We start from the raw sequence: 57,671 nt of genomic DNA, 5'->3' as shown, positions 1-57,671 counted from the left end.
ATGATCGGGCAACGGCTCCTCCGTCGTCACCTTCGCCGCCTTTTTCTCGCCAAGCCGTCCCCGCAGTTCATGCAGGGTATTATCGAATACAATCTGCCCGTGATTAATAACGACAACCCGCTCCGCAAGCGACTCCACATCGTCCAGATCATGCGTCGTCAGAAGAAAGGTGACGCCCTCGCGGTTCATATCCCGGATGAAGTCGCGGATCGTATCTTTTGCAAAGACATCAAGTCCGATTGTCGGCTCATCCAGGAACACAAGCTCCGGGCCATGCAGCATCGCCATGATGAACTCGCATTTCATCCGCTCGCCCAGCGACAGCTGCCGGGTCGGCTTGCGCATAATCTCGCCTACGTCCAGCAAGGTCGTAAGCTGGTCCAATCGCCTCTTATAATCGGCTTCCGGCACACCGTATATCGCCTTGTTCATATAAAACGCATCCGCAGGAGGAATGTCCCACAGAAGCTGAGATTTCTGCCCGAATACCGCGCCGATCCGCCGCACATATTCGTTCCGCTGCTTCCAAGGCGTAAGCCCAAGCGCCTTCACTTCCCCCGTTGTCGGGTGAAGCACCCCGGAGAGCATCTTCAATGTCGTCGACTTGCCCGCTCCGTTCGGCCCAAGGAAGGCGACCATCTCTCCTTGCTTTACACTGAGCGATATTTCCTTCACCGCATGAACTTCCTTCATGGAACGGCTGAACAGATTTTTGACCGTCTCCCGCAGCGTATGTCCCCGCTCATGCGTCATATAGGTTTTCGTTAACTGCTTTACCTCGATCATTCGATATCCTCTCCCCTTATCCGCCTGCGCTTGTATAGCTTTTCAGCATGTAATTCCAATAGACGACGCCCAGTACCAGGAACATTACTGCTGCTCCCGCCGACCAAGCCATCTCCCAGCCTGCGCGGCCCAGCAAGGCGGAAGCCGGCATGAAAGCAATAAGGCCAACCGGAATAACGAAGGTTAAAATGTTTTGGAATGACTTGGCATAAATAGTGCCGGGGTACAATCCGAAGTTCGTCACAGAATCAAAAATATCGTAAACGCGGCTGCTCCCTACCCAGCGGAACAGTAGGCCAGACATGAATAGCGAAAATGCGCACAGCACAGCGAGCGACGCAAGGAACAATCCCGCGAATTGCAGCCATCCAGCAAGATCAGGCGCAGCGATGCCCGACAGGGCGAAGCCGAACAAGACGCCTCCGCTAAGCAGCCTGCCGAAGTCCTCCGGGTCCAGCCCGTTCAGCATGGTCATGAACAGCGTGGAGCGCGGCTTGAGCAGCAGCAGATCGAAGGTCCCTTGGCGAACCAGTCGCAGCGTCGTGCCGACCATGCCGAAGAAGAGCGGGAACGCGATCCCTTTGGCTATACCGAATATGCCTTGGATTAGAAGCGCTTCATGCAGCGTCCAGCCGGGGAATGCTACGCCGGAGCGATAGACGAGAAGCGTAATGAGCGGCACCATCAGATCGCCTGCAATCATCAGGAAGAGACTCAGAAAGAAGTGGCTGCGATAAGCCGTCTGCACAGCAATCTTTGTGCGCATAACTGCGCCGATACACGAAAGGATGCCGTTCATACCCCCACCCCCGTGAACCTTCTCATCGCCTGGCGGCAAAGCAGCAGCATGATGCCAAACATGATCGCCGTCACTACGGCTTGCAAAGCCACAATTGCAGGGATTGACATGGAATAGCCTGCGAGCTCATATTCGCCGATGAATACCCTGGACGGAACGTACGTAATAAATTGAAAAGGAAGGAAAAACAGCACCTTCTGCGTCCACTCGGGAAAAAACGTAAGCGGGATGAACACGCCTGCGCTAATATCCTTAATCAGCATGATCACCCGCCTGACACCCTCGGCGCGAACGATCCAGAAAGCCGTCAAGCCTACGCAGTAATTGACGATGAAATTCATGAGGAAGCTAAGTACGATCGATACGATCGCCCAGAGCCAGTTGGCCGGCACCAGCTTGATGCCGAATACGAATAAGAAGAGAAAAAAAATAGGCACAAACTCGATCAGAAACCCGAGCGACCGATGCCCCAGCTTCTGAGCAAGTGCATATACCCAGTGCGGCATCGGACGCAATGCAAAGGTGACGTATTGTCCGGATCGCACCAGCATTTGCAAATTCCAGTCGGCAGAGTCATAAATGAAATAATTAACAACCGTAGCCACGCCAAAATAAGCCAGCATCTGCTCCAGCGTAAAGCCGTTGATCTGACCTGCTCCGCCGTCATAGACGGCGTTCCATATGAAGTATTGCGTCAAGAAATAAACCGGTCCTACAAAAATCGAAACTGCCATGTGCGATCGGTATACAAGCCATTCTTTGTATGTCGCGAGACCGATTGCCTGCATGGAACCGACTGTTCTGCCTAACCCCACGCTTATTCACCCCATGATCCTTTTTCGACATATTCTAAGGGAATCGACTATCCTCGTCTATAAGGACCATCATATTCCATTGAAATGTGATAAAAATCATGGGGAAGTATATAAAACTAGGCGTTCCTACCTATATCACTGCGACAAATAAGAACGCTGCTCTTCATGCACAGCTTTGCTGCGGGACTTCAGCAGCCGGCCTGCCCAAGCGAAGATAACATGACCCAGCATAATGCCAGCGAATACATCCATCACCACATGCTGCTTGACGAATACCGTCGACAAAATAATAGACCATGTGATGATGCCGATCCCAATCTTCGTACCGCTCCCGATTTCCTTCGACTGGGTGGCGGCTCTGAACAGCAGATAGCTGGATAAACAATGAATGCTGGGGAAGCAGTTGAACGGCGCGTCATTCGTATACACAAATTGCACCAGCCAGCTCAGCAAGTCGTTGCCTTCCAGCTCCGCTCTCGGCACGGTCGTCTGAAATATGGCATAGATGGCATAGCATATCAAGACACTAATGACATAAGCGAGCAGCGTCCGGTAATACGTCGGACGATCCTTGAAGAAGAAAAAGATAAGCGTAAGATACAGAAAGGGCATCCATATGGCGTAAGGAATGATGAAGATCTTCATAAACGGAATCAGATCATCCAAATCCGTATAGAGCATCCACACCTGGACCGGCTCCTGGTTAATTAAGGTGTAAATCAAACCTAAAGTCGGAATAGCAAGCAGCATCCATAGCGGATGGGCAAGCACCCTCTTCATTCCTTCCTTCGTCAGCATGGATTTCCCTCCGGTATTCTAAGTTGTAAATCGATAGGTCCAAAAATGCTCCGTTCCAAACCTGGCTTCTATCTCATGCTGAGACAGCTCATTCTTGCCGAGCAGCTCAGCCGCCTGAAACTGGGAACGGTGCGATTGAATCGAAGCAAGCTTCTGCTTCAAGAAAGCTCTCACATCATAGTGAACGTCAGGACGTCCGATAGCTTCCTCATGATTGCGCGAGAACGCCAGGCAATGTACCGTCGGCCGCTCCTCAGCCGGCATCCGGCCAATGACCCGAATAACCGCCGCACCGCATGCGTCGTGATCCGGGTGCACGCTGTAACCGGGATAGAACGTCACGACAAGCGATGGAGACAGCTCCTCGATCAGCTCGCTGATCCGCGCCTCCAGCAGCTCCTGATCCTCGAATTCGATCGTTTTGTCATGGAAGCCAAGCAGTCTGAGATCCTGTATGCCAATCGCCTGGCAGGAGGATTCAAGCTCAGCCTTCCGAATCGCAGGCAGCGTCACCCGCGTCGCAAACGGCGGGACGCCCATATTGCGGCCCATCTCGCCAAGTGTCAGGCAAGCGTACGTGACGCGCGCCCCGTTATGAATCTGCATCGCCAGCGTGCCGGACAAACCGAACGCTTCGTCATCCGGATGCGGCAATACAACTAAAATTTGTTGTTCCATTGTATGATTCATCTCCTCTCGCTTAGAAGGGCTCCGGGCTTAATTGCAGAGCTACGATCAGTTTTCCTTGGCTGTCGTGGCCTGCCATAATAAGCCGTTCGGTCTCTGCGTCCTCGTAATGCGTCAGCCCTTCCGAGTACACCCAGCCGTGTGCCATTTTGAGACCAACCCGGTAGGGCCCGCTTCCCGAAATGGACCCATGGTTGTAGCGAATCCTCGCGTTAGTCAGAAACGAAGCGGCAGGATGCTTCGAGCTGTCGATGTGGGAGGCATAGGCTCCCGTTGTCTGCTCGATATGAACATACAAGTCTTGATCTTTAAGCTTGTCTATAAGCTGCTGAACTTTCAATGGTTGGATAAGCTGCATCGAACTCTTCCTCTCGTTCTTAATCATGCCTGCAAAAGACTTTAATTGGAACTGGACATTAGTCCAGACCGAGCCTGGACTGGCGGCCCTGACTAGCCTAGACCGACAATGGTTCTAAGCTCGCTCAAGTGATGGATTTCATACTTCGGCTTGACCGAAGTCGTATTCGGTTTCCTAAGCGGATTGTACCAGCACGTATCAATGCCCGCATTGATGCCGCCCTGCATATCCGAGGTTAGCGAATCACCGACAATAAGCGCATTCCGGCTACCCGTCAGATTCAGCTTCGCAAAGGCAAAGTCGAAGATGGCCGGATTCGGCTTCTGGATGCCGGCATCCTCCGATACAATAATATGCTCGAAGGCATCTGCAAGCTCCGACCGGCCAATACGACTGAGCTGGACTTCCCTGATTCCGTTCGTAATGACCGCAAGACGGTGCCCGCCAGTCAGAAGCTCCCGGCATATCTCGACAGCTCCCTCTATCAGAAACGAGCCCTCTCCCAAGTATCGCAAATACGCGTGGCTGAATTCCTCGGCTGTCCAAGGGATCGTTAAGCCGTTATCGGCAATGAGTCTCGCGAATCGCTCGCTGCGCAGCAAGGCCAAATCAATGGCGCCCTGTTCATATTCCCGCCACAGCTGCTGGTTAATCGTCCTGTAGCTGCCTGTCAGCTGCTCGGATACCTCCAGTTTGGCCTCACGGAATGATTCGGCCAATGCATAAGCTTCCGATTGCGCGTAATCATACAACGTATCGTCGGCATCAAAGAAAATGACATCATAAGACATGATATTAATCCTCCTGCAATCTGTACGTCGAAAAAGCGGCAAGTTTTCCGGGCGCAAATGAACGTTCGCAATGAGCGAATCGGCAAGCTGGATCCGCACGCACGGTATCCTGCCGCAGCATCAGCTCTCCCGTTACTCCGCTTACTTGCTGGCTATCATAAAAAATCGGTGTTTCCTGCTCATAAAGTGTCCATCCTTCTCGACCTTCTCCTGAAGCAGGCATAGCTCATTATAACATTTTTCGACGGAAAACCCGGCAAATTCCCACTCCGCTATTTTCGCCAAATAAACAAAGGCCCCTACATCATTAAACCGCTGCTCCGGGAAAAACTCCGCGCTATCATGGATGGTAAATCCCGCCGCCGCAAGCTCTCTCGAGCTGTTCGCCAGATTGAACTGCGGGTCCACGACCATCGCACCATCGCCTAGTAATAAGCGGGACAGCTCACGGTTGTTCTGCCCGCCGACTTGCTGCGTAATGAATAAGCCGCCCGGCTTCAATACCCGATAAATCTCCTCCGGCTTGTTTCTATTCATCCTTTTCTTTCCTCGATCATATCACAGGCGCCGCAGGTCCACGATATCCCGTTCGAGTATTCGCAGTGCTTAGCCAGAAGATTGTGCCAGAATCGTTGCAGCCGCCTCTTGTACAGATAGCAGAAACTCCCTCGACTCCCGCATATCCTTCAGCCGCACCACACCCTTAGCCGCTTCATCGCCTCCAAGAAGCACAGCATAACGTATGCCTTTGGCTGAAGCCGCGGCCAGTGACTTCTTCAGCCTGCGGTTGGCCGTCTCCAAAGCGGTTCGAATGCCGGCACGCCGCAGCTCCGCCGCGGCTTTCAATGCTCCGGTCTTGCCCTCCTCGCCGATCGGCACGACTACCGCTTGCGCCGATGGCAGTACAACCGGCCGCTCCCGGAGCATCTCCAGGATGGACTCCATTCCGAAAGAGAGACCTACCGTAGGGTAAGACACATCCTCCCTGCCGACCAGCTTCCCGATAATGGCATCATAACGCCCTCCTGCGCCCAGGCTTGCGGTGAACACGCCGCTCGCATCAAATATTTCGTACACCGTACCGGTATAGAAGGATAGCCCGCGGGACAGGAACGGATCGTAGATACACGTCTGCTCCAGGCCAAGCTCGCGTATCAGTCCATCCAGCGCCGCAGCCTCCTTCGTGCCTTGCGAATCCGAAATGCCGTACCGGGATGCGATAGCTTCCAAAGTCAGCTTCTCTCCTGAAGCGAACGCCAGAATCGCTTGCTTGACGCCATCGCAGATTCCCTTCTGTGCCAGTTCCTGCTCCATGCCTGCCAGACCGATCTTGGCAAGCTTATCAAGCGTCAGCATAACAGAGGACAACTCGTCCTCCGGAACCCCCATTGCTGCAAGCGCCTCTCCTAGAAAGCGCCGGTTATTCCACCGGAGCACAACAGGCATATCTAGTCGTCCAAACGCATCAACAGCGAGCTGCATCAGCTCAGCCTCGGCTTCAGGACCGGCTATGCCGACCATATCCACATCGCATTGCAGAAACTCCCGAAGGCGTCCCCGCTTGACTGGGCCATCGCGGAACACTTTTCCGATCTCATAACGCTTATACGGCATCTCCAGACCCGGATTGAGCGCAATGGTCTTCGCGAACGGAATAGTCAAGTCGTAGCGGAGGCCAAGACTGCGGCCGCCCTGATCGGACAGCCTGTACATTTCCTTCAAAATTTCATCCCCTCCCGCATATTTGGATGCGAGCAGGTCCAGCTCATTGAGTACCGCCGTCTCCATTCCCTTGAAGTCATACAGCTCGAATAGCTCCGCGAGCACATCCTGTACTTTTTTTCTAAGCGCCTGATTCGGTCCGATAAAATCATAGGTTCCTTTTACGTTTTGCATAACTGCCAGCTCCTTTTTGAATTGAGGTGTGAACATAAAAAAACGCGCAGGACCTCTTGGTCCTGCGCGCTCCATATCTCGCAGGGAGGCCAACGCGAAATGCGTTAGCCCGCCCTGATTCAATCAGGCGTGCTAACGCTGCTTGTGATGATGAAGTTGATTCAGCCTGGGTATACGCATAGCTACAAACCCCTTCATAACGTAAATTAATGCCGATTATATCGCATAGGATACGTTCATGCAAGCGGCGGCCTGCCCTATTCAGGCATTACCGCTGAGATTATCCCAGTTCCTATAGATGCGCCCCTATATTAAGATAGATGGTATTCGACCGCCTCTATGGCGACTTCGCTCTTTAGGGAATTGCTGATGGCGCATGCCTGCTCAACAATGGCGATCAGCTTTTCCTTGTATTCCGGCTCGATTGTGGCAGGAAGCTTCACCAGCACTTTGAAATTGGTATAAGCATTAACTTCATGGTCTGTCTTCCTTGCCGTCACTTCGACGCTGAACGGAAAGCGCTCAAATTCGATCCGGTCGTTCTCCAACGTCTTCTGAAGAGAGATCGAAACACAGAGACCCAGCGCCGATTCCAGCAGCTCCTTGGGCGACAGCCCGCTTTGGTTAGGCCCGTTGCTGCCGATTAATTGCAAGCCGGCTTCGTTATAGATTTCATTTTGTCCATTCATCAGTTGGATTCTGGTAGTCATGATAATCTCCTTTCATTGCACCGAGCGGCAAGCCATAGAGATTTGGCGATATCAATAGAACGCTCCTAACGCATCTTTAGTTCAACTTTTATAAAACAAATTTCTATGTTTTCCGTTATTTTTCGATGAATGACGAGGTTATATGACAAAATAAATCCTTACTAACCGCATAGTATTAATGTAATGGCCAAATAGTAATGCACTTTAATTACCGTGTCAACCTAGAGCTTTCAATAGTAATGGCCATATAACCCGATAGAGAGAGACGGATTTCGTCGATTTTTTACACTTTTCATGAATGTAAGTGCTTTATTTATCGTTTTCGCAAGCTTCATAAGGAATAAATTGTAATAAAGATTTTTCAGGGCTGCTGTTTTTCTTCTTGCGCAAGGGATAAATGAGATGGATATCCGTTACCGCATCATACTAATAGGATTCAAGTCATTTTTTGTCAATCTTCTTGACCTTCTATTCGATTGCGGAGATAATAAGTGATATAAAAATAACGTCGTATGCGACTGGCGAAGAGAGTGGAATGAACCACGAGGGAGCATACGATCGGTAACCGTCCGTTCGCCTGGGAGAAGTGTCTGCAGCCGGCTCGTTATGAGCTGACGCGGATGCTTTTTTTCATTTTTTTCGAAAATTACCCGCTGAGGAGGATGCAAGCATGGCATTGCTGATGAAAGCCAAGGAAGCTGCGAATCGAATCAACACGGAAATTATGGCTGAGGTGAGTGCCCTTGGCATGGAAGGCATTACGCCCCATCTTGCTGCGATTATTGTCGATGGAGACCCCGCTTCCGCTTATTATGCAGAAGCAAAGCGCAGGATCGCCGAGCGGCTTGGCGTATCCTTCTGCCTTCATGCATTCCAAGCCGACGCAGAAGAAGCCGAAATCATGGCGCTCGTCCGCCAGCTGAACGAGGACGCATCCGTTCACGGCATCATGCTGGAGCTCCCTCTGCCGCAGCATATCTCGGCAAGAAAGGTCGAGCGGGAGATTCGGCCAAGCAAAGACATCGACGGTGTAACGCCGCAGAACAAATTGGCGACGATGACGGGAGAGCCAGGCCTGTATCCCGCCACCCCCCAAGCCTGCATCTATCTGCTGAAGCACTACGGCTTCGCTTTGGAAGGCAAAAACGTCACATTGGTCGGAAGAGGCCAGACCGTCGGTCTCCCTCTATTCCACTTGCTTCAGCGCGAGCAGTCTACGGTCACCGTCTGCCATTCCCGCACACCTGACATTGCTTCCCATTTGAGCCATGCAGATATTGCTTTTCTGGCTGTTGGCAGGCCAAACCGAATCACCTCGGCCATGGTCCATGACAGACTGATCGTCGTGGACGCCGGCATCAATGAAACGGAGGACGGCCGTATTACCGGCGACGGAGCAGCCGATCTTGACGCCTATGTCACTGCCGTATCCCCGGTGCCGGGCGGAGTAGGCACACTGACCACAGCCATCCTGTTTCAAAACCTGATGAAAGCCATTCGCATCCAACAAGGAAGGGAGGAACAGCTATGAGCAGCGTATCGTGGGATGATTCCATCCACCGCTTCCTGCACCAAGCGGGGAGCTCCGATCCTACTCCCGGCGGCGGCAGCGTGGCCGCGTTAGTCGCAGCGCTCGGCGCCTCCATGACGGCGATGGCCGGCAGTTTGTCCCAAGGCGAGAAATTTGCTGCCCATGAAGCGCAAATTCAGGAGACGCTATCGAAGATGCGATACCTGTCCACAGCATCAGAGGAGCTGCTTCATGCCGATATTGAGTCGTTCAACGGCTATATGACGGCACTAAAGCTGCCAAAATCGACAGAAGACGAGAAGGCTTCGCGCAAGCTTGCCCTGGAGTCAGCGACCATACACGCGATTGAGGTTCCGCTTCGCCTGATGAGATTATGCCGGGACGGCATAATCAGCACTGCCGCAATTGCCGACTCTGCCAACAAGCATGTCATCTCCGACCTTGGCATCGGCGCTATTTTGTTCGAGGCGGCAGCGCGTTCCGCCCTGCTCACCGTGGAGATTAATCTCCGTTCCATGCCGGAGTCGGCTATAAAGAACCGTTATGCAGAGCAGGCTGCTGCGCTTATGGACGAGACGGAGAGGCGAAGCAAGGCTATTCTGCATACAGCCCGCCAGAGAATGTAACGAAGCGTCATGGCATACCGATATGCGAAAGAGACTCCAAACCACTTCTGCGTGATTTGGAGTCTCTTATTCCTTTTTATGAACGTTCATGAGGTTGCATGGTTAAGGTGATGCTCAATGACAGAGCCAGCCCTCGTTAGATCAAGTACTCCAGGAACGCTGTGGCAATGCCAAAGTAAATCAGCAAAGACAAAATATCGTTAAGCGTTGTAATGAGCGGACCTGACGCTACAGCGGGGTCAACCTTCAGCTTATACAGCATCAGCGGAATAACCGTGCCCGCCAGTGTGCCTATAATAAGGGTCATGACAAGCGAAGCGCCAACCACAAGGCCCAGAATGGGACTTCCTTGCCAGATGTACGCAATGATGGAGATCAGCACGCCGCAGATGCCGCCGATCATCAGCCCGACCATCAGCTCGCGCCACACCAGCCTTCGGACGACGCCGCTGGTCACTTCCTTCGTCGTCAAGCCGCGAACGACAACCGCCAGCGATTGTGTTCCCGTATTTCCTGTCATCCCTGCTATCATCGGCATGAAGAAAGCCAGCGCTACCACTTTATCCAGCGTCTCCTCGAACCGGCTAATAATCGTCCCTGACAGGATGCCAATCAGCAAGAGAAGAATCAGCCAAGGCAGCCTTCGGTATGCTGCCACATGGGCCTTTGTATCGAAGTCGATCGACTTGCCCGATGCGGACATCTTCGCAATATCCTCCGATGCCTCCCGGATCACGACGTCGATAATATCATCGACCGTGACGATACCGACAAGCACGCCGTCCTCTTCCACAACGGGAATGGCAAGAAAGTTATACCTTTCGATCCGGCGGGCTACTTCCTCTTGGTCCATATCGACCGGAACAGCAATGACCCGCTCATACATAATATCCGTAATCTGATCGCCGATCTCCGCCAGGATCAAATCGCGGTACGATACGACGCCGATAAGCTTCTTCTTCTCATCCACGACGTAGAGATAGTTGATCGACTCCGCAATCTCAGCGAAATCCTTCAGCTTATCGACCGTATCGCGTACATTATAATGACTCGGTATCCAGACATAACGGTTCGTCATGATCCGGCCCGCCGTCTCCGGCGCATAAGCCATCAAGTGTTGTACCGCGATAACTTCTTCCTTCTTCATGTAGTCCAGGAACGACTTCTTCCGCTCCTCGGACAAACCTCCGAGCAGGACGGCAAGGTCATCATTGTCCATCCGGTCCATCAGCTCCGCCGTCCGCTCCACGCCAAGCAGCGCAAACACCTCAACCTGCTGCCCCTGCTCCATCTCGCCGACCATTGCAGTCAACTGCTCAATGGTCATATAGATAACGAATCCGGCGCGGAACTTATCCGGCAGACGACCATAGACGGCCGCCATATCGTACGGCTGCAGCTCCTCCGCAACGCTCTGGACTTTCGCCCGGTCTCCTTCTTTAATCGCATTCTGGACGAGCAAGTCAAGCTCTGTATCGCTAAGATTCATAATCAATGGCCCAGCCACCTCCCATCCTGCTTGCAATGAAAACATACCTCTTTACCCTTATACCCTATTTCCCCGAAAATATTGCAGCGAAGCCGTTGTCTATCCCCAAAGGCCAAGGATGATAATCCCCGCTGTAATCAAAATAGAAGTAATGATTCGCCTCTGCCCTTGCTGCTCACGTAATATAAATATGCCCAGCAGCGTTCCGAAGACCGTCCCGATCTCCCGCATGGGGGCTAGCTGCGCCACCGGCGCAAAAGATACCGCAAATAAGAACAGCAGATATCCGCCTGGAGCAAGCAAGCCTCCAAGCAGCATCGGCTTCCAATTGACGCGCAGCTCCTGTCCGATCGCACGGGAACGAAGCGCGGACCAGGTCAGCACCAGGACATTGCCAACATTAGTAGCCTGAAGTACGATGACGGCGGGGAAGTAGTCCAGCGCCATCTTATCTATCACAATATAACCGGCGATGCAAAGCCCGACAGACAGGGCGAGCAGCGGAGCTTTCGCCGATGTTCCCTGTACCCGCTTCAGCTTGATTTCGCTCAAGAACAGGATGCCGGCCACAATTGTGACCACCCCAACCCATCCCATCGGACTAAGCGACTCATTCAGAAATACGACCGCCATAAGCGGCACCAGCAGCGGGCTCGTTCCTCTCATAATGGGATAAACTTGCGACAGGTCCCCTATCGTATAGGTTGCGGCAAGCAAGGTGATATACATCCCGTGCAAAGCTACGGAAGCCAGCATCAGAAGGAAAGCCGCGCCTGAGAACTGCGAGACATCCCACTCGATAATCGCCCATGGCATCAGAACGATGACCGAAATGATTTGACAGAGCCACAGAAACACGATTTTATTCATGCTTTTTTTCGTATACAAGTTCCAGATGGAATGAACAAATCCAGAACCCAGCACTAATGCAAATGCTAATCCAACCATTATTTCACTGCCTTCTCGCTAGATGTAAGTTTTCCTGATGGCCTGTCTCCAAGCTTCCCGTCATATGATACCCGCTCAAATTCATCGAGACATTGATATCAAATTGAACATCAATAGACACTTCATCCAGCCTGATTGTATAGTCAACCACATAAGGAGTTTCAATATAGTACATAGTTAGCTGCAATGTGGTGTTATCTCTCCAAGCAGCATACGTAACCACCTTCTGCATATGCAAACAAAGGTCCTTCCAGAAGACGGTCTCAGCCTCTACCGGCTGGCTGAAATGAAAAGGCAGCGATTGTTCACGGCCATCCCTATAATGGAGCCTAAGCTCAAGCTCATCATGATTCAAGCTGATGATCATCTGCTCCACGCCATTCGGATTATCCGCCATCCGGTAGCTCTTGCTCACCCTACTCCAATAAGGATGATTCTCCGAAGCTACAGCAGCTGGCAACACCGCGGACTGTCTCTTAAACCTAAAACTCATCTCTGCTCCTTCTACTGTTGGCAGAGAAGCGTTAGCGTCTAGCTGGTCGATAATATGTTCATAGATAAGGTCCAATAAAGTGTGTAGTGGCCTCATCGAAGGAAAGCTGCAATTCGCCGCAATGACCAGATTATGCTGCGGCGCAACAAAGCAAAGCTGGCCGAACGCTCCGTCGCCTCGATAACAGCCGCGCCGGCATCTATGAAATTGATAGCCATAGCCTTGAGCCGCATCGATAGGGGCGCCTTCCTTGCGATTGTCGCTATGTTCAGCTACCGCTAATTCAATATACCGCTCCGATACGATTCTTCGTCCCTCGAACGACCCCTTATGCAGCAACATCAATCCGAATTTAGCGACGCCTTCTGCTGATAAGCTAAGTCCCATCCCTCCTGCTGCAATGCCCAGCGGACAGGTCTCCCAAGAAGGTCTCGGAATGCCCAGCGGCTCGAACAATCTCGGCATCAGGAAGTCGACCAAACCTTCACCCGTTGCACGCTGCAGAATAGCCGAGAGCATATACGCAGCCGGTGTACTGTATTGATAATAGCTCCCCGGCTCATGCTCCACCTCAAGCGAAAGAAAGGCCTTCACCCAATCCTGCTGCTTCACGACCGCTTCGTAAATATTGGCTTGATGCCCTGCATTCATCGACAGCAGATGGTGAATCGTCATCTTCTCCAAATGCGGTGATACAGGATCAGGCCGTTTATCCGGAAAGAAGGCCGCCACCTGATCATCCAAGCTGAGGTATCCCTCATCCCAGGCGATGCCAATCGCAATAGAAGTAAAGCTTTTGCTCAGCGAAAACAGGACCTGCTCGCTATCCTTTCGATAAGGCTCCCGCCAAAACTCGGCTGTTGCCTTCCCGTCTTGCAGCAGCATGAAGCCGTTCACAGCGAGGTCAAGACTCTCGATTTTACGAAAAAATGCAAGCAAATCTTGTGAAGACAGGCCATGGTTCTCTGGCATATCCTTCGGAATCATCTTGCGCTCCCCCCTTTAATACGTAATGGAAAACACGCCCGTATGCTCCCAAAAAACAGTCAACCTGTTCAAACGAGCCCTTTCGAGCTCATATTCTTACAAAATCTACATAAAAAACGATCTAAAGTCCCACTTCTTGCGCAAAAAACATACTAATCGGCCCAAATACAAGGTTTGGTTATTTTTGTAGAATGTAGTAGTAAATAGAGAGCGCTTACGACGACCTTCGCTAAACCTCGCAACTCGCTTCACCATTCCGCAAGCTGACCGCAACTGCTGTCGAATATTTGATTAGGGGGGATTCATGTGATTCGTATAAAACAGAATAAGACTAAGCTATGGTCGTCCTCGTACCAACTGCTCGTGACGCTGATGAGAGTCCTGTTTGGATTCGGATGGCTGATGGCAGGCCTGACCAAAATGTCGGGGAAAGCCGGAGAAGCGTCCTGGTACCAGTATCCGGGGCAGTTCCTGACTGACTACTTCAACGCCGCTCTATTAAAGCCCAATGTTCCAGAGTTCTACAAAACCTTCATTGAGCACTTCTGCCTGAACGAAGTATTGCCCTTCAACTACATCATTCCCGCTGTCCAAGTCATTCTCGGCGTCTTTCTCATCCTTGGCGTCTGGATTCTGCCATCCGTCCTCATCTGCATGTTCATGCATATCAACTTCATTTTGTCCGGCAATATGAACATCATTAGCTTGACGCTTTATACAAGCGCTTTTGGCATTATGATGAACCTGGAGAAAGCCCATGTGCTCACCCTGCATCGTCTGCTGAAAAGCAAAAGAAGCGGCAAGCAACCGGCCGCTCCCGCCTTGTCCGAAGTGTCCGAAGAGGCGCTGCAGCCTGTCGGCGTCAGTCTTCCTTAATCGCCGAAGTCCAGCCCCAGAAGAATGCGTCGCGGTCCCATGCCGCTTTGCCGCCATGCAGCTTCTTGAACGTCTTCTTGATCTCCTTATCGATCGACGCATGACCATTCTCATTCACATAAATATAGGCCTCTCCGTAATGCGCCCGAATATGCTCAACAGCCGCAGCCTGATAAAGCACACCCGTATTTTTCATCTCGCTGAACATCCATCTTGCTATTTCATCCGGTGTTGCGCTCATGTCCGACCTCCCGATCGCTGTCATCTTCTTGTCATGATCCGCTTAATGGGACCTATTTCCGTTCATTGTACCATAGAAAAAGGCCAAGCCCAGAGCAATCGGACTTGGCCCTTCTATTAAATCTCTTCAGCTCGATCATCGGGCGCGCAATCGTCTAGACTTACAAGCTCCAGTACCGGTAGCCTTGCGACTCGAATTCCTCTCTATTGTATATCCCCTTCACATCGCAAAGCAGCTTCTTCTGGCTGTCCCCGAACAGCTTGTCGAAGTCCATAACGTCCATATCGGCGATCATCTGGTGCGGCGTTGCCACAAGCACGGCATTCAGATGATGAAGAGCGGATAGATCGGACAGCTCTACGCCGTATTGCTCATACGCCAGCCGGCTGTCCACAAGCGGATCGACAATAATGGGATAAATCCCGTATTGCTGCAGCTCATCCACAATATCAGACACCTGCGTATGGCGAATGTCGGGGTTATTCACAAGCGTGGCAAATCCGATAATGCCTACTCTCGCAAAACGGATATCCATTCGGAGTCCCGTCAGCTGCTTAATGAATTGCTGGGCAATATATCTGCCCATGCCATCGTTAATATGCCTGCCAGCCCGCAGAAGAGGAAAGGCATAGCCGGCCGCCTCGGCGTGCCGCAGCAGATCGGCATCGGCGGCTTCGCTCTGTACGCCAGACAATCCGGGACGGATGGGAAGCTCCTCCTCATATACGCCAGCCGCCTCCAGGGCCGCGTTCGTATCGATTCCCAGCCGATGGCACAGCATAGACAGCTCGTTCATAAAGGCCAAGTGAAGATCACTTCGAGCTTTCCCGATGGCTTGCGCCAGTTCGGCCGCTTTCATGCTGCCTGCGCGGAATACGCCTCCATCTGCAATGATGCTGTATACGCTAGCCACGATATCCAGCGTCTCGTCATCCATGCCGGAGACAACCTTCTTCGCAGCCCTGCGGGCCGTCTCTGTGTATTCGTCCCCTCTGCCGCTTCCCGGCGAGCATCCCACCTTGAATTCCTCGCCGGACAACAGGCCGGACACTTCCTCCAGCACGGGGATGCAAGCCTCCTCGATCATGCCCGGATAGAGGGTGGTTTCATAGACGACGATTGCTCCGACCTTCAATCGTCTGGCAACGGTCTGGGTGGCTTCGAGGACAGAAGACAGATCAGGAGCAAGGCCGCGTACCGTTGATGTCGGAACCGTTATAATATAGAAATCCGCTTCCTCCAGCCGAGATTCATCCGAGGTGAATTCCGCCTGACTGTCCCGAATAGCCTGAAAACCTACATCGCCTGTTGTATCCATTCCCTGGCGATAGCGCTCAATTCGTTCGGCATTGGCATCATAACCGATGACCGGCACATGCTTCGAGAAGGCCAGCGCCATCGGCAAGCCGGTATGTCCGAGACCGATGATTGCAATCGCGGTTTCCCGATTGACTAATCGCGTAAACATCATCCGCTTCATCCTCATTTCCCCATTCATCCTAGATCTATGTCTTGTCAACCGTCCGCCCCGCGTTATTCAGCCAATCCTCCATCGCGGATGCTTGCATCGGCTTGCTGTAATAGTAGCCCTGCATCACATGGCAGCCTAATTCCCGGAGCAGTGCCATATGCTGCGGGTCCTCGATGCCTTCGGCCACAACCTCAACATTCAGGCTTTCCGCCATGAGTACGATCGCTTGAATCATCGTTTGCTTGACCGGCTTGTCGATATCGCTTGTGAACATACGATCCAGTTTCAGCGAATCGATCGGGATCCGGTCCAGTAAGCCTAGCGCGGAATAGCCGCTTCCGAAGTCATCCATCGCTATTCGGATCCCAAGCTCCCGGATTTCAGTCAATTGCTTCATTATATCGTTCACATCGTGCAGAACGACAGATTCCGTAATCTCCAGCTCCAGCCGGTCCGGCGGCAGCCCCGTCTGTGTCAGCACGGCTCTGATCGTATCTAGCAGACTGTCATTACGGAACAGGCTGAGTGATACATTCACGGCTACCGGCTGGTCAATGCCCTTGTCCATCCATTCCTTGCACTGGGAGCATGCGGCCTCCAGCGTCCATTCCGTTAGCGGCATGATGAGTCCGTTCTCCTCGGCAACCGGGATGAACTCATCCGGATGAACGACGCCCAGCCTGCTGTGGTTCCACCGTATGAATGCTTCAAAGCCGGACAAGCTGTTCGTCTGTACGTTCCACTTCGGCTGATATACCAAAAAAAAATGCTTCTGCTCGAAGGCCCGGCGCAAGTCCTTCTCCAGCTCCAGCCGGCGAATCTGCGCATGACCAATCTGTTCGTTATAGAAGCAATATTGATTCTTCCCAAGCGCCTTCGCCCGGTACATGGCGGTATCAGCAGCCTTTAGCAGCGTAAGACGCTCCTGATCCCGAACGGGACCTACACTGATACCGATACTGCATGTCACATAGAGTTCATTTTGCTCAATGAGGAAAGGCTCTTTCATATGATGAAAGATGTCTTTGGCAAGCTGCTCTGCGCCTTCCTTGTCCCCAGCTTGCAGCACCACGAGAAATTCGTCTCCCCCGATTCTGAATACTTGCTGGCGAGGCCCGTCAATGAAAGCTTTGAGACGGGTACCAACCTCCTTCACGAGCAGGTCGCCGATATGATGGCCTAATGTATCGTTAACAGCCTTGAAGTGGTCCAAGTCCAGAAACAAAACGCCTGCAGGGACATCCGCTTCATAGCTGTCGAAAAAACGCGTCATCGCATGACGGTTAGGCAAATCGGTAATGCTGTCCCGGTAAGCCAGCTTCTCCAATTCCTGCCGAAACGCGGCGTTTGTCCTCTTTTGCAAGATAATGTAGATTAATGCACCTAGTAATAAAAGATAAAGAACAACAATAGTGACCAGTCCTTGTATGTAAATGATGAGTTGGATAGTGCTGGCTCTAGCATATCAAACTGTTCTAAACAATTTCTAAACAAGGCGTTTCCTATGATAAAATGAAAGTATGCCTAATGACCGGAAATAGTCGAAGGTTAGGAGCAGTTGAAAAGGAGATCGGCAATTCATGTCGAAAAGACTGTTATGAACACAAAAAAGCTGATCTTACTCACATTCCTATTCATTATTGCGCTTACCTCCATACGCATGATGTGGTATAGCACAGAGCTCTTCCAGCATCAACCAAAAGCGGAGAAAGGCCAGCTCGACTTGCGCAACTGGCAGCCTTCCTCCAAGCGGGTTATCGCCCTGAACGGCGAATGGGAGTTCTATCCGATGGAGCTCCGGGATTCTGGTCTTTCTGAATCAGCTTCAGCTTCCTTCATTCATGTCCCTGGGAGCTGGGCGAGTTCATTCTCTGCTGACTACAACTCATCCTATCGCTACGGAACCTACCGACTGCGCATATGGCTGCCTGCAGGCGAACCTCAGGCCTATAGCATTCGCACGGGCAACCTGAGGTTCGCTTCGGCCATTTATGCCAATGGAACATTGCTTGAGCAATTCGGCCATCCTTCCGAGTCGGAAGCACAATTCAGAGGCTTGAATCGACCCGCCACCATCGAGCTCCCAGCCGGCGCCGACTCTATCGATTTATGGATCCAGATGTCCAGCCTTATTCCAAAAGGCGGCATTACAACTGCCATGTGGTTCGGGACGGAAGAGGCCGTTCAGCACAAAAGCATCATGTCCCCAGCCATGCAGCTTATCCTATGTGTCGTTATTCTGCTTCATGGTCTGTATGCTATTATTTTATTTTTTCTCGGCCCGTCCCATAAAACGCTCATTTATTTTTCCCTGCTAGTCCTAACGGCAGTTCTCAGCGTACTCGCGGATGATGACAGGCTATTGTTCCACTGGCTCAATTTGCCCTTTGAATGGGAGATCAAGCTTCTCTTTTTCGCTTATATGGGCATTGCAGCTGTCGTGCCTCCGCTGATCAAGCGGCTGTTCCCTTTATACAACGGAGACCGTTCCTTAGTGTGGTTCCATATTTTATCTGCAGTACTCTTTCTGTTCGTTATATTCGGGCCTACCCAGATCGTACTGAGCTACTCCAGATATCTGACTGCCTTATTGCCGCTCTCCTTGCTTGTATCGTTTCGCACGCTCAAGAAGGCCATTAAGCACGATCCGGATACCTTTTTCCTTGTGTTTGCCACATCGGCTATATTCCTTAACGTCGTTTGGGGATCCATTTCCGGCAGGGGATTAGTTTCTCAGCCGATCTATTATCCGGTTGACTTGATTATTGCGTTTCTATGCTTTGCAGGCTTCTGGTTCAAACGCTTCGTCCGCGCCAGCGAGCAAAACCGCCAATTGGCAGCCAGGCTTCAACGCGACGACAAGCGCAAAGACCAATTTCTGGCTAACACCTCCCATGAGCTGCGGAATCCGCTTCACGGCATGATTCATATCGCCCAGTCGATACGGGAAGATCGGGACCACCCTCAAAGCGAGCGCAACGCCAAAAATCTGGAGCTGCTTGTCACGATCGGCAAGCGGATGTCTTACTTGCTGAATGATATGATGGATGCTACTCGTCTTAAGGAGGGTCAAATCGCGCTGCACACCACTCCCCTGGACGTGCACGCAGTGACAGCGGGCGTCCTGGAGATGGTCAGATTCATGACGGAGGGCAAGCCTATCCGTTTCAGAACGGTCTTCCCTGACTCGCTGCCACGTGCCATAGCCGATGAAAACCGGCTGGTTCAGGTGCTGCTCAACCTGCTGCACAACGCTGTAAAACATACCGACGAGGGTGAAATTGTCGTGAGCGCTTCCGCTCGGGATGGGATGGTATGCGTTCGGGTCTCCGATACGGGAATCGGCATTTCAGATGACGACCTGAAGCTCATCTTCCAGCCATACGAGCAAGGGCAAACCAGCCTGGATCGGGCCGCAGGCGGCTTCGGTCTCGGGCTGAGCATATCCAGACAGCTGGTTGAGCTTCACGGCGGCAGCATCGAAGCAAGCTCAATCCCCGGCCAAGGATCGACGTTCAGCTTCACCCTTCCGGCGGCTGGCATGGAGACAGGCCCTGTACACGAATGGCAGAGCCTTCTCTTGCCGGCAGAAGAATATAAGGAGGAACAAGAGACGTACCGGGTCAACGAGGCAGCAGCAGCCCGCTATACGGATAAATCTGACCGACCAGTTGTGCTGGCTGTCGATGACGACCCGCTCAATCTGACGATTATAGAGAACGTGCTGGGCAAGGAGCATTACCGCTTGGTAAAGGCATCCAGCGGATCCGAAGCTCTTCGACTGTTGGAGCAGTACCCTGCTGATCTGGTTATTGCGGACGTCATGATGCCCTATATGTCCGGATATGAGCTAGCCCGTAAAATAAGAGAGCGCTTCTCGATGGTCGAGCTGCCTGTTCTGCTGCTTACCGCAAGGAGCAGCCCGGACGATATCTATACCGGCTTTCATGCGGGAGCCAACGATTATGTGGCCAAGCCGGTGGACAGCCTGGAGCTGAGAAGCCGGGTTCGCGCGTTGACGGATATGAAGCTGACGATGGCGGAACGGCTGCGCCTCGAAGCAGCATGGCTGCAAGCGCAGATCAAGCCGCATTTTCTGTTCAATACGCTGAACTCAATCGCCGCGCTCGGCACCTTCCAACCGGACAAGATGCAGCAATTGCTAGATGTGTTCAGCCGATACCTGCGCATCAGCTACGACTTCCATAATTCTGACCGGCTCGTGCAGCTTGACCGCGAGCTGGAGCTGGTTCGGGCTTATCTGTATATCGAGCAGGAACGGTTCGGTGAGCGGCTGAATGTGGAATGGGATATCAGGGCAGACAGCGGAACAATGGTTCCGCCATTGTCCATCCAGCCGCTTGTGGAGAATGCCGTCAACCACGGCATCCTGAAGAAAGCCAAAGGCGGGACCATCGCCATACAGGCAGAAAAGCATTCTGGCGGAACACGAATCGCAATTCGCGACGATGGCGCGGGCATGAGCCCGACCACGGTCAAGCGGCTACTGGAGGACTCCGCTCCTGCAGGCGGCATCGGACTGCGCAATACAGACCGGCGGCTCAAGCAGTTGTACGGACGAGGCTTAACGATCACGAGCAAGCCAGGCGAAGGAGCCGAGGTCAGCTTCCATATTTCAGAAAACAGGGAATGAACGGATCATCCGCTCATTCCCTGTTTTGTTCCAGCCACTTGTTGTACCACTCCGCAATGTATGGGCTCGGCTGCTCATTCAGCTGCGCTTGCAAGGTATGTTCCAATACGCGGTATTGCCGATGGACCGCCGCATGATTGCGCTGCGCCGCAAAAAGCTTCATCAAGCCGAAATGAGCTTCTTCCGCGACAGGCTGGCGAAGTCCGATTTCCAAATAGCGAAGTATGGCTTGATCCGATTGGCCATTTGACTCATACCATTCAGCAATACGCAGGGACGCCCTGAGCCAAAGCTGGCGCAGCCGCTCTCGCTCCGCCTCCGCCCACCAGTAATCATATTCTTGCAAAAAGTCCCCGCTGTACAATTCCATGGCGGCCGTATACCTGTCAATCGTCTCCGCTTTAAGCGGCTGATCCAGCGAGACGGCGCTCTCCCATTCCTCTACGTCGAACCCCACATCGACAACATCCAGCCGGTAGCCGTCTGTCGCATTCATCAGTTCAAAGTGGCGGCCAAGGCCCGACAGACCCTTACGGACATGATATACCGTCGTATACAATTGCGCATATACCTTCTCCGAATCCTCCGCTTCCGGCCATAGCAGATCGATCAAGGTCGACTTGCGTACGAGTTCCTTGCGGTGAAGGAGCAAATACAGGAACAGCTCCTGGGCCTTAGCCGTTCGCCAATGCATCAGTTCATACGGGTGCGAGCCGCTCCCGATCTCCGCTTGCCGGAACAGCTTCATGCGGATACAGGACTCTTGCCGCCTCTCATCACCGGCGGACTCGCGCCGCTCCTTGAGCCTGTTAATCGTCTTGAGCAGCCGCTCCTTCAACACCGGCTTCACGATGTAGTCCAGCGCGTCAAGCTCGAAGGCCCTGACAGCGTAATCGTTATAGGCTGTAACAAATACAATGCTTAAGTACGGCTTTTTCTCCAGCAGTTGTTCCGCCAGCTCCAAACCGCTGATTTCGGGCAAATGAATATCCAAAAAAACGATGTCCACATCGCTTTGAATGATATGTTCTTTTCCCTTATGAGGATCGGTATGCTTGCCAATGATCTCAAGCTTCGGCAAATCGGCCAGTTGATAAGCCATATAATCTAGCGCAAGCCGCTCGTCATCGATTAGGATTACTCTCATACGCTACCGCCTTACTCTGGATTTGCTCCCATCTATTATAACTGTCTGTTGATTTCTAGTATTTATTTTAAGAAGATTATATCATCTATACTTCCATTTGATTAACTTGGTTCCACATCTCTCTTGAATGATCCTTCCAGACATGATAATTTAATGTTCGACAACTTCCGCAAAATCAATGCAGAAAAGGCGGTGACGATATGAGAGCCCTATTAGTAGACGATGAACGGCTCGCTCTCCAGCGAATGGAGTGGCTCATCAAGCAGCATGCCGGCGGCGAATTGGAGTGGTCAGGCGCTTTTCTTGATCCCTATGATGCACTGGAAGCCGCGCAAGCGGAGCAGCCGGATATCGCATTCCTGGATATTGAGCTTCCCGAGATGAACGGCTTCGAATTAGCGGAACGCCTGCTGCTCATTCGTCCTAAAATCCGCATCGTATTTGTAACAGCCTATCAGGATTACGCCATCAAGGCCTTTGATATTAACGCGCTCGACTATTTGCTGAAGCCGGTAGCTGCCGATCGGCTGTCAATTACCATGCAACGGGCACGGGAGGCGATGGTCCTATCCACGCAAGAGGTTGCTGTCCAAGAATCGATGACGCTATGCTGCTTTCCCTCTCTCTATTTCAGGGACGGATATGGACAAGCGCGCTCCTTCACCTGGAAGACGCTGAAGGCGGAGGAATTGTTCGCTTACCTGATTCACCGGCGCGGACTCACGGTCAACAAGCAGGAGTTGCTCGACTTGCTATGGCCGGATTACGATGCCAAGAAAGCTACAGCCCAGCTTCATACCGCAATCTATCAAATACGCAAGGTGATTGAATCGGCCAAACTGGATTTGGGGATCATCTACAAAGACGGGGGGTACCGACTGACAATGGGCTCGCTTGCGGTAGATATCGACCTCTGGGAATCCCATGTCCGCGAGCTACCACCACTATCGGCCGATACGCTGGAGCTTCACCTCCGTCTATACACGGAACAAAGCGCCGACTATTTGGCCGATCACCGCTACAGTTGGGCCGAATGGGAACGAGACCGCATTCGGCTCGTATGGCTGAGGCAAGCCAAGCCAATCGCGGTATGGTATTACCGCAACGGCCAATATGGCGATGCCGCCACGATCTACCAGCACATGCTGGATCGGGCTCCCGATATGGAAGACGGCTACTTCGGCCTAATGAAAACCAACGCAGCGCTCAACTATTCCAGCGAAGTCATGAAGCTGTATCATACCGTCGCAAGCAGGCTTCGAGAGGCGTTCAACGTTGCGCCTAGCCGGGAGCTGACGGAATGGTACGACGATTGGAAGCGGCATGCCATGACCGGCGATTGACCGCAGCTTGCTGCCAACCTTATAGACGTAACCGCCATGCTGATCCTTTCGCTCCTTGCCCCGGCCTTAACAGGCCCGGGGCTTTTTTTAGCTATCGGCTACATTCAGAAAATATTTAGTGGCATACGGTATATTGGTTGATGTTCTGACAACCTTCGACTCCCATCGTCAGACCATCCAGAAATGAGTGTCGAACAATAGAATCTTTTGGAGGTGCATCATACAGGCATGAGGTTAAGAAGCAAGGCATTAAAGTGTGTGGCCGCAGCAATCCTGCTGTTCCAGGTCATACTACCTACTTCCTTCGCCGACAACGAACCGATCGTTGTGGACCCCGTAGAGGAAACCGCAGAGACGGTGGATCCGGCAGAGGAAGCAACCCCTGGAGAGGAGGTTCCTGAAGAAGGCGCTGAAACGATAGCAGCGGCGCCAACCGCCAGCGTTATTACGGACAACCTGATTACCGCGATCGAGATGAAGGACGAGGATGGAAACCGGATCCAGGACATCAGACCGGATCAGGGCTCGCGGGTGGAGCTCCAATTTCTCTGGACGCTGCCAGCCGATCACGGCTACGGTGCTGGATCAACCTATACCTTCCAACTGCCGGACAAATTCAGAGCCGACCGGCTGCTGGAAGGAGAGCTGGATGGCGAAATCGGTACGTACGTAATCACGCCGGACGGCCAGGTGACGTTTACGTTCAATCAGGAGATTGAAGACAACCTGGAGCTTAACGGCGACTTCCACGTATGGAGGCAATTCGACGCCGGCAAGTTCTCGGGCGGAACGAAGCAGGATATCGTCTATGACTTTGCGGGCATCACGATCCCTGTCCATTTCAAGAGCAGCGGCGGCAAAGAGCTCGACAAGACGGGTACAGCCAATAAAGGCATGAACCCGAGCCGAATCGACTGGACCGTAGAGTTCAACAAAGGCGAGAAGTCGATTCAGAACGCGATCTTCAAGGATAAGCTTCCGGCCGGACTTGCGCTGGATACAAGCTCGGTGAAGGTCTACCTGCTTGAAGTTCAGCTTAACGGATCTACCAGCAAGGGAGAGCAGCTTGCTGATCCAGCCGACTATCAGCTCAGGCAAGTTGCAGACGGCTTCGAGTTGGAATTGGGCGATATTGAAGACGCTTATCGCGTCGAATATGCGACCAATATCACAGGAACCGTCGATGCCACCTATCGCAACGAAGCGACAGTGAGAGGCACGAACCTGTCCACGCCGCAGACCGGCAATGACAGCATACAAGCCCGCTACAGCAAGCCTATCGAGAAGCTGGCGAATTACGACCGGTTTACACAGTCGGTCAAGTGGACGATCCGATACAACTACAATGAACAATCCATTGAGCCGGCAGATGCCTGGGTCAAGGATACGTTCGATACGGCCAAACATGCGCTGGATACGGGATCGTTCACTGTGTATAAGATGACCATCGCCGATAACGGCAGCGCGTCTCGTACAGGCGCTGCGCTTGAATACGGCACCGACTATACGGTAGCCCCGGATAGCGACGGATTCACCTTGAACTTTACGAAAAAGATTGATTCGGCCTATGAAATCAGCTACACGACCAAATCAATCAACCGGATCTACGATGATAAGCAATCGATGACTAATGAGGTTGAGATGATCGGCAGCAAAACGGCTTCTGAATCTGTGTCGTTCAGACAGGTGATCTTCTCCAAAGGCTCTGGAGCTGTCAACTACAAGAATAAAACGATCGAATGGCAGCTCACGCTGAACGAAGATTTGAAGACGATGGATGCTGTAGTTATCAAGGACCAGTTCACCAACCAAGGGATGACGTTCCTCCCAAGCAGCATAGCCATCAGCGGATTGACGAAAGAAACGGATTATACCGTCACTCCGGATGCATCAAATGAAAGCATCGTTATTGATTTTAAGAAGACGATAACGGGCAAGCATGTCATTACGTACAAGACGGCGTTCGATCCGACGTTCTATACACCGGCCCAAATCAAGAGCGCCAGATACCAAAACAATGCTTCGCTCGAGTGGGAGGAGTCCGGCGTCAAGCAAACCGCTATTGCAAAGAGCGCCAGCGTCAACCCGGACAACTATACGAAAAACAACGGCAGCAAGACGGGCGAATATGATGCCCGTACGAAGGAGATTACATGGACGATCGATATGAACTACAACCTTCATTCGATCAGCCAGCCGGTTGTCCGAGACTTCTACACAGGGGAGCAGACACTGGATGTAGGCTCCATTACCGTGCAGCAACTTACCTTGAATGGCGGGAACAATAGTGTAACACCGGGCAGCGCTTTGACAGCTGGAACGGATTATACGGTTACGCCTCAGAAGTCTGACGGCAAGGACGGATTCGAGCTGACATTCGCTCAGCCAATCGACTCCGCTTACCGCATTACGTACAAGACAAGCCTGATGAACCATCCGGTCACGTCCCAATACGTCAATGAAGCGGTTGTGTTCGATGCAGCTGTACCTTCTGTGATGTTATTCAGCCAGTCGGATACAGTCAATCCTCTGCACGGCGATGAATACGTCATGAAGCTTGGCAGCCAAGGCACAGGCGCGGATCAGGATTTCGCCTTCTGGACAATCTGGATTGACCGCAGCCAATCCCATATGGAAGCCGGATCGGTATTGAAGGATACACTGTCGTCGAATCAGGTGCTAGTCACCGATTCCTTCAAGCTGTATACGACGATCGCCGACAAGCAAGGCAACCTGACAAAGGGTGCTCCTGTTCCTGAGGCGGCATATGAGCTTCAAGTAGCAGGCAACACGTTCAGCTTGACCTTTAAGCAATCGTTCGATGCTGCATACGTGCTGGAGTATAAGTCCTTCATTAACGCAGGCGATGGAGAAACGATCGGCAATGACGCTTCCTTCGCCGGACAATCATCCGGATCGATCAACGAAAAGGAATCCAGCTCGTTCCAAGCCAGCTTCTCCGGAGCAGGCGGCGGCGCTTCCGGTTCTAAGGGCAGCTTCAAAATCGTGAAGGTCGATGCAGCCGATTCCATCACTCCGCTTGCCGGAGCAAAGTTCGGACTGTATGATGCCAGCGGAACCAATCTTCTGAAGGAATTGGTGACGGACAGCAAGGGTATTGCCCTATTTGAGAACTACAAATATAGAGATTATGTGTTGAAAGAACTGGCCGCCCCATCGGGGTACCTGATTTCAACCGAGTATAAAGACGGACAGAAAGTGACGCTGGATACCGCGGTCAAGGAAGTTAAGGTCGCCAACCAGAAGGGCATCTGGGATCTGGAATTGCTAAAGGTAGACCGAGACAATCCATCCAAGACACTCAGCAATGCGACATTCGCCCTTCAATTCTTGAATGGCGCAACGTTCGAGGATGTGGACGGCATGGATGAGCTGAGAACGAATAGTCAAGGCATCATCTCCTTGACCGACTTGCCTCTTGGCGACTATCAATTGATCGAGACGAAGGCGCCGCGCGGGTACAAGCTGGACAAGACGCCGGTTCCATTCACGATTTTTGCGGAACAGGCAGCCGCTGTGAAGGTAACGGCAACGAATGAGGCCAACCGTGGCGATGTCGTGCTGACCAAGGTAGACGCGTATGACAACGCACCGCTCGCGGGCGCGATATTCGATCTGGTGGCAGCAGACGACACACCGGTGAAATCAGGGCTCGTCACCGATGCCGACGGCAAGATTGAAGTAGAGGATTTGCCAGCAGGCACCTACCGCTTCATTGAAACTGCGGCGCCAGCAGGCTATTATCTTCTGAATGACCCGCTTGAATTCGAGCTTGTGGACGAGGATTTGCTTGAATTCACAATCGCAAACAATGCGTACAGAGGCGACCTGAAAGTCGTGAAGGTTGACTCAGACGACTCCACCAAGCTGCTCGAGGGAGCGCAATTCGGATTATACGATGCCAGCGGAACCACTCTCTTGAAGGAGTTGGTAACCGGCAAGGATGGCACAGCCGTATTCAAGAACTACAAATATGGGGACTACGTACTGAAGGAGCTCGTTGCACCATCGGGGTACCTGATTCCAACCGAGTATATGGACGGACAGATCGTGACGCTGGGTGCTGCGGCGAAGGAAATTAAAATCGCCAACCAGAAGGGCGTCTGGGATCTGGAATTGCTTAAGGTAGACCGAGACAATCCATCCAAGACACTCAGCAACGCGACATTCGCCCTTCAATTCAAGAATGGCGCAACATTCGAGAATGTCGACGGCATGGGCGAGCTGACAACCAACAGCCAAGGCAAAATCTATCTCGCTGACTTGCCGCCTGGCGATTACCAATTGATCGAGACCAAGGCACCTAGGGGCTATCAGTTGGACAAGACGCCGATTCCATTCACGATCCATGCTTATCAAGCAACCGCTACGCAAGTAACGGCAACGAATGAAATCAACCGCGGCGACGTTGTGCTGACGAAGATCGACGAACTTGACAAGGTTTCGCTACCGGGCGCCACATTCGATCTGGAAACAGCAGCCGGAGCAAAGGTGGAAACAGCATTGATCACCGATGCGGAAGGGAAGATCAAAGTAACCAATCTCCCTGCAGGATCCTACCGCTTCGTTGAGACCGCTGCGCCAGCAGGCTATCATCTTCAGACTAAACCGTTTGAATTCGAGCTTGTGGACGAAGAGCTGCTTGAATTCACATTCGCAAACGCTGCGTTCAGAGGCGACCTGAAAGTCGTGAAGGTTGACTCAGACGACTCCAGCAAATTGCTGGATGGAGCAAAATTCGGTTTATATGATGCCAGCGGAACCACTCTCCTGGAGGAACTGACAACCGGCATCGATGGTATAGCCACATTCGAGAACTACAAATATGGCGATTACATGCTGAAAGAGCTCGTCGCACCATCGGGGTATCTGATTCCAACCGAGTATATGGATGGACAGAAAGTAACGCTGGGTGCCGGAGTGAAGGAGATTAAAATCGCCAACCAGAAGGGCGTCTGGGATCTGGAATTGCTTAAGGTAGACAAGGACAATCCATCCAAGACACTCAGCAACGCGACATTCGCCCTTCAATTCAAGAATGGCGCAACATTCGAGAATGTCGACGGCATGGGCGAGCTGATCACAGACAGCAAAGGCAAGATCTATCTCGCTGACTTGCCGCCTGGCGATTACCAATTGATTGAGACCAAGGCACCTAGGGGCTACCAGTTGGACAAGACGCCGATTCCATTCACGATCCATGCTTATCAAGCATCCGCTACGCAAGTAACGGCAACGAATGAAATCAACCGCGGCGACGTTGTTCTGACGAAGATCGACGTATATGACAAAGCTCTGCTACCGGGCGCCACATTCGATCTGGAAACAGCAGCCGGAGCAAAGGTAGAAACAGGGTTAATCACCGATGCGAAAGGGAAGATCAAAGTAACCAATCTCCCTGCAGGATCCTACCGCTTCGTTGAGACCGCTGCGCCAGCAGGCTATCATCTTCAGACTAAACCGTTTGAATTCGAGCTTGTGGACGAAGAGCTGCTTGAATTCACATTCGCAAACGCTGCGTTCAGAGGCGACCTGAAAGTCGTGAAGGTTGACTCAGACGACTCCAGCAAATTGCTGGATGGAGCAAAATTCGGTTTATATGATGCCAGCGGAACCACTCTCCTGGAGGAACTGACAACCGGCATCGATGGTATAGCCACATTCGAGAACTACAAATATGGCGATTACATGCTGAAAGAGCTCGTCGCACCATCGGGGTATCTGATTCCAACCGAGTATATGGATGGACAGAAAGTAACGCTGGGTGCCGGAGTGAAGGAGATTAAAATCGCCAACCAGAAAGGCGTCTGGGATCTGGAATTGCTTAAGGTAGACAAGGAAAATCCATCCAAGACACTTAGCAACGCGACATTCGCCCTTCAATTCAAGAATGGCGCAACATTCGAGAATGTCGACGGCATGGGCGAGCTGACAACCGACAGCAAAGGCAAGATCTATCTCGCTGGCTTGCCGCATGGCGATTACCAGTTGATCGAGACGAAGGCGCCGCGCGGGTACAAGCTGGACAAAACGCCGATTCCATTCACGATCTATGCTTACCAGGCAACTGCTACGCAAGTAACGGCAACGAATGAAATCAACCGCGGCGACGTTGTGCTGACCAAAGTAGACAGACATCATAACACGCCGCTTCCAGGCGCGACATTCGACCTGGTGACAGCAGCAGGCGCACCGGTGAAGACAGGGTTAATCACCGATGCCGACGGTAAGATCAAGGTGGAGAATTTGGCAGCAGGCGTCTACCGCTTCATCGAGACAGCTGCACCAGCAGGCTATGACCTGAGAATTGATTCGCTAGAGTTCGAGCTGGTGGATGAGCAGCTATTGGAATTCAAATTCGCCAACTCTAAGACCAATGGCTCGGTCAAAGTAGTCGCGATCGCAGGCTGCAGACCGGATCGTCCGTTGAAGGATGCGGAGTTCGTTGTACTTGACGAGAACAAGCAACCGATTAAGGACAACAACGGCAAGGAAATCATCGCTATCACCGGCGATGACGGAACGGTCAGAGTGACCGAGCTGCTTCCAGGCAACTACTTTATCAAGCAAATTAAAGCGCCGCGCGGCTACGCTTTGATCGAAGATATACTTTCGTTCGAAGTTGTTGGCGGCGAGGAAGCAGAAGTGACAGCCTGTTACAATTATCTGTCGGTCAACATTCCTGACGAAGAATCGCCATCCGGCGGCGAGCCTGGAGACACTGATGAGCCTGGCTCCGGTGAACCGGGTAACTCCGGTGAAACAGGAAACTCTGGCGAAGAAGGCAACGGCTCTACGCCTGGGCCGGGACCTACAGATAATCCTGACCAGCCTGACGGCGATCCGACCGGCGAAACAGAGCCAGGCCATCAAGGCGAGTCGGACAATGGCAACGGACAAGTCGGCAATGAAGACGACGGCAATTCCGCAGGCGGCGGCAATGGTCAAGTTGCAGGCGAAAATGACGGAAACGAAGGCGTAAAAGGCGTTGAAGTCCTCCCGAAAACAGGCGAAGACAGCACGCTGCCATTCACGCTATCCGGCATGGCGCTTATTCTGCTTGGCGCTGCATTGCTGCTGTACCGCAAGAAACGCAACGTAAGCCAGTCCTAATTCAATAAAAGGATCAAGTAAAGACCTTGCAGCAAGTCTCCGGTTCTCCGGGACGCATATGCAAGGTCTTTTCCTTTTAACGCTGCAGTTTGTTTCTTGCGGCGGCGCATTACTTCAGCGTAATGTTCTTCTTCCACGTCAGCTCCTGCCCCTTTTCATTGGTGAAGGTGAAGATCACTTCTCCCTCCTCGCCTTTCATAGAATCCGGATAGATAAAGCCGGAAAATTGTCCGTTTCCGCTAATATAGAAGCCGTCTTCGCCATTTCCGCCATGCTCGGCTGCTTCCGCTACCGTATTTTTAATATGGCTCTTGTCCGATTTCCACTCCATCGCCTTCAGTTGAAAGCCTTCCGGCGCTTTGTTGATTGCAAAGTCAAACATATTCCCTTCAACCGGCTTGTCGGTCTGGTCAATGACAATCAAAATTTCCTGATCCGGCTGCGATGTAACGCCTCCAGACGCAGGACTCGAAGGGCTTGCGCCTTGGTTGTTCGTTGCGGCTCCGCAAGCGCTCAACGCCAGTGTCATCGCAGCTAGTGCAGCGACTAAATAAACAGCTGTTTTTTTATTCATGATTGTTCCCTCTGCTTTCTAATAATGTGAAATAAAATGCGACACCGCGGGATGTATTCCTTACGCCATACTCGCTTCCGTGCAGCTCCAAAATATGTTTCACAATGGCCAGTCCAAGACCCGTCCCGCCAGACCTGCGGTCCCGAGACCGCTCCACCCGGTAGAAGTGCTCCCAAATTCGGTCCAGATCTTCTTCGGCGATAGGCAATCCGGCATTCTCGATCGTTATGCGAAGCCGGCCGTCAAGCCGCCGCTCCACCATGATGTCAATCACGCTATTCGCCGTGGCATGGCGAACCGCATTACTTAATAAATTCAATACAACTTGCTCCAGCTTGGCCGTATCAGCTTGTACAAGCTGTTCACCCTGACCCTCAAGGTTCAGCTTATATGTCAGCCCCTTGCTCTCCATCTGGTGAGAGAAGGAATCAAGCGCATCCTTAATGATATCCCGAAGAGAGCAGCTTCTAACATTCAAGCGAACGGCCTTTAGCTCAAATTTGGACAATTCGAGCATGTCTCCTATGAGCGTATTCATGCGATCGGCTTCGCTTGCGATAAGGGCAAGGTAACGCTCGCGTTTTTCCTCCGCTATGCCGTCTTGCAGCCCTTCGGCAAAACCTTTCACATTGCTGAGCGGTGTCTTCAACTCATGGGATATATTCGCGATCAGCTCTTTGCGGAGCTGCTCGGTCCGCTCCTTCTCCTGCATATCCTTATACAGCTTGGCATTGGCAGCGGTCAGCTCCTTGAGAGCGGCATCCAGATTGGTGGACATCGCAATCATATCGCGCGACAGCTCCCCGAATTCATCCTTCGACCGGATATCAGGCTGCCCAGAGAAATCCAATCTTGCCAGCCTCTTCGCCGAACGGCTGAGCTGAATGAGCGGGCGTGAAACCATGCGGGAATAAACCAGCGACAGCAGGAGCACAAGCAGAATGATAATCGGCGCCACAAAGGCGGAATATTGCTTCAGAATGCCGACTGCTTCCCCGACCGGCTGTAGCGAGGTCATAACCATGACATAGCGTTCCCCTTGACTGCCCGGCAAGCTGTGCACTAGTATGACGTAGCGGATTCCGCTCCACTTATCCACCCATTCCGTCTTGAGTTTCCCCTTCGGTCTCAAGCCTGACAGGTACGATTCATTCATCCCGCTCCACTCTCTCAGCACATCATCGATCAAGGCATCCTGATAATAGGGATTGTACGATCGCTGCTCAGGCAACAGAAATTCGGCAATGGTCCCGCTGACTCTCACCAACCCCGTTTCGGGGGAGGCACCCTCCGGCAGAATGGTATAAGGCTGCATCACTGTATCCTGCTCATCCATGAAGATCCCATCAATGGTCAACCGATCTCCGGCCTGCAAACCCTGCGGAATACTCTCGCGAGTCATACCTCCCCTTGGAATGACAATGGTCATGATTTGCCCGTTATCGGTATGCATCTCCAGGAAATACGGATTCAGATTTAATCGCTCCAGCCGGCCGTTCAGAATCGAAAAGCTCGCATCCTGCTCGTTCATGAAGACGCCAAGCAATCTGGCCAATTCTTTGCCATTAGGCTGCTCCGTCGTGTACCGGTCCGCAAATTGCCCGATGCTTTGCTCCAGCTTGTGTATTTTGGTAAGCCGGTAATAACGCTCGAAAAACAGTCCTTCCGCCACCATGACGACCAAGAAGACGAATAAGACCAATAATGAAGTGACGACAAACAGCTTAAACGCGACGCTGCAGTTTCTCATCCTTCTGTCCCAAACTTATAGCCCGACCGGACAACTGTGCCAATATAGCGGCTTTCCTTGCCTAGCTTGGCTCTCAGCTTCTTGACATGGGTATCCACAGTTCGCAGGTCTCCCAAGTAGTCGTAGCCCCAGACCGCATTCAGAATATAATCACGGGATAGCACTTTTCCTGCATGCTTCATCAGAAATAGCAGCAGCTCATATTCCTTCGGAGCCAGGTTCACAAGCTCTCCCTCTACGGTTACCGTTTGTGACTTTCTGTTCACGGCTATCCCTCCGAAGATCAGCGTGTCGCCGTCTCGGCCGACCGTTCCCTCCGTCCGCTTCATCAATGCGGTGGCGCGTGCCACCAAGACGCGCGGGCTTAGCGGCTTCATGACGTATTCATCAGCGCCCAGCTCGAAGCCAAGCAATTGATCATCATCATCCGTTCTTGCCGTCATAATCATAATCGGCACATCGGACTGCTCGCGGATTCGCCTGCATACGCTCCAGCCGTCCATCTCTGGCATCATAATATCGAGTACAACCAGATCAACCCGGCTCGTCTCGAACAGCTCCATGGCTACCTTGCCGTTCTCCGCCTCCAGCACGTCCCACTGTTCTCTTTTGAAATAATCGGTCATAAATTCACGCATGAGCGCATCGTCTTCAACCAGCAATATCGTTCGATTCATGCCAAGACTCCATATCTAACCTTTTTCTATTTGTTTATCCTCATTGTTGCCTTATTGAAACCCTGATATAAACCTTACCTTGCTTCGGCATCCGGTGCTACGCCATGATCCTGCACCTCCGTTTCCCTAAGACGTACTATAACGAAGTTCTGTGTACAACGTGTGTCTTAGGCCGGCAAATAAAAAAGACTCTCGGATGAGAGTATAGTAGCAACGGCGGCTAGCAGCCGCCTGTTTATGAAAGGTTGAAGACCTCATATACATTTCACTCAACCGTAAATGGATAACTCCGGCGTGTAGTCCGTGAACCGGTACAGCTGTGCCGGACGCTGGGAATATTGGTTGGACATAAGCGGTTGTCCCTCCGCATCCCGGACCTCCTCAATAATCCCCTTTCGGCTTTGAGTCGACGTAATCTTGCGAATGAAGTTGCGTTCCTGAAACGATGGCATGACGGTCTGTATGACCTGATACAGCTCGCTCATCGTGAAGCGCTCCGGAAGAAATTCCTTGGCAATGGTTGTCGTCATCATATGCAGCCGAATCTTGTCCAGCGCATCCGCGAGGATGGCGCGGTGATCAAAGGCAAGATCCATCACCAGAGCTTCTTCTACCGGAATCAACCGGACATCCGCCGCCTCGTCTGACGTTCTTCTGCTTGCGACATACGCCTCCTGCACCAGCGCAAAAAACGCGTGGGAGATCATCCAGCCGCGGGGGTCTCGTCCCGGTGAGCTGTATACGTTGAAGTATTCCAGATGAACGCCGGATACGCCTGTCTCCTCCATAAGCTCCCGCTCAGCGCATTGCACCACCGTCTCCGTCTCCTTCGTGAAGCCGCCCGGCAATGCCCACTGGCCTTCGAACGGCCATTTCTTCCGCTTGATCAGCATCACTTCCAGCGCGCGAATCGGCAGGGACTTCTTGGCCCCTGCCTTCTCGGTCGACGTAATGGTAAAGACGACAATATCAGTCGGCGCTCCATCCGGTGTGCGGTATTCTTTGGTCGAATACGGAATAGTATGTTTGTTCATCATTCAGTCTCCTGCTATAGATAAGGTTGGGATTACAAATTCGCCAGCAATCGGGCACGTATATCGGCTAACGTATGCGTACGAACCAGCTTCCCGTCTACAAATACATCCTCCAGCAAATCCGTTCCTTCAAACTGATTATACTGCTCCATGCTAAGGTTATCGATGAAGGTCATTATTCCGTCCTGCTCGATGACCCGGACCAAGCCCGTTTGCGATTTCTTCATCTTGTTCGTGTCGGTTGCCGGGTCCTTGTAAATTTTGCGTTCTTCGCCGTCCACCACCGTAAACGTCGACTTTAGCGCAAATCCGAACGTATCTCGCGTATTATATTGGTACGTAAACGAACCGATGCCGTACACCATGTTCGTCGAAGCAAAGCCTTTCTCGGCCAGCTTCTCGCAAATCTCCCGGCAGCGGTCCAGCGTGATCGCATCGCCATAGATCGCTCCGATGTGGCTATCCAGCTGCTTGTAGCCGCGCTCGGTAATCGTTCCGCCAAAGATGTCCCACAGAATCTCAATGACCCCTTTGCGCGCAAACGGATGCTCCGAGTCAGGATCGCCGCACAGAATGAGGACGGGATCACCGCTGTCAGGCCGGATGACAACCCTGCCATCCCGACTCAGGATATCTTCCTTAAGCCCGCGAATGACGACATCCAGCACGCTCCACAAATCCCATGTATCCGATACGATCGATACGAATCCGCTTGGATACACTTCCTTGATCAAGTATCGGTACGAGGCCATCTCATCGCGGCCATGCGCGCACATGACGCTATGCTCGGTAGCCGGAATCGACGTGCCGATCAGCTCTGTCTCCATATTAGCATGATAATGGTCCTCAAGATACAGAATGGCCGGGATCGTATCCGTGCCGGTGAACGACAAGAGATGTCCGGCGCCGCTGCCCTTCGCTGCTTCCAGCGAGCCCATGCCGCGCATCGAGAAGTCATGTCCCTGGAACGGAACGCCTGCTGTATCTCCATTCGTGCGAAGCGCATAGTCCTGGAGAATTTGGCGGTATTCGAATGCAAGTGTAGCGCTGTTCGTCGGCAGCCAAAGCTGGCACGACATTAAGGTTTCCAGATAGTTCGTCAGCCAGAAGAACTCCGGCTTCGTATTCTCGATTGTCAGCATCGGCACTTTGATCGGCACCAGGCTGCCTTCCTTGACCGCTTTGATGCGAATCGGCAAGTAACCCAGTTCATGAAGCTGAGCAATATGAGCGGCATCAGGATCGGCAGCACCTAGCGTAAACTGAATGATCCGCTTATATTCGCGCACCACTTCATCTTGGGTCCGGTTGAAAAAATGATGATTAAAGTACTCGATCAGATAATCTTTGATAAAGGCTTGGAACCCGAAGGCTACGACATGATCAATACCGGCCAAGCGGCTCGTTCTCGCCGTCCAAGTCGAATATACGAGCTCCGTGTCTTTTGGATATTGGTTTTTATGGCTTACTTTATAGAAATCACAAAGCAGCGTGGCTGGGTATACGTAAGTGTTGCTCATTTGTACATACCTCCGATTGGGAACATTTTGATTAGGTCCGTGCCGGTCTGGCTAAGAATGGTGTCTGTCGTATACACCCGGTCGATTAAGCCGGATGCGGGAAGCTTACCCTTGTAGATCGAATCCTCGCAATGACTGACTAATAGATATACTTCCGAAGCGCCGAGCTCGCGCAGCCGTTCTGCGCTTAGCAGAAACGTACCGCCGTAAGAGCATAAATCATCTACAATAATGGCTTTGAACCCTGTCTCCCCGACTGTTCCGACAACATCCAGATGCTCGATCTGCCCCGTCTCGAAATTTCTCTTCTTAAATCCTACCAGCTGTCTGTAGCCGCCCAGCTTGCCGTACCGCTTCTGCGCTCCCGCATCCGGGAAAAACAGATAGTCCCTGCCCGTCTGGAAACCCGTCTCCTCCATCACTTGCTGGAGCAAATCACCTGTAGGATAGATAGCTTCACTGCGATGAATGAGCGCCGTGGAGACATCCGAATGCGGCTCGATAATGGTGACACGCTCAAAGTTCATGGCATTAATCATATGAGCTGTATATTTCAAGGTGAAAACGGAGCTTCCTTCGACCCGGTCCATTCGGCTGTAAGGCATATAGCTGATTATGAGCGATGCCTTGTAACGATGATCATCGAGAAAGCTCTTCACGAACAGCAGCTTCAGCAAATCGCCGTCGGTCTCGTATTTGAAGCTGATCCGATTCTCAGACTCTGCAAGCTTCAATATATGCTCCCCGTCCACCCGGGTTTCACCGTTCGGGTAAGTCATGAACGTCAGCTGCTCTCCATTTAATGCGATCATGTTGATCACGCTCCTGCCGTTGGTTTGATCTTAATTAATAACTTCATCTTGATATTATCATAATGACATTATTAAAGGTTGTCAATAGGTTTTTTTCAAGGTAATGCCCAAGATTCGTTCAACTTACATGGCTGGAATACAAACTGCGCAAGACCTATCCTTCCGATCGCTGTTGTATCCAGATTCCTTGAATATCATCAAAGGGGGGAATCCGGATACAAATGCGAACGCTGACGCTTCTCCAGGATAGGTCTTGCTCCGTTTGTTTCTACCACGTACATTTAAAACCCATATACCTCTTTGGACAATCACAACTTTGTCTCCACTGTCATGTTGAAGGGATTCCTTAATCAACTAGTACCTACATGCGCAAGACTATCCCGCCTTATCAGCGAGCCTGCTCGCCCACCAGCTTCCAGTCAGAGGCTGTATAATGGCCCATATGCCATAAGGAGACACCCTTCAGCCCATAGAATTTGGCCAGCCATACTTTTTTGGCAATGCTTTGTGTGTTTTCATAATAGATTAAATGAGTGCCTCGCTCATCTGCAAAGGTAATCTGGTTCAATAAATGCGGCATCATCCATTCGCTCTTCACACCAGGCATCGCCAGACGCTTTTCTACGTCTTCAATGGACGGTTTTAATACGTTGGAAGTTACGCCGTCCGCTGTCATCCACTGATTGGCCTGCTTCGAAATCCCCATGACCAGCTTCTCCTTCGGGATCGATTGCAGCGCGGTCTGAACTGTATCATTCACAAGCTGCAGCGGTGCTGAAGGAAGCTTGCTCTCGCTATGCGTGAAATCATAAGCCATTAGAATGACCGTATCCGCCAGCTTGCCGATCGCAGCCAGATCATAGCCCATGTAGTAATGGGTCGGCGGAACCGCAACGGACAATGTGTACGACGATCCCATCTGCTCCTTCACTTCTTGCAGAAATGCAACAAAATCTGCAGCGCTGCCCGCTTCCTTCAGCCCCTCAAAATCAATGCTCACTCCGGTGAACGAGTTGGTTGGATTGTTAAGCGTAGTCAGCAGAGATTCAATAAAAGCGGTCTGCGCAGGCTTGTCCTTCAGAAATTCCTTCAAATTCGCATGATTGTAAAACACCATCAGTTCCTTGCCAAGCCCCGCCTGATCGGCCTTGTCCAGTACTTCCTCATACCCTTTCGGTATGCGGTACTCCGTCGTTCCGGTATTCAGCCTGGCAGCTCCCGAACCGCTATACTCCAGATTCGACCAGCCGAGAATAACATCCCCAAGCTTATCCATATGCTGAATCGCCGGATAGGATAGAAGTGCATAATAGCCTGTAAAATCGATCTTTTGCTCCGATACACGCTTGTCGATCAAGCGATAAATCACCGCCGCAGCTTGCTTGCGGATCAGCGGCTCCCCAGGCTTAAAGCCCGCAGCGTCACCCTCCATAATGCCGCGATGAGCCGCATAATAGACATAAGGCCGCATGGTCTCGCTTATAGCTTCCCGATCCTTAAAGCTGCGAGCGTCCCGCTCCTTCTTCCAATCCGTAGATAACCACTTCTCGCGCGTCTCCGGCTTCTCGGCATCCAGCAGCGACTGGCCAACCAGCATCGCCACTTCTTGTCTGGTAATCGTCTGTGCCGGAAGAAATGCTCCCTTCTCGTCCAGCAGACCGCCAAGCCACTCACGCTCAAGCGCTGCCGAAATGTATGAGGCGGACCAGCGATCCTTCGCTACATCCTTCGGCAGCTTGCCTGCAGGAGCATCCGTCTCCAACTGACTGGCCATCACCAGCAGCTTTACAAATGCTTCCCTTGAAAGATCCACATTCGGACGGTAGGTCCGATCCTCGTAGCCATTAATAATACCCAACGCCGACAGGGTGTAGATCGGCTCTCTGGCGTAATCATTTTCCTCATCCTTAAACGGCAGAAGCTGAACATTGTACGCGAGTACGCTATTAGCCCATAACAGTACAAGCGCCATGGTCCATAACGCTGTTTTTTTGAACATGTAATCCCGTTCCTCCCTATCATTCTAAAATCTATCGAGCCTATTCACTGTCATGTAATAGACGCAAGTCCATTCTAAGTAGTTACAGGATTGGACAAATTAATAGAGTACGGGACATTGACACCCCAATACTCCGGTGTATATTACCTGAAAGCACAACATATCTAAATAAAATAGGGCGCGACACTGCGAAGTGTTGCGCCCTTTGTTTGCTTTGACACGCATTTAATGAAGCTTAAGGATCCTGATATTAAAGAGCTGCTGCGGCGCGAGGAAATTAAACTGATCTCATGGAGGAACATTCGGGATTGGCAAAGGAAATTGGACAAGCCCCTATAAGGAGCTCTATTCGCTTGTATAAAACTCAAACTCCTTCAAGACTGCATGACTGGCTATCATCCTGCTTAAGTGCTCCAACACTTCAGGCTTGGCCAAAACATGACCGTTGCGATTCAATAGCATCCATCTAAGGATGCTCAGCGCTTCATAAAGATCAAGCTCCTGCTGCTGCATTTCATGCGCTACCTTGCTATAAGCCGAACGAAAATGATTGGCGTGCTGCTCTGTCAGATAGAGCCGAAGTAAAAAATAAGACCAGGCAAAGTCATATCTGGGATCTCCCAATTGTGCGTTTGTCCAGTCTATGACCGTGTAGCGCTCCCCGTCCTCCACTATATTTTCCGGATGAAAATCTCCATGAATAATTCGTTCTTGCTTGATTTGAACTTTTGGCAGGATAAATCGAAGCGCCGAAGCAATATCGGGTTGCGCATCCAAGCCTTGAAAGTGATAGCCGACAAAATCATATTGTGGCAGATTCAACCCTTCTATGTCGTTCGGATTAAGCTGATGCAGCTGTGCGAGAAGACTGGCAATCGCCTGCATCTTCTCTGGCTGCAACGGATCAACAGATATGCCATCATAAGCGGTGAGCAGCGCATGCGCCCCGCTCGGCATTCTGCCCCAACCCAGTGGCCGGGGCACAGATATTCCGCGCTCGAATAAAACGCTCAACAGCCGGTATTGAACCGACACATCAGGCCTGGAGTGCTTATTCCAAATTTTCAGGATATAGCTGCCGTACGCATTGGAATGAAGTCTTACGACTTCAGCTTCGAAGCCCTGTTTCATAGGAGATGTTGTAAGGGTGTCACTTTGCCCCAATAGGCTTTCCAGTTGCCTCGTCTTCTCTACCCAATCCACTGCCGCTAATGCAACACCCATGTGAAACCCTCCTAGTGACGATTTTAAACCGGCTGACGCCGCTCAGATTCGTGCCAATTTGTCTGGATTTCTCACGAAGTAAATATGCTGGATACGATCTTCCCGCATATCCAGCAGCACGACCGTCTCCACCCTATCGCCAGATCGAATGACCAGTCCGGCCTGCCCGTTTATTCGTTCCATCGCCAGCTGCGCGCGCCCTTCCTCCACCTGCATACTGCGGATAAGTCCAGCCAAAAACCGCATGACGCGCTCGCTTGATTCAATTGGATGTACAGCCGCCACCGCTTTCCCGCCCCCATCGGATATGAGGGTCACATCTTCAGCCAGCATAGCCGTCACCTTCTCCACATGATTCTGCTGAAGCGCCATGAGGAAGCGGGCGATCCACTCTTCACTCGCGCCTTCAACCGGAGCAAGCTCCTCTGCTGAAACTCCTGATACTCCCATCTTCGTCCTTGCACGGCTGAGCAGCTTGCGGCAATTCGCTTCGCTCATCTCGATCATCGACGCAATATCTGCATAGGAGAAGCCAAGCGCTTCCCTCAGCACGAACACCGCACGCTCGGAGGGAGACAGCCGCTCCAGCAGAACCAGCATCCCATACGACAGCAGCTCATGCTGAAGGATAGAGTCGTCGATTGACTCATAAGATGCGAGAACCGGCTCGGGAAGCCACGGCCCAAAATATTGTTCCCGCTTCTTCCGTGCTGACCTTAGCACATCCCGGCAGCGATTGGATGCCATCCGGCATAGATAGGCCTTAGGATTGTCTAGATCATCGAGCACTCCTGCAGCATACGCCTTCAGAAAAACATCCTGAACCACATCCTCTGCATCGGAGACGGAGCCTGTCATCTGATAAGCAAGTGCAAATAACAGTCTTCTATATTGCTCGTATAGCTTTTGCATGCCGTCACATCCATTCTATTATCCGTTCTGCCGCTGCTATAGCTATTGGAAGCTCGCCGAATCCCATGTAAACTTCCTTAGAGCCCAGCCCAGCTTGCCCGTAATCACAAAATCAATCCCCCACTTGCGCGTCCAAGCCATTCCTTGCTCCGGTCCAAGGCCAAAGCAGAAGGAATCCATATACGACTCATGCTCGGGAGCCCGGCGACCCTCCAAATCCGCGACAATAATTCGTCCAAGCCTTACAGCTTGTGCGATAGCTTCCTTGCAGGTTTTCCCGTCTGCCCGGCCGCTGGCCGCATCTGTGATGTGGGCGCAGTCGCCAATACTATATACCCCTGGCGCGCCATTCACCCGATAGCTTCGATCTACCATAACATATCCTTCCTCATTAACGGGAAGCCCCATTGCCTGGAGTGCCGGATTAGGAAGCAGGCCTAGTGTCCATATGCATAATCCTGCTCGAGCTGTATCACCGGTGGACAGTGTCAGTACGCCTTCCTTCTCTTGCAGCACCTTGCAGCCATGTACCGCGCTAACCCCGCTCGCCGACAAATGACGCTCCAGCTTCTGCCCTACCTTCTTCGGGCCTTCAGGAAATAGCCGGTCGATCGCATTGTAGAGATGAATGCGGACATCGTCTTCAAGAAGGCCTCTGTTGCGCGCTTCCGCTCGAGCATAATGAGCCAGCTCCGCCGCTGTCTCCATTCCGCTTATACCCGCTCCCGCTACGGCAATCGTCAATAGCCGCTGACGTTCTTGCGAATCAGACTCCCGGGCCGCCTTCTCCAGATTATGCTGCCAGGTCTCGCGAATGCGCCGGGCCGAATCCAGATCAGCCAGCGCGATCCCCCCTTGCTCGGAAGCAGGCTGCCGCACTACGCTACCCAATGCCGCCACAAGCATATCGTAGCTGATCGACTGAATGCCCCCTTGAAGGTCCTGTACCCACACCTCTCGCTTCTGCGAATCAATGCCTGTAACGGTTCCTTGAACAAATTTTACACCTTCGGGAAATAACTCCTTGAAAGGCACTTTAATGACTGATTCTGCTGTTGCAGCAGGCTTAAAAAGCAATACTTTGCGTATGTGCTCGCTCTGCTTGTCAATCAGAACAAGCCTTAGCGGTCCTTGGTCCCCGCCTGCCTTCCATACTTTCAAAATTGCTTTTACTGCATGAATGCCAGCATATCCTCCGCCAATGACGATACATGTTTTCCCGTTCATTGCAACCACTCCTTTTTATCGGCTGCATATGTAACGAGATACGATTCATTTTTGTGACAAAGGCGCCTTGAGGAATAGGATGACTCTTCTTAAATGTAAGGTTCGTAATCCAGTTCAAACGACGCTTTTGTCTCTTCGCGGGTTGGAATGTCTAGAAATTCAATGCTACCGATTTCCAAATGCAAGAAATCTTCGTTTAGTATGTATATACTTTTTTCTATTTCTCGTATATCCCATGCCGAAGAATGTTTTGAGAACATGGAGATATATACCGGCCTATGTCCATGTTCATTAACTGGTGCATCATGCTCAACTTGATTGGCGAGATCGCCCTTATCTCGAGGATATATAAAGGAATAGGCTACTTCGCTGCTACCTTGCAAAAATGTCTCTATCTCCTCAAAGAGTTCCCTATCCTCTTCCCGATCAAGCTCATGCTCCAACATATGCCTTAAACAGGGCTCCGTCGATATATCGAAATAACCCAGCATGAGGTTGCGTTCCTTGTCAGCATATAAAGAAATCTCATCATTACAGCTCTTTTCGCAAAAACCATAAACGCCATACCAGAATAGAAAATGACGCACGTTGACATATACGGTTTTCATCGTCATAACCCCCTCCATCTAGTGAAAAAGCGTTATAACTACCATACCATAAAGCCCGATTATCCCCCACATAATCCCTTATAATTAAAAACCAGCTAATGTTTGTCAAGCATTGGTGACTTGGTCTTACGAAGAAAAATTGATATAATCTCTTTACACGCCAAATAACCTCCGTTGGCGCGGAGGGTGTTGGTTAAATATGGTTTAAACGGTATAGGGTGTACCCTTCTTCAAGATGGCATAAATGTGATGCAGTAGCTTGTCGGCGCAAGCAATCACTGTCACCTTATAGGGCTTGCCCTCTTTTCTTTTTTTATCGTAATACGTCCGTAATTTTTCATTCGTACTTCCCCTAATTCCGCACTGTACAGCCAAATACAGCGCTCTGCGTAACCGCTTAGATCCACGCTTGGTTATACGGGTGCTCGTCGCCATAAACTGACCAGAGCTATGCACTGTTGGATCCAGTCCGGCGTAGGCGACAAGCTGCTTAGGTTCCCCGAACTGACTAACATCGCCGATCTCTGCGAACAATGCGACCGCTAGCCTATCTCCGATTCCGGGTATGGTTTTCAATAATTCTATTTCTGGGATTTCCATCGCTTCTTCTTGAATCTTCTTTTCTAATTGACTGAGTTGTTCCTGCTGAGCAAGCAGAACTTCAACTATGCATAATAATGCTGTCCTTTGAGAGGCGCTTGACTTGCTTAACGTCGGCATACTTTGAATGCGTTCCACTTTCGCCCGAATCCATGCTTTCCCGTGCGAAGAGCCGGCTGTTTCCCGAATCACTTCTTCGGTCACGCTGGTCTCACAAAGCAAAAGACGCAGTACTTGCAATGCTGTTTTGGAAAACATATCCCGAAACACGCCTTCGTATGCCGGACAAGCCTGATCCAACAGTGCCCTCGCATTTAACTTAGACTGTACAAATTGTGACGTCATAAATTCATGCTGCCGTGTGAGATGCTGGATCTCCGTTATTTTGTCCGCCCATCTGCGATGTGGTTGCACGTCGCCACGGCAATACATTTCAGCCAAGTGCCAGGCATCCGTTGCATCCGTCTTTACTTTGCGTAGTTGTGTGCTCTTCGAACGTTTGGATAGGAGCGGATTAACGATGAAATGCATGATGCCCATACGTTCCAAGTAGGCGACAATAATACGATGGTAGTGCCCCGTTGCTTCCAGAACAACAACAGGCCGTTCCCCTGTCAGTTCCTCTAGTCGGCGAATCACATCGCCAAGTCTCTCGAACTCGTCTTCGGTATGGCTGATCTGTTCAGGTTTTCCGTACACCTCATTGCGCTTCACAAACGCCTGAAATACACTCGCTCCTTTAGCTACATCGAGTCCGATTACTGCTTGCTTCCATGTCATCTCCTCCTGTTGCTCGTTTAGCCGGCAATCCCACGATGGTTCCAAACCCATAGCTTCGCTTGTGATACGAGGTCAAAAGCCTCAACCAGCTCAAACATGGTCATTGGGGATAGTGGGAGAACAGTTTTTTTGACGGGGTCAGAGCCCCTAAAAGCCCTGCGTTCTCCCGGCTACCGCCATCGTATACCGACCATAAAAAAAGGCCAACCAGTAATAACTGGCTAACCTGATAATACGAAAAGCCCTCTCCAATAAGAGAGGGCTGCACAAACGTGCTTAATCATGTTTATTCCGTTGATTCCGGATCATATTGGAGGAATACATCTCTGCCTTCCATATGTGAGAAGTATATTAATTGTCCATTCATCCAGAATCGGGTGTGCACGGATTCTATATTTGCACCTAGCACAACTTCGGAGAGCACCTGTTTCTTTTGACGCTTCAGATCATATACAACGATGTCTTCATTCCCATTAATCAACATCTCTACTGCCACATATCTCTGCTCCGAGTCCATGATCATGAGATGTGTCGTATCTGTCTCTCCGAGCGATGCAATCTCCGCAAACTTCTTGGTGTCTGACTCATATTTCAATAGATCCATTCGACTCTGTTGCTGCTTTTGCCGGTTAAGCGTAAAGTATACATCCCCTGTTGTTTCCTCATACACCAAGCTGTAAATATCCCCATTAGTCCAGTCCCCTTCAACTGGCAGGTCCTTCAGCGCAAATTTGAACTGAGAAGCGTCATTATCGGCTGTTAGAGCAACCTCCCCATTGGAGAAAGAGATAACTTGATTGTTTATTTCCTCCATAGCATCAATCAAATACCCCCTATCGCCTTTGGACAGCCAATAGCGAGTGGATTGAATCTCATAATAAGGGTCTGAGTAAGATAAATACGTATTGGCATCTACAAATGTTTTTCCGTTCTCTTGGCCACTGTTTAAAATCCTGTATCCAACCTGGCGAGGGCTTGTTCCTTTCAGATACCCCGGATCATAGCTAAAAAAGCTATGGGCAAAATCTTCATCCCGGTAAATTAGCGCTTGAATGGATCCGGCTACTACCTCTTCCGGACTAGCAATTTTGTCGGAAACCTCGAATTGCATCAGCTTTTTCCAGACTACATTAGTATGAAATACTTTGTAGGCAAATAATTGCCGGCTGTCACTGCTCCACACGGGTTCTTCAAAGGTATAGCGCGGCTGCTGCTTGCCTTTAATAAGCTGTCCGGTATTAGGGTCCCACGCATCAGCCAAGCTATTGCGAGTCACTTGCTTGCTCGTCTTGAAATCGGAATCCGCTACCCAGATGTCCTCAAGCGCAGGTTCTCCTTGGGTTTTAACGTAAGCTATATAGGCGCCGTCATTCGATATAGCCGGATACCGCCCTGAATCCAGCACCTTTTCTTGTCCATTGTCCAAGTTTTTACTTATAATTTTATTTTCGTTCTCGAACAGAATCGACTTCTGATCAGCCAGATAGGATGGGTATTCACCAACCGCAATTTCCTTCACAGAGTTACTCTTAAGCTCAAGCTCTATGATTCGGCTTTTCGCCTCATGCCCCCCCGTTTCCTTCTGCACGAACAATATCCTGGAGCCGTCCGGCGACCATGCAGGAGTCTCCAATCTTTCCTGAGACGAAGCTCTCATAAGAAGATTGCGACTGCTTTTGCTATCGATTTCATATAATCTTAAGCTTCCATCCTCTACATAAACCAGTTCCTTGCCGCTCGGAGATACCCGAACAAATTCAATATTGCCGGCAATCAATGGATAGAGACCCTTCTTATCATAAGCGTATAGTCCTCTGTCCTTAAGCGGAAGGTAGACGATACCGCCATATTCCGCCATGCCTGAGCTGTTCTCCTCTCCTAATTGCTCCAATAAGGAAAAGGATTGGCTAAAATGCAGCGTTGCCGCTTCTGCCCTTGGAACAGAGCTATTGTTAAACCACATGTTCCCTGCAATAACCAAACAGAGTATTAGAGCGACGGTGCCTGCCCATATACGGCGAGAACGTCGCAGCCTTACAGGCCGTTGATTAAATGTTGGGCGAAGCTCCGCTTTCAATTGCTCATTGACAGGAAGCTTGCTCTTAAAATCCTCCATGAGCACATCCAACTCCTTGTCGTTCATTTCAATACCTCCATGCACTTGTTGATCGACAATGCCATCTTTTTTCTAATCCGTTGAACCTTTGTTTTAAGCCACAGCTCGGCCTTTCCAATCACTTGGCTTATCTCGGAATATTTCATTCCGGCAATATATTTCAGGTTGATCATTTCACGTTCATCCGGTGCGAGAGCGAGCAAGGATTTCTTCAAGCAATCATGCTGGAGATTGATTGTCTCCATGAGTTCACTTATTTGTGTGTAACCCAGCACCTCAGGATCATGTCCGTATACCCATTCTTTTTTCTTTCGATAATGATCTATAACAGTGTTGCGGGCAATGGTGAACAGCCACGGCTTCACTCGCCCCTCATCCACCTGTTGATTTCGATAATGCTGAAAAGCTTTTCGAAATATTTCGCTCACGAGATCATCCGTGTCCCATCTGTTTCCGGTTTTATAAAGCACAAATCGATAAATATCATCAAAATGCTCGTCGTAGACAGCAACGAATGGATCGCTCACTTGCTTGCACTCCCCTTTCCATAAGTATTAACGGGACCGATTCAAAAAAGTATCATTAACTATCCAAACATAATAAAAAAGACACCGCTAAGGGTCTGCGGGGACATGGCTTCCTCTACGACTATTTTATTAGATAGATCTACCAAAGCAGGAAAAATGATTATATAATAGGATATCGATATCATTAGAAACAAGACTTTCGCCTCAGATTGATAGGTCTTTCTACCATTATCGTTAAACGATAGTCCAGGGTCGAACCTCTCCTTCTAGCTACTGCTGGTTTCAGTGAGATCTACTATAATTAAGGAGACTGGACATGAAAAAGATCACCCTTATTTCGCTGGCGGCTATTGTATTAATAGCTTGTGCAGCAGGCTTCACCATTTGGAAAATGAACGACGACAAAAAGAAAAAAGAGCTTGCTGTCTTGGCCGATCTTGCGGCTATTCAAGCTCAAGTCACTTCGCTCTATCAAGACTCACAAAAATCAATTCTGGCTGAAAGCACAGATAATGCAAAAATTAATGCGGTAAACGCATTGTTTGAAGGCTATCAAGGAAAAAAACTTTCCGATGAAGCAGCCGCGTTACTGGAGCAGGCTTCTCTAGATATGGATTTTGTTGAAAAGATGTTTTCTCTCAAACTAGAGGTTACGGGTATCTTTGATGCCAATGGCGCAGCCAGTGAGACAGCTGACTTGACGCTCCTCAAAGAACAGCTGGATGCATTAAAGGCTGATAAGCCTGCCTTTGTAGACGAGCAGATGATAATGATCACTGACGCAGAAGCTCAAATGGAACAAATTCAAACGACAACCAAGACCGTTGAGGCACTGTTCGCATCGCCTGAAAAATCTGCTATAAAGGACGCCCTTACTCAAAAGGAAATCGACGATGCAAAAGCGAAGGTCGCAAGCATTAAACAAGAACAAACCAAAACCGTTCTACTGGCCTCTGTTCAGAGTGCCGATGAGTTACTCCAAGCAAAAATAAAAGCCGAGGCTGAAGCGAAAGCAAAGGCGGAGGCGGAAGCCAAGGCTAAAGCTGAAGCGGAGGCCAAGAAAGCCAAGAAGAAATCGGTGGACATTTCAGAGTGGGTGCCTTACAGTACTGGAGATCCGGCTACACTGCTGAAAAATTTGTTGTCTGGCGATGTGGTTGAATATAACGGGCAGTATTATGCTTCACCAAGGCTGTTTAATATGCTAAAGAACCAAGAGGTTGTTTCTATCACCGAAATATCCTCAGAATAGATCTCTAAAGATACATTGAAAAGCGGCAAATCCAGACTATCTGGTTTGCCGCTTTTGTTAGTACATTATCTTATCGCTCGTTTCCCCTACTAAATTCACTCAATATTTTACCTGCCCGCAACTAACACACAGCTTCGTATTCGGCGTACGCAGAGGCTTGCCGCAATTCCCGCATGGGGGACCGAATAAAGAGATTCGATGATGCATGATCGCATTATGATGGATTCCCGCGACACCTGTCAGCCGTTCATATTCCTTAACAACGGGACTGAATCTCTCACCATAGAAAGCTGACTCATCGGCAATCCATACTCTTCTCTAAACACCCCATCATTCTTCATAGCATCACCAAAAAGCCGATCAATTTGGGCACATTCCTCTTCATCCAGCATAGGCATGTCGCTTTTGCATCGCCAGCACCACATTATCTTCTTACTTGTATCTCCAGACTTTCAAGACAATAGCATTATCGCACTTTCGAGAATTTCCTCTCTTACATCCTTAGACAGCTCATATCTATCATAGGTCAAAGCGTGCGGGTTCACTTCTACCTTTTTCCCTGCGCCCGCTTCTTTCTTGATAAATCGTTCGATTGCAGCAATTGGATTCGATGCTTTTCCAAGCAGTAAAGCCTTTATCTGCTCGAGCAACCGAAGTTGGTTTACATCCTGAAACTGCAGATGTCTTATAAACTTATTACTCCGCCCATTCAAAAAATCCTCCATTTGCCTTTATCGCCTTCCCTTCTAAATAAACATCGTTATTCAACTTTCTCAAAAAAAAAGCAGCCACTTCATGGCTGCTTCTTTCGAATTATTTGAACTACCCTTTAACCGAACCCGCCGTCAATCCTTTAACGAATGACTTATAGGTAAAGAAGCCGATTAGAATAGGCACGATTACAACCATCGTACCTGCCGCCGACATCTTGCCCCAGAAAAAACCTTGCTGCGTCATGAACTTGCTCATATATACCGGCAGGGTTGCGGATTGGGTAGCCGTTGCCGTTACGGCAAAGAAAAACTCATTCCACGTGACAACAAAAACCAGCAGGGCGGATGAGATGATGCCGTTCTTCACAAGCGGCAGCATAATCTTGAAGAAAGTACCCGCCTTCGAGCAGCCGTCAATTGTAGCCGCCTCTATAATTTCACCGGGAATCTCCTTAAAGTAGGTCGTACACATCCAGATCATCAAAGGAATTCCCGCTCCTGTATTCAACAAAATCAACGCAAACTTTGTATCCAACAAATGAGCCTTCGCCAACAAAATATAGATAGGCGTTATCACGGCTACCGCCGGCAAAAAGATGGTCGTAATAAACCAGAAGTAAATACTATTCGCTTTTTTGATACCGGAATAGACTAGCGCATAAGCGGCAAGCACGCCTAGTACAGCCGATACGATAACCGTACCAAAAGTAATTTGCACAGAGTTGGATAAATATTTGAAAAATTCGGGAGTGACAACAGCCCGATAATTGTCCAATGTCGGTGTAAAAGCTAAGGATGGAACGGCAACCTGGCTTTCAAATTTGAAGCTGGACAAAAACATATATAGCATAGGGAAGAGCCACAATAATACGATCACATACGCCATTGTTGTCAACAGATTTCTATTCAATCGTCTACTCATTTTTCTCACCGCCTAGACTATGTTCATATATTCTTCGAGTTGTTTTTATTCATAAAGCCATAGAATCTTTGGACAACAATAAGCGTAAGGGCAACGGTAACGACAGCTATTGCTGCGGCGGTTCCCACGTTCCAGTCATAGAACAGCGCCTTATACGAATAGTATGGCAAATTGCTTGACGAGCTGCCCGGACCACCGGATGTTGTGACATAAATCAATCCAAAAACCTTCAAAATATTAATTAATCCGAGTGTCATAGCGACATTAATGTGATCTCTAATTAACGGTAATTGAATGTGCATTAACAGCTTCCAGCCTGTAGCCCCGTCTATTTTGGCGCTTTCTATAATTTCAGACGGCATGTTCTGAAGCCCGGACATAATGATAAGGAAGAAGAACGGAGTCCACTGCCATATAATCAATAACATGATGGTAAGCAAGGCATATTTGCCAAAGAAATCAATGGGCGCTAGCCCCAGCGCATTGGAGATATAATAATTGAGACCAAGCGACGGGTTCAGCATGAGCGTTTTCCATATGATCCCGACTACCGCTTCCATCACAAAATAAGGGATAACAAATAACGTTCTGAGCAGGTTCACGCCCTTAAACTCACGATTGAGCATCAAGCCGAATAAGATGCCAAGCACCGTACAAATCGTTAGACCAATGACAACAATGAGCAAGGAATTGAATATAACCTGGTAGAACTGGCCATCCGTCAATATTTTCTTGTAATTGCTGAATCCAGCGAAATTTATGCCCAGATCGGGTCTCTTGACGTTCCAGCTAATAAAGGAATAGATAATGGTAAGGATAAATGGAATCTGGGTTACAATTCCTACAACAATGAGTGCCGGAAGAATTAATAATTTGCTCTTATCGCCCTTTGTAGTCATCATTCTTCTCCTCTTGTCTATTAATAAAATTACTGGTACGTACCTCGCACGTACCAGTAATTTTGGAGAGTGAAGTTCTATGGTTTACTTCGCATATTCTCCCGCATCAGCTACATCCGTCAATACCTTTTGCCCTTCTTCCAATACGGCGTCAATATTTTTTTGACCGACCAGATAGGAAGCAAGCAATTGTGCGATTTGTTCGCCCCACGATGAGTATTCAGCCATATTCGGAATGGAATTGCCTGTATACGGTGTCTTATTGATAGAAGGATTAAAGAAATCCACCTTCAGGATCGCTTCTTTGGTAATATCCGCAAAATCACTAGCCTGCTTATAATTTTCATTGTCATACGTGGATACGCGGGTGCCGGATGGCGTGCTTTCCCAGCCCTTCTTCTCGCCTACCAGGTTGATGTACTCCTTGCTTGTCGCCCAAGTTAGAAATTGGAATGCCGCTTCTTTCTTCTTGGAGGACGCGTTAATTGCGATGCCCCATCCGCCAATGGTATTGGTGGCATCTTGCTTCACTTGAAGCGGCGCCATTGCATAGCCGATTTTTCCCGTGACAAAGGAATCCTTGGAGTTGGCAAGCGTGCCGGCAGATACGCTGGCGTCATACCACATTGCCGCTTTTCCAGTAGACATTAGATTCAGCGCTTCTGTATAGCCTGTCGAGGTAGGTCCTGCTTGTCCCGCATCAGCTAAAATGTTCTTATAGAATTCGATGGCGTTTTTCATCTCTGGCGTGTTGAATGTCGCCTTCCAGTCCATATCGTAGTATTGCGCCCCAAACGCATTGGCGATTGAGCTGAAAATAAACATGTTTTGTCCGCTGCCAGGCAAGCCTCTTAGCGCAATACCGGCAATACCTTTATCCTTGTCTTGTGCCGCTACAGCCAGCTCGTACACTTGGTCCCATGTTGGATTTTCCGGCATCGTCAAGTTTTTCGATTCAAAAATCTCTTTGTTGTAGAATAGCAGAGTTGTCTCTGCGTAGAATGGCAGCGCTCCCAATCCTTTTGATTCAGAAGACAGCGAGTCTCTGACTACTGGAAAAACATCCTCCAGGTCATAATTCTTTTTGTCCTCCTCGCTCATGCCATTCAGCAAACCATCCAGCGGCTCCGTCCATCCATTGTTCAAATAAACGGCTGAATCCTGAGCACCGATTGTAAACAGATCATATTGTCCGCCGCCTAAACCAACATCCTGCGTAATTTTAGAACGAATTTCGTTTTCAGAAAGAACGGTATAATTCACTTTTATGCCTGTTTTCGCTGTGAAATCAGAAGTCATCTCTTCCATAATGACCATATCATTGTTATTTACGGTGGCGATATTCAGCTCTACATCATCTTTTGCATTTTTCTCGTTACCGCCCGAGCATCCGACTAACAGGGTTCCTGCCAAAGCAATGATCGAGATCAAACTAATTGCATACTTAAACGGTTTCTTCATACATAGACCCTCCATTATATGAAATAAGAACAACTGCATGATGCGTTTCTTCCCCGGCTTGTCTCTGTTCTCACCCCTTTCATGACTACCCGTAGTGGGTTTCAATGAAATCAATAATGTCGAGCGAGTCCATATACTTCTTCACAACCATCAACCCGGCCCCTTCCAACATGCCCCCCTTTTCATAGCTGGAGAAGCGAATATCAATAGAGTCCACGATTTCTTCCGGCAGGTCATAGCTTAAATTAAGCTTTAATTGCGCCAGTAATTTGGGCGAACTGACAATCATATCGCCGAAAACAATCGTGTCCGGGTTCAGGATGTACAGCAGATTTTTGATCCCGTAGGAAAGAAACCAAGCCATCTGATTCACTGCCCATACGGCCAGCTCATCGTCCTTCTCGTAATAATGATAAATATCGCTTATTGTGGAACGCTCATGCAGCTGCGAATGAGGAAACTCATGCAATCTCTCTTCCACTGACCGGATTAGATTGATCGGAGCCGCATACCGCTCCAGGATGCCAACCTTATTGAATTCATTGCGTTTGGCATTAAAGTTGATCCCCATATGTCCGATCTCACCCGCGATTCCGTTCTTGCCGCGGATTAGATTGCCGTCAATAATGATGCCTCCGCCAATCCCATCCCCCAAATTGAGGTACATCATAATGCCTTTGGTAAGACCTGTTTCCTCTACATAGTCTCTCCATTCTCTTAATGCAGATACGTTGGCATCATGGTCGATAAATACGCTCAGTTGCGGATATTTGGCTTGAATATGCTCTTGGAAATCGACCTTCGAAAGCTCCGGCATATCATATACCTTCGCAATCGTTGTGTGATTAAAGGTCATAAGCGGTCCGACGATCGCTATTCCGATGCCTAATACCTTCTTCCCTTCATCCATGGCGAGCATTTGGTCTATTCCCTCATAAATAATCGCCAATATGGAAGCTACAGGTGTAGTCTTATCGATTCCGACCATGCTTTTATGCAGCACGGCCGCGTGAATATCGCACAAAGCGAATTCTATGGCATCGCGGTTAATCCTTACAGCCATCGTTGCCACATCATCCAGAGTCAGCGTTATTCCTGTAATTTTGCGCCCATTATCCGATAATATCGGCCCTTGCTCCTTAACCACGCCCATCTCGACAAATTCATTTACGATATTGGTTATGGTCGCTTTATTCAAGCCGCTCTTGGCCGCCAGCATCGATCTTGAGATAAGCCGGTGTCTTAGCAGCAAATTCAGTACCAACCCTCGGTTGGCTCTTTTTACTTCATCTATATTTTGCGCTCTTTTCATTTGCCCTCCGTTCTGTTTATTATATAAACTATTTTGGCTTATAAAATTTACATGATTAACTCTTTTCTTTTCGACAACTTGAATATATTACACACTGGAAGCGTTGTCAACTCCTTTGACCCCGTTTTTTGCGTGATTATATCAAGTTTTTTGTCGAATTAAGTGGGAACAACGAATCCCTCATTAAATTTTTTCGACCAATATAGTTTACATGATAAACTTTATAATTTATGATATGGATATATTTTATCATTAATACTAGCTGAGATGAGGAGAAATAGAACATGGGCAAAACAATGAAGGTAGCCATTATGAATACTGTAGGGAGACTGGATTTTGAGCAAAAGCCGATTCCTCAAGTGAAAGACGATGACGTGTTGATCAGATTGGATTATGTGGGAATCTGCGGTTCAGATATGCATCTGTTTGAAAACGGTTTTATTGGAGAAAAGCATGTAACTGAACCCATTGTGCTTGGTCATGAGCCAGGCGGAGTCGTAGAGGCCGTCGGAAAAAATGTAACGGAGCTAAAGCCCGGAGACCGTGTTGCTGTAGAGCCTGGCATACCTTGCTATAGATGCGATTATTGTAAATCGGGAAAATACAATCTTTGTCCAAAGGTATATTTCTATGCCTCGCTTCCCGTGCTGGAAGGCTGCTTTGCTGAATACATTGCCCACCCTGCCGACCTATGCTTCAAGCTTCCGGATAACGTAAGCACAATGGAAGGAGCGATGATGGAGCCTCTTGCTGTCGGCATGCATGCCGCGCTGCAATCCGGCGCTCAAGTGGGAGCATCTGCCGTCATATTAGGCGCGGGTGCGATCGGACTGTTAACGATGCTTTCTCTCAAAAGCATGGGTGTGCACGATATTACGGTCGTTGATCTGGTGCAGAACCGTCTGGACAAAGCCAAGCAATTGGGCTGCGCGCATACCGTCAATGCCAGCGAAATCAATGCAATTGACACCGTCATGGCGCTTACGAACGGCGAAGGCGCAGATTATGTATTTGAAACAGCGGGCTCCGAAGCGACGATATTGCAATCGGCCAAGCTGACGAAGCGCGGCGGAACGATCGTTCTTGTAGGCTACACCAGCAGCGGCAAAGCACAGATGCATGTCAACCATATTGTTGATAATGAGATGACCATTAAAACGGTCTTTCGTTACCGCAACATCTATCCGAAGGCCATTGAAGCCGTGTCCAAAGGAATTATCCCGCTAAAAGATATTGTTTCCGATGTTTTCGAATTTGACCGCATTCAAGAGGGTATGGAGAGAGCGATTCAGCATAAAGACAAGGTTACAAAATGCGTCATCCGTATTCGCTAACCGCATCCCCTCTAGCTGCGTCGATAAAAGGAGGTCTTGACTTGGACAATCATGCAGGCGCCCTCGTTGCCGGCGCGGACTTTGGCAGCGATTCCGTAAGAGTCATTATCGTAGAAGGAGCATCCGGCCGGACCGTCTCCGAAGCATCCTGCGCCTATCCGCGCTGGGCTAAGCGAATGTATTGCAACGATGAAATCAGTCAATTCCGGCAGCATCCCTTAGATTATATCGAAGCCTTTACTGCCGCTTTCCGATCCGCGCTGCAGGATGCGGGCGAGCAAGCCGGGGAGCGTCTGCTCAGCATCGGTATTGATACGACCGGCTCAACGCCATGTCCTATCGATGAAGCCGGCGTTCCGCTGGCGCTCAAGCCTGAATTCGCAGATAACCCGAATGCCATGTTTCATCTATGGAAAGACCATACCGCTGTTGCTGAAGCTGAAGAGATAAATGCGATTTTCTCTACCGCTGATTCCGTGGACTACACGCAATATCAGGGTATCTATTCTTCGGAATGGTTTTGGGCCAAAATATTGCACACGATCAGAACAGATAAGCAAGTCAAGCAAGCCGCCTATTCATGGATCGAGCATTGCGATTGGTTCGCCAACTTGCTCGCCGGACAGACGGATCCGCTGGCCATGTACCGCTCCTCTTGCGCGGCAGGCCACAAAGCGCTATGGCATAGCGCCTTTGGCGGCTTGCCTTCAGAAGAATGCCTACAGCAATTGGACCCCTATCTCGTATTGGTCAAAGACCGATACGGCGCGGGACCGCAGCATGCCGATTCGGCTATCGGCATGATTTCGAAGCAATGGGCAGCCCAACTAGGCATTAATGAACAAGTTATCCTGTCGGGCAGCTCCTTTGACGCCCATGCCGGAGCTGTAGGAGCCGGAATCCAGCCGCGCACCTTGGTGAAGGTTGCAGGCACCTCCACCGTGGATATGATGATCGAGCGGCCGGAGCGCTTGTCGGGCAAAGAAATGAAGCATGTATGCGGATTGGCTGAACATTCCATTATTCCCGGATATGTAGGGATTGAAGCCGGACAAGCCGCTTTTGGCGATATTTTCGCATGGTACAAATCCCTCTTAATGTGGCCGGTGGAGCAAATGATTCAGCGCACGGACCTCTTATCCGAAGACCAAAAAAAGCAGTTGCAGGAGCAATGCTCCGAACAGCTGCTGTATAACCTTGAAGCGGCAGCAAAGGAGATTCCGCTCCAAGCGGCTAATCAGCCCGTTGCGCTAGATTGGTTCAACGGCAGACGGTATCCCGTATTAAATGAAGCAGTGAAAGGAGCGATTGCAGGACTTCATCTGGGCAGCACCGCGCCTGCTATATATCAATCGCTGCTGATGTCGGCTATTTTTGGCGCGAAACGTATTTTCGACAGCTTCGTCGAATACGGGTTGTTCATCGACCGCATTATTGTCATTGGTGGTATCGCCAAAAAATCCCCTTACATTATGCAAATGATGAGCGATGTATTGGGCAGGCCGATTATGATCAGCAAGCAAGATCAAGTGTGCGCGAAAGGAGCGGCTATCTATGCCGCGGTTGCAGCCGGCTTATTCTCAAGCATCGAGGAAGCACAGGAAATATATTGCGAAACGTACGAAGCCGACTATGAACCGAATCCCGGGAAGCAGCAAGACTACGCCAAGAAGTACAAGCAGTATCTGCAACTAGCTCAATCTATTGAGGAATTTCATAGCATGTAAATTACATTCATTAAAGGATGTGCTTATCTGATGACTACTATTGAACAGCTGTCGGTTCAATCGCTGCGCAGCTTATCTATTGATATGATCGAACAAGCCAATTCGGGCCATCCCGGCATGCCGCTCGGCTGCGCTCCGATGGCTTATACGCTATGGACTAGATATATGAACCATAATCCCAAAAATCCGGACTGGTTCAATAGAGACCGCTTTGTTCTGTCTGCCGGTCACGGCTCAAGCCTGCTGTACAGCCTACTCCATCTCTCCGGTTATGCCTTATCGTTGGAAGACTTGAAGCAATTCCGCCAGTGGCAAAGCAAGACGCCGGGGCATCCGGAATACAAGCATACACCGGGAGTCGATGCGACCACCGGTCCGCTTGGCCAAGGCATAGCTTCCGCTGTCGGCTTGGCGATTGCGGAGCAGCATCTTGCCGCTGTATACAATCAGCCCGAATTGCCTATTATCGACCACTATACGTATGCGATTTGCGGTGACGGCGATTTAATGGAGGGCATCTCTTATGAAGCTGCATCGCTTGCGGGACATTTGAAGCTCGGCAAGCTAATCGTGCTGTACGATTCGAATGATATCTCCTTGGATGGCGAGCTGCATATGTCGTTCTCCGAAAATGTGGAGCAGCGCTTCAATGCCCAAGGCTGGCAATATATTCGGGTAGAGGATGGAAATGACGGAGATCAAATCTCTCAGGCGCTGAAGCTTGCAAAAGCCGATCTTACGAAGCCAACTCTCATTGAAATCAAAACGACAATCGGCTTCGGCTCGCCGAATAAAGCAGGCAAATCCGCTTCTCACGGCTCGCCTCTTGGCTCCGATGAAGCCAAATTGACGAAACAGGCATTGCAGTGGATGCACGACACTCCTTTTTATGTGCCAGAGGAAGTATACACGCATTTCCAAGCAGAAGTTGTTCAAAAAGGAATTCAACAAGAGGAAGCTTGGCAGGAGCTGTGGGAACAATACGCCCTTGCTTATCCGGATCTGGCCAAGCAGCTGCTGGCGGCCATGGAGAATCATATCTCGCTGGACTGGAATGAAATCTTACCTGAGTATCCAACAGGAAGCTCTGCGGCAAGCCGCTCTGTTTCGG

Annotated in this window: 46 protein-coding genes and 1 riboswitch (2 of these 47 cut by a window edge); of the genes, 10 read left to right on the top strand and 36 right to left on the bottom strand. The window is 50.3% G+C overall.

Going from position 1 to position 57,671, the window contains the following annotated elements; all coding sequences use genetic code 11:
- The 10 genes from D3P07_RS14270 to D3P07_RS14225 form a co-directional block, all read right to left on the bottom strand.
- Positions 1-786 carry the 5' portion of an ABC transporter ATP-binding protein gene (locus D3P07_RS14270; RefSeq protein ID WP_119800910.1) on the bottom strand. 207 nt of this gene lie to the left of the window's left edge, so only the first 786 of its 993 coding nucleotides appear in the window; it begins with the start codon at positions 784-786; the stop codon falls past the left edge of the window.
- Between the two features lie 16 nt (positions 787-802).
- On the bottom strand, positions 803-1,585 hold the full coding sequence (locus D3P07_RS14265; protein WP_119800909.1) for an ABC transporter permease: 783 nt from the start codon (positions 1,583-1,585) through the stop codon (positions 803-805).
- Positions 1,582-2,400: an ABC transporter permease gene (locus D3P07_RS14260; protein ID WP_259391505.1), complete on the bottom strand. Its 819-nt coding sequence runs from the start codon at positions 2,398-2,400 to the stop codon at positions 1,582-1,584. Before D3P07_RS14260 ends, D3P07_RS14265 begins: the two co-directional genes overlap by 4 nt.
- Positions 2,401-2,535: 135 nt before the next feature.
- A complete protein-coding gene (locus tag D3P07_RS14255) occupies positions 2,536-3,198 on the bottom strand; it encodes a phosphatase PAP2 family protein (RefSeq protein WP_119800908.1) in 663 nt (220 codons plus the stop codon).
- Positions 3,199-3,216: 18 nt separating this feature from the next.
- Positions 3,217-3,876: a bacillithiol biosynthesis deacetylase BshB2 gene (bshB2, locus tag D3P07_RS14250; protein WP_119800907.1), complete on the bottom strand. Its 660-nt coding sequence runs from the start codon at positions 3,874-3,876 to the stop codon at positions 3,217-3,219.
- A 22-nt stretch (positions 3,877-3,898) separates the two neighbouring features.
- On the bottom strand, positions 3,899-4,243 hold the full coding sequence (locus D3P07_RS14245) for a YojF family protein (RefSeq protein WP_119800906.1): 345 nt from the start codon (positions 4,241-4,243) through the stop codon (positions 3,899-3,901).
- Positions 4,244-4,335: 92 nt separating this feature from the next.
- On the bottom strand, positions 4,336-5,034 hold the full coding sequence (locus D3P07_RS14240) for a YjjG family noncanonical pyrimidine nucleotidase (protein WP_119800905.1): 699 nt from the start codon (positions 5,032-5,034) through the stop codon (positions 4,336-4,338).
- A gap of 141 nt (positions 5,035-5,175) precedes the next feature.
- Positions 5,176-5,571, bottom strand: coding sequence for a class I SAM-dependent methyltransferase (locus tag D3P07_RS14235; RefSeq protein ID WP_119800904.1), 396 nt, complete (start codon positions 5,569-5,571; stop codon positions 5,176-5,178).
- Between the two features lie 69 nt (positions 5,572-5,640).
- Entirely contained in the window at positions 5,641-6,930 is a 1,290-nt protein-coding gene (locus D3P07_RS14230; RefSeq protein WP_119801202.1) for a histidine--tRNA ligase, read from the bottom strand.
- A 311-nt stretch (positions 6,931-7,241) separates the two neighbouring features.
- Positions 7,242-7,640: an OsmC family protein gene (locus D3P07_RS14225; protein WP_119800903.1), complete on the bottom strand. Its 399-nt coding sequence runs from the start codon at positions 7,638-7,640 to the stop codon at positions 7,242-7,244.
- A 504-nt stretch (positions 7,641-8,144) separates the two neighbouring features.
- A riboswitch (ZMP/ZTP riboswitch) is annotated at positions 8,145-8,230 on the top strand.
- Positions 8,231-8,310: 80 nt separating this feature from the next.
- Here D3P07_RS14225 and D3P07_RS14220 point away from each other — a divergent pair.
- Positions 8,311-9,171, top strand: a complete 861-nt coding sequence (locus tag D3P07_RS14220; protein ID WP_119800902.1) for a bifunctional 5,10-methylenetetrahydrofolate dehydrogenase/5,10-methenyltetrahydrofolate cyclohydrolase — start codon at positions 8,311-8,313, stop codon at positions 9,169-9,171.
- A complete protein-coding gene (locus D3P07_RS14215) occupies positions 9,168-9,797 on the top strand; it encodes a cyclodeaminase/cyclohydrolase family protein (protein WP_119800901.1) in 630 nt (209 codons plus the stop codon). The genes D3P07_RS14220 and D3P07_RS14215 overlap by 4 nt, the downstream gene beginning before the upstream one ends.
- Positions 9,798-9,933: 136 nt before the next feature.
- On the opposite strand, the gene mgtE is transcribed toward D3P07_RS14215, so the two are convergent.
- The 3 genes from mgtE to D3P07_RS14200 all read right to left on the bottom strand — a co-directional run bounded on the left by mgtE (position 9,934) and on the right by D3P07_RS14200 (position 13,714).
- Positions 9,934-11,292, bottom strand: coding sequence for a magnesium transporter (gene mgtE, locus D3P07_RS14210; protein ID WP_119801201.1), 1,359 nt, complete (start codon positions 11,290-11,292; stop codon positions 9,934-9,936).
- A 93-nt stretch (positions 11,293-11,385) separates the two neighbouring features.
- A complete protein-coding gene (locus D3P07_RS14205) occupies positions 11,386-12,234 on the bottom strand; it encodes a DMT family transporter (RefSeq protein WP_119800900.1) in 849 nt (282 codons plus the stop codon).
- A 4-nt stretch (positions 12,235-12,238) separates the two neighbouring features.
- Positions 12,239-13,714, bottom strand: coding sequence for a serine hydrolase domain-containing protein (locus D3P07_RS14200; protein ID WP_119800899.1), 1,476 nt, complete (start codon positions 13,712-13,714; stop codon positions 12,239-12,241).
- A gap of 306 nt (positions 13,715-14,020) precedes the next feature.
- Between D3P07_RS14200 and D3P07_RS14195 the strand changes: the two genes are divergently transcribed.
- Complete coding sequence (locus D3P07_RS14195) at positions 14,021-14,590, top strand: hypothetical protein (protein ID WP_220482025.1); 570 nt, start codon at positions 14,021-14,023, stop codon at positions 14,588-14,590.
- Here D3P07_RS14195 and D3P07_RS14190 read toward each other — a convergent pair.
- The 3 genes from D3P07_RS14190 to D3P07_RS14180 all read right to left on the bottom strand — a co-directional run bounded on the left by D3P07_RS14190 (position 14,577) and on the right by D3P07_RS14180 (position 17,629).
- Positions 14,577-14,831: a DUF6953 family protein gene (locus D3P07_RS14190; RefSeq protein WP_119800898.1), complete on the bottom strand. Its 255-nt coding sequence runs from the start codon at positions 14,829-14,831 to the stop codon at positions 14,577-14,579. The genes D3P07_RS14195 and D3P07_RS14190 overlap by 14 nt on opposite strands.
- Positions 14,832-14,991: 160 nt before the next feature.
- Positions 14,992-16,317 carry a nucleotide sugar dehydrogenase gene (locus D3P07_RS14185; RefSeq protein WP_182914328.1) on the bottom strand — a complete coding sequence of 442 codons (1,326 nt, stop codon included), beginning with the start codon at positions 16,315-16,317 and terminating at the stop codon, positions 14,992-14,994.
- A 19-nt stretch (positions 16,318-16,336) separates the two neighbouring features.
- Entirely contained in the window at positions 16,337-17,629 is a 1,293-nt protein-coding gene (locus D3P07_RS14180) for a putative bifunctional diguanylate cyclase/phosphodiesterase (protein WP_259391504.1), read from the bottom strand.
- A 270-nt stretch (positions 17,630-17,899) separates the two neighbouring features.
- Here D3P07_RS14180 and D3P07_RS14175 point away from each other — a divergent pair, with 270 nt between their 5' ends.
- Positions 17,900-20,956: an ATP-binding protein gene (locus D3P07_RS14175; protein WP_119800895.1), complete on the top strand. Its 3,057-nt coding sequence runs from the start codon at positions 17,900-17,902 to the stop codon at positions 20,954-20,956.
- Between the two features lie 13 nt (positions 20,957-20,969).
- Here D3P07_RS14175 and D3P07_RS14170 read toward each other — a convergent pair whose 3' ends face one another.
- The gene (locus tag D3P07_RS14170) at positions 20,970-22,103 is read right to left on the bottom strand and encodes a response regulator (RefSeq protein ID WP_119800894.1); all 1,134 of its coding nucleotides are present in this window, start codon (positions 22,101-22,103) and stop codon (positions 20,970-20,972) included.
- Between the two features lie 200 nt (positions 22,104-22,303).
- Here D3P07_RS14170 and D3P07_RS14165 point away from each other — a divergent pair, with 200 nt between their 5' ends.
- Positions 22,304-23,446, top strand: a complete 1,143-nt coding sequence (locus tag D3P07_RS14165; RefSeq protein WP_119800893.1) for a response regulator — start codon at positions 22,304-22,306, stop codon at positions 23,444-23,446.
- A gap of 228 nt (positions 23,447-23,674) precedes the next feature.
- Positions 23,675-30,580 carry a SpaA isopeptide-forming pilin-related protein gene (locus D3P07_RS14160; protein WP_119800892.1) on the top strand — a complete coding sequence of 2,302 codons (6,906 nt, stop codon included), beginning with the start codon at positions 23,675-23,677 and terminating at the stop codon, positions 30,578-30,580.
- Positions 30,581-30,689: 109 nt separating this feature from the next.
- Here the strand turns inward: D3P07_RS14160 and D3P07_RS14155 are convergent, their stop codons facing one another.
- From D3P07_RS14155 to D3P07_RS14090, 14 genes are all read right to left on the bottom strand, one after another.
- A complete protein-coding gene (locus D3P07_RS14155) occupies positions 30,690-31,154 on the bottom strand; it encodes a hypothetical protein (RefSeq protein WP_119800891.1) in 465 nt (154 codons plus the stop codon).
- Positions 31,147-32,904, bottom strand: coding sequence for a sensor histidine kinase (locus D3P07_RS14150; protein ID WP_119800890.1), 1,758 nt, complete (start codon positions 32,902-32,904; stop codon positions 31,147-31,149). The genes D3P07_RS14155 and D3P07_RS14150 overlap by 8 nt, the downstream gene beginning before the upstream one ends.
- Positions 32,901-33,581 (bottom strand): response regulator transcription factor, encoded by a 681-nt coding sequence (locus D3P07_RS14145; RefSeq protein WP_119800889.1) that lies wholly within the window; start codon positions 33,579-33,581, stop codon positions 32,901-32,903. The genes D3P07_RS14150 and D3P07_RS14145 overlap by 4 nt, the downstream gene beginning before the upstream one ends.
- A 269-nt stretch (positions 33,582-33,850) precedes the next feature.
- Complete coding sequence (locus D3P07_RS14140; protein WP_119800888.1) at positions 33,851-34,618, bottom strand: NUDIX domain-containing protein; 768 nt, start codon at positions 34,616-34,618, stop codon at positions 33,851-33,853.
- Between the two features lie 29 nt (positions 34,619-34,647).
- Positions 34,648-36,135, bottom strand: a complete 1,488-nt coding sequence (locus tag D3P07_RS14135; protein ID WP_119800887.1) for a nicotinate phosphoribosyltransferase — start codon at positions 36,133-36,135, stop codon at positions 34,648-34,650.
- Positions 36,132-36,947, bottom strand: a complete 816-nt coding sequence (locus tag D3P07_RS14130) for a ribose-phosphate diphosphokinase (RefSeq protein ID WP_119800886.1) — start codon at positions 36,945-36,947, stop codon at positions 36,132-36,134. Before D3P07_RS14130 ends, D3P07_RS14135 begins: the two co-directional genes overlap by 4 nt.
- Positions 36,948-37,335: 388 nt before the next feature.
- Complete coding sequence (locus D3P07_RS14125) at positions 37,336-38,946, bottom strand: glycosyl hydrolase family 18 protein (RefSeq protein ID WP_119800885.1); 1,611 nt, start codon at positions 38,944-38,946, stop codon at positions 37,336-37,338.
- A gap of 345 nt (positions 38,947-39,291) precedes the next feature.
- Positions 39,292-40,170 (bottom strand): phosphotransferase family protein, encoded by an 879-nt coding sequence (locus tag D3P07_RS14120; protein WP_119800884.1) that lies wholly within the window; start codon positions 40,168-40,170, stop codon positions 39,292-39,294.
- A gap of 42 nt (positions 40,171-40,212) precedes the next feature.
- Complete coding sequence (gene sigJ, locus D3P07_RS14115; RefSeq protein ID WP_119800883.1) at positions 40,213-41,082, bottom strand: RNA polymerase sigma factor SigJ; 870 nt, start codon at positions 41,080-41,082, stop codon at positions 40,213-40,215.
- A 42-nt stretch (positions 41,083-41,124) separates the two neighbouring features.
- Entirely contained in the window at positions 41,125-42,309 is a 1,185-nt protein-coding gene (locus D3P07_RS14110; RefSeq protein ID WP_119800882.1) for an NAD(P)/FAD-dependent oxidoreductase, read from the bottom strand.
- A gap of 89 nt (positions 42,310-42,398) precedes the next feature.
- Positions 42,399-42,917 (bottom strand): hypothetical protein, encoded by a 519-nt coding sequence (locus D3P07_RS14105; protein ID WP_119800881.1) that lies wholly within the window; start codon positions 42,915-42,917, stop codon positions 42,399-42,401.
- A 204-nt stretch (positions 42,918-43,121) separates the two neighbouring features.
- Positions 43,122-44,297 (bottom strand): IS110 family RNA-guided transposase, encoded by a 1,176-nt coding sequence (locus D3P07_RS14100; RefSeq protein WP_119800880.1) that lies wholly within the window; start codon positions 44,295-44,297, stop codon positions 43,122-43,124.
- A 286-nt stretch (positions 44,298-44,583) separates the two neighbouring features.
- Entirely contained in the window at positions 44,584-46,440 is a 1,857-nt protein-coding gene (locus tag D3P07_RS14095; RefSeq protein WP_119800879.1) for a PD40 domain-containing protein, read from the bottom strand.
- Complete coding sequence (locus tag D3P07_RS14090) at positions 46,437-46,940, bottom strand: RNA polymerase sigma factor (protein ID WP_119800878.1); 504 nt, start codon at positions 46,938-46,940, stop codon at positions 46,437-46,439. Before D3P07_RS14090 ends, D3P07_RS14095 begins: the two co-directional genes overlap by 4 nt.
- 316 nt (positions 46,941-47,256) lie before the next feature.
- On the opposite strand from D3P07_RS14090, the gene D3P07_RS27070 reads away from it, so the two are divergent.
- On the top strand, positions 47,257-48,192 hold the full coding sequence (locus D3P07_RS27070) for a toxin Cry1Ac domain D-VI-related protein (protein WP_182914327.1): 936 nt from the start codon (positions 47,257-47,259) through the stop codon (positions 48,190-48,192).
- Between the two features lie 452 nt (positions 48,193-48,644).
- Here the strand turns inward: D3P07_RS27070 and D3P07_RS14075 are convergent, their stop codons facing one another.
- The 5 genes from D3P07_RS14075 to D3P07_RS14055 all read right to left on the bottom strand — a co-directional run bounded on the left by D3P07_RS14075 (position 48,645) and on the right by D3P07_RS14055 (position 53,499).
- Positions 48,645-48,917 (bottom strand): hypothetical protein, encoded by a 273-nt coding sequence (locus D3P07_RS14075; protein WP_119800876.1) that lies wholly within the window; start codon positions 48,915-48,917, stop codon positions 48,645-48,647.
- Positions 48,918-49,014: 97 nt separating this feature from the next.
- Entirely contained in the window at positions 49,015-49,827 is an 813-nt protein-coding gene (locus tag D3P07_RS14070; RefSeq protein ID WP_119800875.1) for a carbohydrate ABC transporter permease, read from the bottom strand.
- A 23-nt stretch (positions 49,828-49,850) separates the two neighbouring features.
- The gene (locus tag D3P07_RS14065) at positions 49,851-50,729 is read right to left on the bottom strand and encodes a carbohydrate ABC transporter permease (protein ID WP_119800874.1); all 879 of its coding nucleotides are present in this window, start codon (positions 50,727-50,729) and stop codon (positions 49,851-49,853) included.
- An 81-nt stretch (positions 50,730-50,810) separates the two neighbouring features.
- A complete protein-coding gene (locus tag D3P07_RS14060) occupies positions 50,811-52,187 on the bottom strand; it encodes an ABC transporter substrate-binding protein (RefSeq protein WP_182914326.1) in 1,377 nt (458 codons plus the stop codon).
- 85 nt (positions 52,188-52,272) lie between these two features.
- Positions 52,273-53,499, bottom strand: a complete 1,227-nt coding sequence (locus D3P07_RS14055) for an ROK family protein (protein ID WP_119800872.1) — start codon at positions 53,497-53,499, stop codon at positions 52,273-52,275.
- Positions 53,500-53,783: 284 nt separating this feature from the next.
- On the opposite strand from D3P07_RS14055, the gene D3P07_RS14050 reads away from it, so the two are divergent.
- The 3 genes in view from D3P07_RS14050 to tkt are tightly spaced (at most 41 nt apart) and all read left to right on the top strand, a layout consistent with a single transcriptional unit that may run on beyond the window.
- Positions 53,784-54,833, top strand: a complete 1,050-nt coding sequence (locus D3P07_RS14050; protein WP_119800871.1) for an NAD(P)-dependent alcohol dehydrogenase — start codon at positions 53,784-53,786, stop codon at positions 54,831-54,833.
- Positions 54,834-54,874: 41 nt separating this feature from the next.
- Positions 54,875-56,560: a ribulokinase gene (locus tag D3P07_RS14045; protein ID WP_220482024.1), complete on the top strand. Its 1,686-nt coding sequence runs from the start codon at positions 54,875-54,877 to the stop codon at positions 56,558-56,560.
- Positions 56,561-56,590: 30 nt separating this feature from the next.
- Positions 56,591-57,671, top strand: partial view of a transketolase gene (tkt, locus tag D3P07_RS14040; RefSeq protein ID WP_397334587.1) — the 5' portion only. 926 nt of this gene lie beyond the right edge of the window; only the first 1,081 of its 2,007 coding nucleotides appear in the window; the start codon lies at positions 56,591-56,593; its stop codon lies beyond the right edge, outside the window.

The organism is Paenibacillus sp. 1011MAR3C5 (genome assembly GCF_003591485.1).
Lineage (GTDB): Bacteria > Bacillota > Bacilli > Paenibacillales > Paenibacillaceae > Pristimantibacillus.
The sequence above is the reverse complement of the archived record's forward strand: the minus strand, read 5'-3'. Positions and strand labels throughout refer to the sequence as shown.

Excerpts from the sequence above, each read along its gene's own strand:
- D3P07_RS14265 (WP_119800909.1), bottom strand. The coding sequence starts at position 1,585 with ATGAACGGCATCCTTTCGTGTATCGGCGCAGTTATGCGCACAAAGATT.
- D3P07_RS14255 (WP_119800908.1), bottom strand. The coding sequence starts at position 3,198 with ATGCTGACGAAGGAAGGAATGAAGAGGGTGCTTGCCCATCCGCTATGG.
- bshB2 (WP_119800907.1), bottom strand. The coding sequence starts at position 3,876 with ATGGAACAACAAATTTTAGTTGTATTGCCGCATCCGGATGACGAAGCG.
- D3P07_RS14245 (WP_119800906.1), bottom strand. The coding sequence starts at position 4,243 with ATGCAGCTTATCCAACCATTGAAAGTTCAGCAGCTTATAGACAAGCTT.
- D3P07_RS14240 (WP_119800905.1), bottom strand. The coding sequence starts at position 5,034 with ATGTCTTATGATGTCATTTTCTTTGATGCCGACGATACGTTGTATGAT.
- D3P07_RS14235 (WP_119800904.1), bottom strand. The coding sequence starts at position 5,571 with ATGAATAGAAACAAGCCGGAGGAGATTTATCGGGTATTGAAGCCGGGC.
- D3P07_RS14230 (WP_119801202.1), bottom strand. The coding sequence starts at position 6,930 with ATGCAAAACGTAAAAGGAACCTATGATTTTATCGGACCGAATCAGGCG.
- D3P07_RS14225 (WP_119800903.1), bottom strand. The coding sequence starts at position 7,640 with ATGACTACCAGAATCCAACTGATGAATGGACAAAATGAAATCTATAAC.
- D3P07_RS14220 (WP_119800902.1), top strand. The coding sequence starts at position 8,311 with ATGGCATTGCTGATGAAAGCCAAGGAAGCTGCGAATCGAATCAACACG.
- D3P07_RS14215 (WP_119800901.1), top strand. The coding sequence starts at position 9,168 with ATGAGCAGCGTATCGTGGGATGATTCCATCCACCGCTTCCTGCACCAA.
- D3P07_RS14205 (WP_119800900.1), bottom strand. The coding sequence starts at position 12,234 with ATGGTTGGATTAGCATTTGCATTAGTGCTGGGTTCTGGATTTGTTCAT.
- D3P07_RS14200 (WP_119800899.1), bottom strand. The coding sequence starts at position 13,714 with ATGATTCCGAAGGATATGCCAGAGAACCATGGCCTGTCTTCACAAGAT.
- D3P07_RS14190 (WP_119800898.1), bottom strand. The coding sequence starts at position 14,831 with ATGAGCGCAACACCGGATGAAATAGCAAGATGGATGTTCAGCGAGATG.
- D3P07_RS14185 (WP_182914328.1), bottom strand. The coding sequence starts at position 16,317 with ATGAGGATGAAGCGGATGATGTTTACGCGATTAGTCAATCGGGAAACC.
- D3P07_RS14175 (WP_119800895.1), top strand. The coding sequence starts at position 17,900 with ATGAACACAAAAAAGCTGATCTTACTCACATTCCTATTCATTATTGCG.
- D3P07_RS14170 (WP_119800894.1), bottom strand. The coding sequence starts at position 22,103 with ATGAGAGTAATCCTAATCGATGACGAGCGGCTTGCGCTAGATTATATG.
- D3P07_RS14165 (WP_119800893.1), top strand. The coding sequence starts at position 22,304 with ATGAGAGCCCTATTAGTAGACGATGAACGGCTCGCTCTCCAGCGAATG.
- D3P07_RS14160 (WP_119800892.1), top strand. The coding sequence starts at position 23,675 with ATGAGGTTAAGAAGCAAGGCATTAAAGTGTGTGGCCGCAGCAATCCTG.
- D3P07_RS14155 (WP_119800891.1), bottom strand. The coding sequence starts at position 31,154 with ATGAATAAAAAAACAGCTGTTTATTTAGTCGCTGCACTAGCTGCGATG.
- D3P07_RS14150 (WP_119800890.1), bottom strand. The coding sequence starts at position 32,904 with ATGAGAAACTGCAGCGTCGCGTTTAAGCTGTTTGTCGTCACTTCATTA.
- D3P07_RS14145 (WP_119800889.1), bottom strand. The coding sequence starts at position 33,581 with ATGAATCGAACGATATTGCTGGTTGAAGACGATGCGCTCATGCGTGAA.
- D3P07_RS14140 (WP_119800888.1), bottom strand. The coding sequence starts at position 34,618 with ATGATGAACAAACATACTATTCCGTATTCGACCAAAGAATACCGCACA.
- D3P07_RS14135 (WP_119800887.1), bottom strand. The coding sequence starts at position 36,135 with ATGAGCAACACTTACGTATACCCAGCCACGCTGCTTTGTGATTTCTAT.
- D3P07_RS14130 (WP_119800886.1), bottom strand. The coding sequence starts at position 36,947 with ATGATCGCATTAAATGGAGAGCAGCTGACGTTCATGACTTACCCGAAC.
- D3P07_RS14125 (WP_119800885.1), bottom strand. The coding sequence starts at position 38,946 with ATGTTCAAAAAAACAGCGTTATGGACCATGGCGCTTGTACTGTTATGG.
- D3P07_RS14120 (WP_119800884.1), bottom strand. The coding sequence starts at position 40,170 with ATGGGTGTTGCATTAGCGGCAGTGGATTGGGTAGAGAAGACGAGGCAA.
- sigJ (WP_119800883.1), bottom strand. The coding sequence starts at position 41,082 with ATGCAAAAGCTATACGAGCAATATAGAAGACTGTTATTTGCACTTGCT.
- D3P07_RS14110 (WP_119800882.1), bottom strand. The coding sequence starts at position 42,309 with ATGAACGGGAAAACATGTATCGTCATTGGCGGAGGATATGCTGGCATT.
- D3P07_RS14105 (WP_119800881.1), bottom strand. The coding sequence starts at position 42,917 with ATGAAAACCGTATATGTCAACGTGCGTCATTTTCTATTCTGGTATGGC.
- D3P07_RS14100 (WP_119800880.1), bottom strand. The coding sequence starts at position 44,297 with ATGACATGGAAGCAAGCAGTAATCGGACTCGATGTAGCTAAAGGAGCG.
- D3P07_RS14095 (WP_119800879.1), bottom strand. The coding sequence starts at position 46,440 with ATGAACGACAAGGAGTTGGATGTGCTCATGGAGGATTTTAAGAGCAAG.
- D3P07_RS27070 (WP_182914327.1), top strand. The coding sequence starts at position 47,257 with ATGAAAAAGATCACCCTTATTTCGCTGGCGGCTATTGTATTAATAGCT.
- D3P07_RS14075 (WP_119800876.1), bottom strand. The coding sequence starts at position 48,917 with ATGGAGGATTTTTTGAATGGGCGGAGTAATAAGTTTATAAGACATCTG.
- D3P07_RS14070 (WP_119800875.1), bottom strand. The coding sequence starts at position 49,827 with ATGAGTAGACGATTGAATAGAAATCTGTTGACAACAATGGCGTATGTG.
- D3P07_RS14065 (WP_119800874.1), bottom strand. The coding sequence starts at position 50,729 with ATGATGACTACAAAGGGCGATAAGAGCAAATTATTAATTCTTCCGGCA.
- D3P07_RS14060 (WP_182914326.1), bottom strand. The coding sequence starts at position 52,187 with ATGAAGAAACCGTTTAAGTATGCAATTAGTTTGATCTCGATCATTGCT.
- D3P07_RS14055 (WP_119800872.1), bottom strand. The coding sequence starts at position 53,499 with ATGAAAAGAGCGCAAAATATAGATGAAGTAAAAAGAGCCAACCGAGGG.
- D3P07_RS14050 (WP_119800871.1), top strand. The coding sequence starts at position 53,784 with ATGGGCAAAACAATGAAGGTAGCCATTATGAATACTGTAGGGAGACTG.